The organism is Streptomyces sp. NPDC006512 (assembly GCF_040611935.1).
Lineage (GTDB): Bacteria > Actinomycetota > Actinomycetes > Streptomycetales > Streptomycetaceae > Streptomyces.
This window is the reverse complement of record NZ_JBEXPG010000009.1, coordinates 110,009-161,578: the sequence shown is the minus strand read 5'-3', so window position 1 is coordinate 161,578 and position 51,570 is coordinate 110,009. Positions and strand designations below refer to the sequence as shown.

The 51,570-nt window shown below is 71.3% G+C and carries 55 protein-coding genes and 1 pseudogene (1 of these 56 running past the window's edge); 29 read left to right on the top strand and 27 right to left on the bottom strand.

Going from position 1 to position 51,570, the window contains the following annotated elements; all coding sequences use genetic code 11:
• The 5 genes and pseudogenes from ABZZ17_RS09755 to ABZZ17_RS09735 form a co-directional block, all read right to left on the bottom strand.
• Positions 1-607: pseudogene (locus ABZZ17_RS09755) on the bottom strand (IS5 family transposase); the annotation flags it as partial.
• A 195-nt stretch (positions 608-802) separates the two neighbouring features.
• On the bottom strand, positions 803-1,018 hold the full coding sequence (locus ABZZ17_RS09750) for a hypothetical protein (protein WP_356873900.1): 216 nt from the start codon (positions 1,016-1,018) through the stop codon (positions 803-805).
• 115 nt (positions 1,019-1,133) lie between these two features.
• A complete protein-coding gene (locus ABZZ17_RS09745) occupies positions 1,134-1,388 on the bottom strand; it encodes a hypothetical protein (protein ID WP_356873898.1) in 255 nt (84 codons plus the stop codon).
• Between the two features lie 147 nt (positions 1,389-1,535).
• Positions 1,536-1,886 (bottom strand): MerR family transcriptional regulator, encoded by a 351-nt coding sequence (locus tag ABZZ17_RS09740; RefSeq protein ID WP_356873896.1) that lies wholly within the window; start codon positions 1,884-1,886, stop codon positions 1,536-1,538.
• 1,213 nt (positions 1,887-3,099) lie between these two features.
• On the bottom strand, positions 3,100-3,828 hold the full coding sequence (locus ABZZ17_RS09735) for an NAD(P)H-binding protein (RefSeq protein ID WP_356873894.1): 729 nt from the start codon (positions 3,826-3,828) through the stop codon (positions 3,100-3,102).
• Positions 3,829-4,046: 218 nt separating this feature from the next.
• On the opposite strand from ABZZ17_RS09735, the gene ABZZ17_RS09730 reads away from it, so the two are divergent.
• Together ABZZ17_RS09730 and ABZZ17_RS09725 are read left to right on the top strand one after the other, a co-directional pair.
• On the top strand, positions 4,047-5,087 hold the full coding sequence (locus ABZZ17_RS09730; RefSeq protein ID WP_356873892.1) for a sigma-70 family RNA polymerase sigma factor: 1,041 nt from the start codon (positions 4,047-4,049) through the stop codon (positions 5,085-5,087).
• Positions 5,088-5,399: 312 nt separating this feature from the next.
• Positions 5,400-5,879 carry a ricin-type beta-trefoil lectin domain protein gene (locus ABZZ17_RS09725; protein WP_356873890.1) on the top strand — a complete coding sequence of 160 codons (480 nt, stop codon included), beginning with the start codon at positions 5,400-5,402 and terminating at the stop codon, positions 5,877-5,879.
• 190 nt (positions 5,880-6,069) lie between these two features.
• Here the strand turns inward: ABZZ17_RS09725 and ABZZ17_RS09720 are convergent, their stop codons facing one another.
• The gene (locus ABZZ17_RS09720) at positions 6,070-6,903 is read right to left on the bottom strand and encodes a hypothetical protein (protein ID WP_356873888.1); all 834 of its coding nucleotides are present in this window, start codon (positions 6,901-6,903) and stop codon (positions 6,070-6,072) included.
• Between the two features lie 165 nt (positions 6,904-7,068).
• Here ABZZ17_RS09720 and ABZZ17_RS09715 point away from each other — a divergent pair, with 165 nt between their 5' ends.
• From ABZZ17_RS09715 to ABZZ17_RS09705, 3 genes are read left to right on the top strand one after another with little or no spacing between them, the layout of a single operon-like run.
• Complete coding sequence (locus ABZZ17_RS09715; protein WP_356873886.1) at positions 7,069-7,437, top strand: hypothetical protein; 369 nt, start codon at positions 7,069-7,071, stop codon at positions 7,435-7,437.
• Positions 7,438-7,486: 49 nt separating this feature from the next.
• Positions 7,487-8,095, top strand: a complete 609-nt coding sequence (locus tag ABZZ17_RS09710) for a winged helix-turn-helix domain-containing protein (protein WP_356873884.1) — start codon at positions 7,487-7,489, stop codon at positions 8,093-8,095.
• On the top strand, positions 8,019-9,317 hold the full coding sequence (locus ABZZ17_RS09705) for an MFS transporter (protein ID WP_356873882.1): 1,299 nt from the start codon (positions 8,019-8,021) through the stop codon (positions 9,315-9,317). The genes ABZZ17_RS09710 and ABZZ17_RS09705 overlap by 77 nt, the downstream gene beginning before the upstream one ends.
• Before the next feature lie 17 nt (positions 9,318-9,334).
• On the opposite strand, the gene ABZZ17_RS09700 is transcribed toward ABZZ17_RS09705, so the two are convergent.
• Positions 9,335-10,504: a zinc-ribbon domain-containing protein gene (locus ABZZ17_RS09700; protein WP_356873880.1), complete on the bottom strand. Its 1,170-nt coding sequence runs from the start codon at positions 10,502-10,504 to the stop codon at positions 9,335-9,337.
• A 229-nt stretch (positions 10,505-10,733) separates the two neighbouring features.
• On the opposite strand from ABZZ17_RS09700, the gene ABZZ17_RS09695 reads away from it, so the two are divergent.
• The 9 genes from ABZZ17_RS09695 to ABZZ17_RS09655 all read left to right on the top strand — a co-directional run bounded on the left by ABZZ17_RS09695 (position 10,734) and on the right by ABZZ17_RS09655 (position 21,487).
• Positions 10,734-11,315: a hypothetical protein gene (locus ABZZ17_RS09695; protein WP_356873878.1), complete on the top strand. Its 582-nt coding sequence runs from the start codon at positions 10,734-10,736 to the stop codon at positions 11,313-11,315.
• Positions 11,305-11,979 carry a Fic family protein gene (locus ABZZ17_RS09690; RefSeq protein ID WP_356873876.1) on the top strand — a complete coding sequence of 225 codons (675 nt, stop codon included), beginning with the start codon at positions 11,305-11,307 and terminating at the stop codon, positions 11,977-11,979. The genes ABZZ17_RS09695 and ABZZ17_RS09690 overlap by 11 nt, the downstream gene beginning before the upstream one ends.
• 373 nt (positions 11,980-12,352) lie before the next feature.
• The gene (locus ABZZ17_RS09685; protein WP_356873874.1) at positions 12,353-12,532 is read left to right on the top strand and encodes a hypothetical protein; all 180 of its coding nucleotides are present in this window, start codon (positions 12,353-12,355) and stop codon (positions 12,530-12,532) included.
• Between the two features lie 34 nt (positions 12,533-12,566).
• Positions 12,567-12,839, top strand: coding sequence for a hypothetical protein (locus ABZZ17_RS09680; protein WP_356873872.1), 273 nt, complete (start codon positions 12,567-12,569; stop codon positions 12,837-12,839).
• Positions 12,840-13,049: 210 nt separating this feature from the next.
• Entirely contained in the window at positions 13,050-14,381 is a 1,332-nt protein-coding gene (locus ABZZ17_RS09675) for a VCBS repeat-containing protein (RefSeq protein ID WP_356873870.1), read from the top strand.
• A gap of 119 nt (positions 14,382-14,500) precedes the next feature.
• On the top strand, positions 14,501-15,655 hold the full coding sequence (locus ABZZ17_RS09670; protein ID WP_356873868.1) for a transglycosylase family protein: 1,155 nt from the start codon (positions 14,501-14,503) through the stop codon (positions 15,653-15,655).
• A 64-nt stretch (positions 15,656-15,719) separates the two neighbouring features.
• Positions 15,720-17,372: an FG-GAP-like repeat-containing protein gene (locus ABZZ17_RS09665; RefSeq protein WP_356873866.1), complete on the top strand. Its 1,653-nt coding sequence runs from the start codon at positions 15,720-15,722 to the stop codon at positions 17,370-17,372.
• A gap of 562 nt (positions 17,373-17,934) precedes the next feature.
• Complete coding sequence (locus tag ABZZ17_RS09660; protein ID WP_356873916.1) at positions 17,935-19,806, top strand: ATP-binding cassette domain-containing protein; 1,872 nt, start codon at positions 17,935-17,937, stop codon at positions 19,804-19,806.
• Between the two features lie 403 nt (positions 19,807-20,209).
• A complete protein-coding gene (locus ABZZ17_RS09655) occupies positions 20,210-21,487 on the top strand; it encodes a phosphotransferase (protein WP_356873864.1) in 1,278 nt (425 codons plus the stop codon).
• 283 nt (positions 21,488-21,770) lie between these two features.
• On the opposite strand, the gene ABZZ17_RS09650 is transcribed toward ABZZ17_RS09655, so the two are convergent.
• From ABZZ17_RS09650 to ABZZ17_RS09635, 4 genes are all read right to left on the bottom strand, one after another.
• On the bottom strand, positions 21,771-23,021 hold the full coding sequence (locus ABZZ17_RS09650) for an MFS transporter (protein WP_356873862.1): 1,251 nt from the start codon (positions 23,019-23,021) through the stop codon (positions 21,771-21,773).
• A 129-nt stretch (positions 23,022-23,150) separates the two neighbouring features.
• Entirely contained in the window at positions 23,151-23,984 is an 834-nt protein-coding gene (locus ABZZ17_RS09645) for an NAD(P)H-binding protein (RefSeq protein WP_356873860.1), read from the bottom strand.
• Between the two features lie 150 nt (positions 23,985-24,134).
• Positions 24,135-24,704 (bottom strand): DUF6434 domain-containing protein, encoded by a 570-nt coding sequence (locus ABZZ17_RS09640; protein WP_356873858.1) that lies wholly within the window; start codon positions 24,702-24,704, stop codon positions 24,135-24,137.
• Positions 24,705-24,868: 164 nt separating this feature from the next.
• Positions 24,869-26,335: a membrane-associated oxidoreductase gene (locus tag ABZZ17_RS09635; protein WP_356873856.1), complete on the bottom strand. Its 1,467-nt coding sequence runs from the start codon at positions 26,333-26,335 to the stop codon at positions 24,869-24,871.
• A gap of 215 nt (positions 26,336-26,550) precedes the next feature.
• Here ABZZ17_RS09635 and ABZZ17_RS09630 point away from each other — a divergent pair, with 215 nt between their 5' ends.
• Positions 26,551-26,946, top strand: coding sequence for a hypothetical protein (locus ABZZ17_RS09630; RefSeq protein ID WP_356873854.1), 396 nt, complete (start codon positions 26,551-26,553; stop codon positions 26,944-26,946).
• Here the strand turns inward: ABZZ17_RS09630 and ABZZ17_RS09625 are convergent.
• Together ABZZ17_RS09625 and ABZZ17_RS09620 are read right to left on the bottom strand one after the other, a co-directional pair.
• Complete coding sequence (locus tag ABZZ17_RS09625) at positions 26,934-27,527, bottom strand: GNAT family N-acetyltransferase (protein ID WP_356873852.1); 594 nt, start codon at positions 27,525-27,527, stop codon at positions 26,934-26,936. The genes ABZZ17_RS09630 and ABZZ17_RS09625 overlap by 13 nt on opposite strands.
• 107 nt (positions 27,528-27,634) lie before the next feature.
• Entirely contained in the window at positions 27,635-27,955 is a 321-nt protein-coding gene (locus ABZZ17_RS09620; RefSeq protein WP_356873850.1) for a hypothetical protein, read from the bottom strand.
• Between the two features lie 164 nt (positions 27,956-28,119).
• Between ABZZ17_RS09620 and ABZZ17_RS09615 the strand changes: the two genes are divergently transcribed.
• Entirely contained in the window at positions 28,120-28,779 is a 660-nt protein-coding gene (locus ABZZ17_RS09615) for an MSMEG_1061 family FMN-dependent PPOX-type flavoprotein (protein ID WP_356873848.1), read from the top strand.
• A gap of 55 nt (positions 28,780-28,834) precedes the next feature.
• Here ABZZ17_RS09615 and ABZZ17_RS09610 read toward each other — a convergent pair whose 3' ends face one another.
• Positions 28,835-29,842 (bottom strand): LuxR C-terminal-related transcriptional regulator, encoded by a 1,008-nt coding sequence (locus tag ABZZ17_RS09610; RefSeq protein WP_356873846.1) that lies wholly within the window; start codon positions 29,840-29,842, stop codon positions 28,835-28,837.
• A 396-nt stretch (positions 29,843-30,238) separates the two neighbouring features.
• Between ABZZ17_RS09610 and ABZZ17_RS09605 the strand changes: the two genes are divergently transcribed.
• The gene (locus ABZZ17_RS09605) at positions 30,239-31,150 is read left to right on the top strand and encodes a LysR family transcriptional regulator (protein WP_356873844.1); all 912 of its coding nucleotides are present in this window, start codon (positions 30,239-30,241) and stop codon (positions 31,148-31,150) included.
• A 260-nt stretch (positions 31,151-31,410) separates the two neighbouring features.
• On the opposite strand, the gene ABZZ17_RS09600 is transcribed toward ABZZ17_RS09605, so the two are convergent.
• Positions 31,411-31,680 (bottom strand): DUF6406 domain-containing protein, encoded by a 270-nt coding sequence (locus ABZZ17_RS09600; protein ID WP_356873842.1) that lies wholly within the window; start codon positions 31,678-31,680, stop codon positions 31,411-31,413.
• Between the two features lie 145 nt (positions 31,681-31,825).
• Here ABZZ17_RS09600 and ABZZ17_RS09595 point away from each other — a divergent pair, with 145 nt between their 5' ends.
• From ABZZ17_RS09595 to ABZZ17_RS09585, 3 genes are all read left to right on the top strand, one after another.
• Positions 31,826-32,257 carry a DUF5958 family protein gene (locus tag ABZZ17_RS09595; protein ID WP_356873840.1) on the top strand — a complete coding sequence of 144 codons (432 nt, stop codon included), beginning with the start codon at positions 31,826-31,828 and terminating at the stop codon, positions 32,255-32,257.
• 314 nt (positions 32,258-32,571) lie between these two features.
• Positions 32,572-33,111, top strand: a complete 540-nt coding sequence (locus ABZZ17_RS09590) for a hypothetical protein (RefSeq protein WP_356873838.1) — start codon at positions 32,572-32,574, stop codon at positions 33,109-33,111.
• Positions 33,112-33,402: 291 nt separating this feature from the next.
• The gene (locus ABZZ17_RS09585) at positions 33,403-33,582 is read left to right on the top strand and encodes a three-helix bundle dimerization domain-containing protein (protein WP_356873836.1); all 180 of its coding nucleotides are present in this window, start codon (positions 33,403-33,405) and stop codon (positions 33,580-33,582) included.
• Between the two features lie 385 nt (positions 33,583-33,967).
• Here the strand turns inward: ABZZ17_RS09585 and ABZZ17_RS09580 are convergent, their stop codons facing one another.
• The gene (locus ABZZ17_RS09580) at positions 33,968-35,650 is read right to left on the bottom strand and encodes a protein kinase (RefSeq protein ID WP_356873834.1); all 1,683 of its coding nucleotides are present in this window, start codon (positions 35,648-35,650) and stop codon (positions 33,968-33,970) included.
• Positions 35,651-35,898: 248 nt separating this feature from the next.
• Positions 35,899-37,029, bottom strand: coding sequence for an NADH:flavin oxidoreductase (locus tag ABZZ17_RS09575; protein ID WP_356873832.1), 1,131 nt, complete (start codon positions 37,027-37,029; stop codon positions 35,899-35,901).
• A gap of 169 nt (positions 37,030-37,198) precedes the next feature.
• Between ABZZ17_RS09575 and ABZZ17_RS09570 the strand changes: the two genes are divergently transcribed.
• Positions 37,199-37,747 carry a MarR family transcriptional regulator gene (locus tag ABZZ17_RS09570; protein ID WP_356873830.1) on the top strand — a complete coding sequence of 183 codons (549 nt, stop codon included), beginning with the start codon at positions 37,199-37,201 and terminating at the stop codon, positions 37,745-37,747.
• Between the two features lie 68 nt (positions 37,748-37,815).
• Positions 37,816-38,604, top strand: coding sequence for a hypothetical protein (locus ABZZ17_RS09565; protein ID WP_356873828.1), 789 nt, complete (start codon positions 37,816-37,818; stop codon positions 38,602-38,604).
• A gap of 143 nt (positions 38,605-38,747) precedes the next feature.
• Here the strand turns inward: ABZZ17_RS09565 and ABZZ17_RS09560 are convergent, their stop codons facing one another.
• The 4 genes from ABZZ17_RS09560 to ABZZ17_RS09545 form a co-directional block, all read right to left on the bottom strand.
• Complete coding sequence (locus ABZZ17_RS09560; protein WP_356873826.1) at positions 38,748-39,149, bottom strand: hypothetical protein; 402 nt, start codon at positions 39,147-39,149, stop codon at positions 38,748-38,750.
• Between the two features lie 65 nt (positions 39,150-39,214).
• Positions 39,215-39,592, bottom strand: a complete 378-nt coding sequence (locus ABZZ17_RS09555; protein ID WP_356873914.1) for a toxin Doc — start codon at positions 39,590-39,592, stop codon at positions 39,215-39,217.
• Positions 39,589-39,840 (bottom strand): YlcI/YnfO family protein, encoded by a 252-nt coding sequence (locus tag ABZZ17_RS09550; protein ID WP_356873824.1) that lies wholly within the window; start codon positions 39,838-39,840, stop codon positions 39,589-39,591. Before ABZZ17_RS09550 ends, ABZZ17_RS09555 begins: the two co-directional genes overlap by 4 nt.
• Positions 39,841-40,060: 220 nt before the next feature.
• Entirely contained in the window at positions 40,061-40,444 is a 384-nt protein-coding gene (locus ABZZ17_RS09545) for a VOC family protein (RefSeq protein WP_356873822.1), read from the bottom strand.
• 81 nt (positions 40,445-40,525) lie between these two features.
• On the opposite strand from ABZZ17_RS09545, the gene ABZZ17_RS09540 reads away from it, so the two are divergent.
• The gene (locus tag ABZZ17_RS09540) at positions 40,526-40,963 is read left to right on the top strand and encodes a hypothetical protein (protein WP_356873820.1); all 438 of its coding nucleotides are present in this window, start codon (positions 40,526-40,528) and stop codon (positions 40,961-40,963) included.
• 145 nt (positions 40,964-41,108) lie between these two features.
• Here the strand turns inward: ABZZ17_RS09540 and ABZZ17_RS09535 are convergent, their stop codons facing one another.
• Complete coding sequence (locus ABZZ17_RS09535) at positions 41,109-41,717, bottom strand: hypothetical protein (protein WP_356873818.1); 609 nt, start codon at positions 41,715-41,717, stop codon at positions 41,109-41,111.
• A gap of 114 nt (positions 41,718-41,831) precedes the next feature.
• On the opposite strand from ABZZ17_RS09535, the gene ABZZ17_RS09530 reads away from it, so the two are divergent.
• A complete protein-coding gene (locus ABZZ17_RS09530) occupies positions 41,832-42,158 on the top strand; it encodes a hypothetical protein (protein ID WP_356873816.1) in 327 nt (108 codons plus the stop codon).
• A 41-nt stretch (positions 42,159-42,199) separates the two neighbouring features.
• Here ABZZ17_RS09530 and ABZZ17_RS09525 read toward each other — a convergent pair whose 3' ends face one another.
• Positions 42,200-43,957: an immunity 49 family protein gene (locus tag ABZZ17_RS09525; protein WP_356873814.1), complete on the bottom strand. Its 1,758-nt coding sequence runs from the start codon at positions 43,955-43,957 to the stop codon at positions 42,200-42,202.
• Positions 43,958-44,332: 375 nt separating this feature from the next.
• Between ABZZ17_RS09525 and ABZZ17_RS09520 the strand changes: the two genes are divergently transcribed.
• Positions 44,333-44,995: a deoxynucleoside kinase gene (locus ABZZ17_RS09520; RefSeq protein ID WP_356873812.1), complete on the top strand. Its 663-nt coding sequence runs from the start codon at positions 44,333-44,335 to the stop codon at positions 44,993-44,995.
• A 130-nt stretch (positions 44,996-45,125) separates the two neighbouring features.
• Here the strand turns inward: ABZZ17_RS09520 and ABZZ17_RS09515 are convergent, their stop codons facing one another.
• Complete coding sequence (locus tag ABZZ17_RS09515) at positions 45,126-46,334, bottom strand: FAD-dependent oxidoreductase (protein WP_356873810.1); 1,209 nt, start codon at positions 46,332-46,334, stop codon at positions 45,126-45,128.
• A 227-nt stretch (positions 46,335-46,561) separates the two neighbouring features.
• Between ABZZ17_RS09515 and ABZZ17_RS09510 the strand changes: the two genes are divergently transcribed.
• From ABZZ17_RS09510 to ABZZ17_RS09495, 4 genes are all read left to right on the top strand, one after another.
• Positions 46,562-47,449: a LysR family transcriptional regulator gene (locus ABZZ17_RS09510; RefSeq protein WP_356873808.1), complete on the top strand. Its 888-nt coding sequence runs from the start codon at positions 46,562-46,564 to the stop codon at positions 47,447-47,449.
• A 111-nt stretch (positions 47,450-47,560) separates the two neighbouring features.
• Positions 47,561-48,268 carry a VanZ family protein gene (locus ABZZ17_RS09505; RefSeq protein ID WP_356873806.1) on the top strand — a complete coding sequence of 236 codons (708 nt, stop codon included), beginning with the start codon at positions 47,561-47,563 and terminating at the stop codon, positions 48,266-48,268.
• Between the two features lie 68 nt (positions 48,269-48,336).
• Complete coding sequence (locus ABZZ17_RS09500) at positions 48,337-49,071, top strand: response regulator transcription factor (RefSeq protein ID WP_356873804.1); 735 nt, start codon at positions 48,337-48,339, stop codon at positions 49,069-49,071.
• Complete coding sequence (locus ABZZ17_RS09495) at positions 49,064-50,143, top strand: HAMP domain-containing sensor histidine kinase (RefSeq protein WP_356873802.1); 1,080 nt, start codon at positions 49,064-49,066, stop codon at positions 50,141-50,143. Before ABZZ17_RS09500 ends, ABZZ17_RS09495 begins: the two co-directional genes overlap by 8 nt.
• Positions 50,144-50,223: 80 nt before the next feature.
• On the opposite strand, the gene ABZZ17_RS09490 is transcribed toward ABZZ17_RS09495, so the two are convergent.
• The 3 genes from ABZZ17_RS09490 to ABZZ17_RS09480 all read right to left on the bottom strand — a co-directional run.
• Positions 50,224-50,898 carry a nucleotidyl transferase AbiEii/AbiGii toxin family protein gene (locus tag ABZZ17_RS09490; RefSeq protein WP_356873800.1) on the bottom strand — a complete coding sequence of 225 codons (675 nt, stop codon included), beginning with the start codon at positions 50,896-50,898 and terminating at the stop codon, positions 50,224-50,226.
• Positions 50,895-51,269, bottom strand: a complete 375-nt coding sequence (locus tag ABZZ17_RS09485; protein ID WP_356873798.1) for a hypothetical protein — start codon at positions 51,267-51,269, stop codon at positions 50,895-50,897. Before ABZZ17_RS09485 ends, ABZZ17_RS09490 begins: the two co-directional genes overlap by 4 nt.
• A 153-nt stretch (positions 51,270-51,422) precedes the next feature.
• Positions 51,423-51,570: the final stretch of a hypothetical protein gene (locus ABZZ17_RS09480; RefSeq protein ID WP_356873796.1), read on the bottom strand. 2,873 nt of this gene lie beyond the right edge of the window; only the last 148 of its 3,021 coding nucleotides appear in the window; the start codon falls outside the window, past its right edge; its stop codon occupies positions 51,423-51,425.

Here is a 51,570-nt window from a genome sequence, read left to right as displayed (position 1 = left end):
GGTATGCCCCGGCGGCGGAGCCAGGCGCGGATCGCCTTCGAGCTGTAGCCCTTGTCACCCAGGACGTGATCGGGCCGGGTGCGGGGTCGCCCAGGCCCGATCCGGGGCACCCGGACCGCTTCCATCACGGCAGTGAACCGGGTGCAGTCGTTGGTGTTACCGCCCGTGACGACGAAGGCGAGCGGACGGCCCCGGCCGTCACAGGCCAGATGAATCTTGCTGGTCAGACCGCCTCTGGACCGGCCGATGGCCGGGTTGCGGAGCCCCCTTTTCGGGCCCCCGCCGCATGCTGGTGGGCCCGGACGACCGTGGAATCGACGGACACCAGCCACTCGATGTCGCCCACCGCGTCCGCCCTCGCCTGGGCGGCCCGCAGCATCCGGTCGAACGTCCCGTCCGCCGCCCACCTGCGAAAACGCGTATGCAGCGTGGCCCACGGACCATAACGCTCGGGCACATCCCGCCAGGCCGTCCCGGTCCGGAACTTCCACACGATCCCGTTCAGAACCCTGCGGTCGTCCAGCCGCTTCCGCCCCCGCACCGACACGGGCAGCAACGGCCTGACGAACTCCCACTCGGCATCAGACAGTTCATGGCGACGTATCACGACACCATGATCCACCAGTGACGATCATTTGAAGACACTGCCTAGGTCCTGCCTCTTCGGTCAGCGTCTGATCCAGATGCGGGTGCCGGCGAGCTTGAGGCGCAGGGGTGCCGTCCGGCCGCCCGTACGCAACCGGCCGCGCTCCCGGCCCGTCAGTAGGGGCGGCCGGGGGCAGGGAGCTGCGGCCGCGTGAGCTCAGGATCCGAACACGCGGAGGACGCGTGGGGCGTTGGGGAGGTCTTCTGGAGTGGTGGCCGTGCCGGTCAGGGGCATCAGGTGCCTGTTGGCGCAGTGTCCGGACTGCTGCTGGTGGTCGATCTCCCAGTGCCGGTCGGCCGGGAAGCAGTGGGAGCTGGTCGCGTAGAGGGGCTGGCGGCACGCCCGGCACCAGTAGAAGGACCGGGCGATCACGGCGCCTCCCCGCACACGACCGGGACGCGGGCACTGTTTGCGGGATACGGAGACCGGCTGGGCAGGCAGCGGGCCGGACCACGGGGGCTGAGCCCCGACAAGCGGAATCTGACATTCACATCTGCTGGAACGATCCGGCACCGCCCGACGTCACACCCGCTCCGGCATCCGAGGCACAGTCGCCGGCACGCGAGGCCCGGCATGCGTCGGGCCGGCCGGTCGCGCCGGTAAGCCGGCACCTCAGCCGAATCAGGTCTGAAAGATCAGCCACGTGCCTGAACCGGTCGAGCAGGAGAGCGATCCGGTGATCGTCCCCGTCCCGCACGGCTACTTCGATGGCATCGACGAGGTGGGCAGGTTCTTCAGGCATGCGCACAGACCTGCCCCGGCGATCACGGGCTTACGCCTGGCAGACCCGGAAGGAGGCCGGCGGCCCGGCAACCGGTACGGCTTCGCCTGGCGGCGGTACGGGCAGCACACACGCACGGTCCGTTCGAGGTGGCTGGTCCGTGCCGCCTCAGGCCGCGGTCCGGGGATCCGCCTCCGCGGCGGCGCGGCGGTACTCGGCGTTGATCCGCTGGGCTTCCTCCAGTTGGTCTTCGAGGATGATGATGCGGCAGGCGGCCTCGACAGGGGTGCCCTGGTCGACGAGTTCGCGGGCGCGGGCGGCGATGCGCAGCTGGTAGCGGGAGTAGCGGCGGTGTCCGCCGGCGGAGCGGAGCGGGGTGATGAGGCGGGCGTCTCCGATGGCGCGAAGGAAGCCCTGGGTGGTGCCGAGCATTTCGGCGGCCCTGCCCATGGTGTAGGCGGGGAAGTCTTCGTCGTCCAGGTGGCCGCCGAGGGGGCCGGCCGGGGTTTCTGCTGTCATGAGACCTCTCTGGTGGAAACGCGTCGAGGGGCCCTGGCGCCTATCGCGCCAGGGCCCCGAAGGAACTACAACACCATCCGCCGGCCCTGAGACTGCGCCGGCCTTCTGTTTCCGCCAGCCCGACCGATACGCCGGCCGGGGTGCGGGGATCGCGGTTGCTTGACCGGAGACCACCTCACTATCGATGTCCTGCGGTACCCGGGCCCAAAACTTCCGCCCGGGCGATCCTGATGGCGCTCGGCTCCTCCGTTCTTCCCTCTGGGATCCTTCACTCAACCACTGGCACTGCTCGTGACCTGTCCAAGCGCCACGCTCCGGCAGCCAGCCCCGTCGCCCATCCTGCGTCTGCTCTGGCTTGGAACCCCACTGCCGAACTTCCCGGTGCGCGCGCCCGCAGCCGACGCCTTCACCGAGGTACCACTCACTCACTTCACTGCTGGGTACTGCCAACTTCACCACTGCGTTAACTGCGGTACTGCTGATGGCGGCCCCTGAACCTGCGGGCCACCCGGTCCGACCGTCAGTCCCGTCGCCGTCCTTCGACAACCCTGGCTTCGGAACTCCACCGCCGCACCGTACTGCTGAACTGCAACTACCTGTACTGCTGCCTGGCAGTTCGTCTCTGCCGGGCCTTGCGGTCTCTCTGGCTACGAGAGAAACCATAGCCACACCACAGCCCAATGTCTACTCCGGCCAGCATAGATTTTTGCGCCGTGGGCGAGGAGGTAATCGAACGTGGTGGACTGCAAGAGTCCGCCCGGGGCAGCGCAGGGTGGAGAGTGCCAGGCCAGGAGCCCGTTCTCGGCTCGGAGGGTGGCGAGGGGCCAGGCCGAGGGCGAACTCGGGCTCGGCTTCCGAAGGGGTCCATTGGCCACGCTCGACCCTCGGGGCGGGGACGCGGCCCCCGGCATCCCGCAGGATGCGGTATGCCGGGGGCCGATGGTCGGTCCGGTCGTGCCCCAGAGCGCTCTGGGTTCCGGCCCTGACCCGCGCACCCATGTCGGCGCGGACTGGGCATGACCCTAACGATCACAAGGCCGACTCCGCAGGATTCCCCGGAAACCGGCCACCCGCGGGTGTGGTCAGCGGCGTTTCAGCGGTAGCGGCTCGGACCGCCGAAGCGGGCCGTCAGCTTGCGTGCCGCGTTCTCATCGACATCGAGAGCGGCCGCTCGCCTGCTCGGCGCTCAGGTCGGCGCGGGTCCGTGAGCGGTTCAGGAGAGCCAGTCGGCGTAGCGGGTGGGGGCGAGGTGGGCGTCCTGGTCGGTGAGGACGTCACCCTTGACGACGGCGAACATGCCGGCGGCGGGGTCGGTGACGACGGTGCGGCCGTCGCCCTGGTGGGCGAGGGTGATCCGGCCCAGCTCGTCCAGGGAGAAGACCTCGGGCCCGGCGATGTTGCGAATGCCGCCCAGCGGGGCGCCCGCGGCGACTTCCGCCACCGCGTCGGCCACGTCCTTGGAGGCGATCGGCTGGATCGGCGTGGCGGGCAGCCGGACGGTGTCGCCGTCGGCGGTCCAGGACAGGACGGCGTCCATGAACTCCATGAACTGCGTCGCACGGACGATCGAGTAGGGCACCGGCCCAGCCGCGAGGATGTCCTCCTGGAGCACTTTGGCCCGGTAGTAGTCCAGCTCCGGCACCTGGTCCACTCCGACGATCGAGAGAATGACGAAGTGGCCCACGCCGCCTTTCTGGGCCGCGGCCAGAAGGTTGTCCATCGAGGTCTGGAAGAAGGCCGGGGAGGCTTCGTCGAAGGTCGGGGAGTTCGTCAGGTTGACGACGACGTCGGCCCCCGCCACCGCCTCGCCCAGCCCCCGGCCGCTGATGACGTCGGTTCCGGTGGACTGCGCGTGCGGTACCGCCTCGTGCCCGGCGGCGTTCAGGTTCTTGACGACCTGCGACCCGATCAGCCCGGTACCGCCGATGACCGCGAACTTCATGAGGTGCCTTTCGCCAGGATGGATGTCCGAAATATGCCATAAAACCTGTGTGCGGATGGTTGGTACGGGGCCCAGGTCGTGGCTCCGGCCAAGGAGTCCGGCACTGCTCAGGCGCTTGCCTGATGCGGGGAGGAGGCCCCTGCTTCGGCCATGGATCCTGCCCTTACCGTGGAGCGCCAGGTCAGCGGCCTGGGACTGTCTCGTCGAAGGGGTGCGGCATGGGGGAAAGCGGGGCGTCCGGCTCGGGGGCGGAGGGGCTTGAGGAGTACCGGGGGGAGCTGATCGGGTACTGCTACCGGATGTTGGGGTCGTACGCCGAGGCCGAGGATGCCGTGCAGGAGGCTCTGGTGCGGGCGTGGCGGAACATCGACCGCTTCGAGGGCCGTTCGGCGGTGCGGACGTGGGTGTACCGCATTGCCACCAACGTGTGTCTGGACGCCCTCGCGTCGGGCAGGCGGCGGGCGCTGCCGATGGACCTGTCCGGCCCGAGCGGGGGCGGCACCCCGCCGGCACCCCCGCAGGATTCCGTCCTGTGGGTGGAGCCCTGCCCCGGCGGTGATCCGGAGGCGGCCGCGACGGTGGGCGAGTCGGTCCGGTTGGCGTTCGTCGCCGCGCTGCAGCACCTGCCGCCGCGCCAGCGGGCGACGCTGATCCTGCGGGACGTTCTGGGTTTCTCGGCCCGCGAGGTCGCCGACCTGCACGGCTGCACCGTCGCCTCAGCCAACAGTTCCCTGCAGCGGGCCCGCACCACGCTGGCCGACCGCCGCCACGCGACGGACGGGCCGGCCGCCCGGCCTTCCCACGACAGCGTCCGCCGGGTGCTGGCCGAGCGGTACGCCGCGGCCTTCTCCCGCTACGACGTGGAGGAGCTGAACATGCTCCTCCACGTCGACGCCACGCTGTGCCTGCCCCCGTACGCGAAGTGGATGCGCGGTCTCACCGATATCCACGCGTGGCTCACCGGCCCAGCGATCGGTTGCCGTGGCTCGCGGCTGGTCCCGACCGTGGCGAACGGCTCCCCCGCCTTCGGCCAGTACCGCCCCCACCCGGGCGGAACCGGCTACGTGCCCTGGGCGCTCCAAGTCGTCGAGTTCCACGGCGACCGGATCAGCGGCATTACCGCCTACCGTGACACCGACCGCCTCTTCCCGCTCTTCGGCCTGCCGGACCGCCTGCGCGAGGCGCAGTCCGACTCGGGTGTCGAGCCGGAGTACTTGGCGGCGCGCCCGTCGAACAGCCGTGGCGAGAGCGGTCGTTGACCAGCGGTCAGCGGTTCACGCGACGGAATCCGGACGGGCCGAAGTCCGGCCGGCCCGGTGCCCGCCAAAGTTCCACCGTCTGAACGGGGCCGTCGGGGCCGGAGGACGGTTCTGCTGCGCCACGGACACCTCGCGGTCCGGCACGTGTCCGATCATCACTCGTTTCTGCGCATTCGAATGAACGTGCCGAGCAGAAACCGTTGGCCAACCACCGTCCGGTGCTACCAATTGCCCTGCGCCCGGACCCGCGTCCACCAGGCACTTCGCGGTCGTGCGCGCATCACACACCCTTCAGCGAGAACGGACTCCCCCATGGCAATCGCACTCCGCAAGACGCTCGCCATCGCCGCGCTGTCCCTGACGGCTTCCCTCCTGCCGGCTGTCGGAGCGGAGGCCGCGAGCACCGCCGCCCCCGCACTGCGCGCTCCCGGCATCTACTGCCTCGCCAACGCGTGGGACACCCCGAACATCTCCACGAAGCCGTGCGACACCGCCGACCGGGGCCAGCACTGGACCGTCTCGGGCCAGCAGATCTCCCTCACCTACGCGCGGGGCTACTGTCTCGCGAACACCTGGGGGACCCCGAACATCTCCACCAAGCCCTGCGACCCCAAGGACCAGGGCCAGTACTGGACCGTCACCGGGCAGCACATCGCCCTCACCTTCGCTCCGGCCTACTGCCTCGCCAACACCTGGGGAACCCCGAACATCTCGACCAAGGCCTGCGACTCCGCCGACCCCGGGCAGAACTGGGCGGTCTTCAACGACCAGATCAGCCTCGCCAGCGCCTGACCCCCTGACCCCCGCGGCCCAGCGGGCCCGGACGGTGCGGTTCACCGCCCAACGGGTGTCGCGGCCCGTACGGGCGGCGCGGCCCTCGGGTAAGGGGTGAGGCGGGCACCGGCACCTCCCGGCCACCGCGCTCGTGAGCGCGGTGGCCGACAGCCTGTCCCCACAGGTGACACCGTCACCGTGGTACGACTCAGGTCAGGCTGTCGAACTTGCCGAGGAAGGCGCCGACCACCACCGTGACGGCCCCGCCGACGAAGACGAGGCCGATGGCGAGGATGAGAACAACCAGAACGGCGGCCCGGATCCGCTGGCCCCGCGACCGCAGCGGAAGGACACGGCCGGGGTCGCGCGGGTCGTACGCCGCCTCGATGCTCCAGGTCGGGATGGAGTGCCGCACGGTGCGGACCACACCGCCCGGGTCCGTGTAGGCGTACCGGCCGGGCTCGTCCCGGAGCCGGATGGCGGCCGTCCGGACTCCGTGCTTCCGCAAATAGCGTTCCTCGACCGGTGCGTAGGCGAGGAACGCGCCGAGCGTGAGGATCAGTATCCCGAAGAAGCTGAACGGGATGATCAAGACCATGGCGGCAGGGCTTGGCGTGAAGCCCACGAGCACGCATGAGCCGATGGCCACCAGGGTCGCGACGAGCGCGCCGCGCTTCATCGCGCGAAGCCAGTTCCGGTAGCTCGGCTGGTACAGGCGCTCGCCCGAGACGAGGTCCGCGCCGTCGATCGTCTCCGTCTCCTCGGTGCGCTCCGGCAGAGCCGCGTTCACGGCGTCGGCGAAGGCGACGGCTGCGGCGGTGTCGGCCACGTCCCAGACCCGGTGGACGTGCGTCTTGTCCGTGGTCGGCGCGGCTGTCAGCTCGATCGTGACGGACTGCCCCTCGGCGCGTACACGACTGATGGCCTTCAGCGGGATGTGCGTCTGCTCGTGCGGACGGCGCACGAGCAGCGCGTCGTTCTCGACGAACACGACGGTTTCCTTGTCGGCGTGGAGAACGGGTGTGGGTGAAGTGATCGACATGTGCGTGATGGTAGGGGTGGAGGCCGGCGCTCGGGAGCCCTCGGGTGTGCAGGCTCGACAGTCCGGCTCGGACGAGGCCGCCGGGTAGCGTGGTGCCGGCGGCTGGCCGGCGGCTGGCCGGCCGGCCGGGCGGCCGCCTGCTCAACTCCCTTTGAGGAAGCCCGTATGTCCACTGTTCCTCCCGAGGTGGCGGTCTTCGTCACCCAGGCGTCACGGCTGACGTCGGCGGTGCTGGACGAGATCCGGTACGCCGCTGCCGTGGCCGCGGCGTCGGACGCCTGCTGGAACACCGCCGTGCCGGCGCTCTCCGCGTCTCAGTTCAGCGCGCTGAACAAGCAGGTGCGTGACGCCTTCGCCCCGCGTGCCGGGGAGTTGCGCGCCGGACGCCCCGGAGGGCTGCGCTCAGCCATCTCCCGCACGACACACACCGCGCAGGCGATCTGGAAGCGCGACACCCTGACCGCCGAGCAGTACCTCTCCCACATCGAGGCGTACGCGGCCCACGGGGTCACGGTGCCCGTACGGAACCCGTAACCCCGCAATTCCCTTGCCTAATGGTCAAGAGTCGTTGACCATTGCTCGCATGCCTACGGATGATCTTCCCGAGACGTTTCACGTCACCACTGACGAGCAGCTGCGCGCCGTCTCCAACCTCACGCGCCACCGGATCATGGCCGTGCTCCGCTTCGAGCCCGCGACGATCACGCAGATCGCCGAGCGGGTGGGGCTCGCGAAGGGGAGTTCCAGCTATCACGTACGGCTGCTGGAGCGGGCCGGCCTGGTGAAGGTGGTACGGACGCGGAAGGTGCGGGGTGTCACCGAGCGGTACTACGCGATGGCCGCGCGGTCGATCGTGCTGCCGGATCCGGGCGAGGGCGGCCCCGATGTGCTGATGCGGCATGCGGTGGCGGACCTGGAGGCGGCGCCCCCGGATGGCGAGCGGCACGTACGGATGGCGCACCTGCGGCTCACCGAGGCGCAGTTCGCGGAGCTGGGGGCGCGGCTGCAGGCGCTGGCGGACGAGTACCGGGAACTGTCCGATCCGTCGTTGCCGGACGCCTCACTCGTCTTCGCACTGTTCCGGCAGCGGGCGAGCAGGCCGAAGGGGACGCCAAGTGACCTCAGACGTTCGGAAGCTGCCGACCGGGTTCGGACGGCTGTGGACCGCGCAGACGGTGTCCTCGCTCGGTGACGGGGTGTCGCACGCCGCGCTGCCGCTGATCGCGTTGACGCTGACGCGGGATCCGATGGCGCTCGCCGTCGTCACCGCTGCCGGAACGCTGCCGTGGCTGCTCTTCGGGGTGCTCGGCGGTGCGCTGGTGGACCGCTGGGACCATCGGCGCACGATGTGGGTCGCGGACGTGGCGCGTGCGGTGCTGCTCGCGATACCGGCGGCAGCGGCCGCGCTCGACGTGCTGAGCATTCCGCTGCTGGCGGCCGTCGCCTTCGTGCTCGGCCTGGGCGGACTCTTCTTCGACACGGCCGCCACGGCCTATCTGCCGGATCTGCTCGGCCGCGACCCCGCGCTCCTGGAGCGCGCCAACTCCCGCTTGCGCGGCGCCCAGACCGCCATGTCCGGCTTCGCGGGGCCACCCGCGGGCAGTGCCCTGCTCGTACTGGGGCGGTCGGTTCCGCTGCTCGCCGACGCGGTGTCGTTCATGATCTCCGCACTGCTCGTCCGGTCGCTGCCGGCCCTGCCCCGGCCCGTTCCGGAGGTCCGGGAGTCGCTGCTCCGGCAGGCGCGGGCCGGGGCCGCGTACGTGTTCCGTGACCGGTTGCTGCTCGGGCTCGCGCTCCGTCCGGCGATCGGGAACATCGCCTTCCTCGCCGTGGAGACCGTACTCGCCCTCTTCACGCACGACCGTCTCGGCATCGGAACCTTCGGCTACGGCCTGCTCCTCACGGCGGAGGCCACGGGCGGTCTGCTCGGCGCGGGCATCGCCTCCTTCGTCGGCCGGCGGCTCGGCACCGGCACCGCGCTGACCTGCACGACCGTGGTCGAGGGAGTCGCCATCCTGGGGCTCGCCGCCGCCCCGAATCCGTACGTGGCCGGGCTCGCGCTCGCCGTCTGCGGGGCGGGCATGGGCACCACGATGGTGCTGGGGCCCTCCCTCCGCCAGGCGATCGTCCCGGCCCACCTCATGGGCCGGGTCGCCTCCACCTCCCGCATGCTCTCCATGTGCGCCGCCCCGTTCGGCGCCTTCCTGGGCGGCTGGCTGGCCACCGCGTACGACGTACGCACCCCGCTCTACGCTGCCGCCGGCCTGCTCCTGACGATGACGGCCGTCACGGCGTCCATGACTAGCAACCGCCGGGTCGAAGCGGCGCTGCGTGCCGCCGCCGCCCCGGCCGAGGGTCCGGATCACACGGCAGCCGAGGATCCCGCCCGGGAGGGTGCGCCCAATGTGTCGTGACGCCGACCGCGATGGCGTCACGGCACGTCGGATGCCAGGGCGGTGCGGACCAGGTCCCGGGCGTCCACGATGCCCACTCCGGTGATGTCCTCGACCGGTCCGGCTCCGAAGCGGACCCACAGCGGCACCGCTCCGGCGTCCCGGACGAACTCCAGCTTCCGCACGGACGACGGGTTGGGAGCGGAGTCGATCTCCACCACGAAGTCGGGGAGGAGGGTCGGCGACCATGCGGCGACGTCCACGCGTCCGTAGCGGACGGCGCCGTCCGGGAGGACGGGCAGTCTCAGTTCCCGGTACACCCGGCCGTGCGGTTCGACCGCGGCCCGCAGGAATTCCTGGATCACACCCGTCAGCGCACGGGTGACCCCGGCCGTGCCGCTCGGTACCGGGCGCCCGGCCGTCCGGTCTTCCCGTACGCCCTCGGCCCAGTCGGACAACCACGCGGAGAGCTCGGCGGCGATGTCCGCCGGGAAGCCGGGGTCCACGGGGCGGGCGTCCTCGCCCGACAGGGCATGGCCCCAGCCCTCGGCCCAGTGGGCGGCTTCGAGAAGGCGCAGAACCCCGTCGCGGGCCGCCGCGGCAGCGATGTCGCCCGGAGTCGGTGTCAACCGCGGCGCCATGTGAGCGGCGCGGGCCAGTGCCGCCTCGACCTTTCCCGTCCGCTCCAGGACCTGTTCGGCGGCGATGGCGCCCTGGAGGTGTTTGGACGCCCACCAGCGCCACTCCAGCAGCAAGGGGGCCGGCACGTCATCCGGTATCGCCACCGTGTCCAGCAGCCGGCCCGCACGCCCTGCCGCCGCCTTCGCCGCCTTCGACAGTTCCTCCTTGACGCGCGGTGCGTTCGTCTCGAAGTCCCGGGTCCGGCAGGCATGGCACCGGCCGTGCTCGGCTTCCCTGGTCCCGGGGCGCACCTTCTTCGTGCACCCGCACCCCGGAAACGTCCGCACGAAGGGAGCCGTGCCGGAGCACTCCCGGCAGGCGGCGATGTCCCCTCGCTTCCACTTGGGCAGGGACCTGCGGCTGACCACGGTCTCTTCCCATTCGTGCCCGGCCGGGCACGACCACCACATCATGCCGCCGCCCGTCCCGATCTGATCGGGAGTCACGGGCCGGTTGCGGGTCGGGTGCCACGTCGCGGCGACCTCCGGATACGCCTCGGCCAACGACACCTTCACTCGGCCTGCCATGCCTGCCCCTTTCCTTCGCCGACCCCGGGAGTGGCGTCGGCGCAAACTCATGTGACAAAGCCGTGAGCCTTTGGCACGATCGCCCAGTTGTCCTGCCCCTGCCTGATTCTGGAGGAACGTCACGGCCGTCAACTACGAGCTCGCTCCGGCCTGGCTGCCGTGGTCCGCCGTCGATCCCGACCTGATCGCCTTCGACTGGGACGACGAGGAGGGCTCGCACGTCGCCGCGGTGATCGCCTCGATGGTTCCCGCCGCCGGTGCCGGGTGGGAGGACGGACATCGCTTCACCACCGAGGTGACGGCGTTCCTGGCGGCGCGATACGGCCGATGGGCCTGCGGATGGGACTGGGCGGTCGGCGAGGGCGGTGGCGGTGGCGTCGTCACCAGCTGGTGCTGCACCTCCCACTCCGTGGGCGAGTCCGCCGCGACGGCCGCCAAGGTGGTCGCCTCACTGCTGGAGTGGCGCGACTGGCTGGAGGAGCTGGCCGAGCGGTTCGCGCAGTTGGCGCCGCCCGCCGGGGCGGATGCCGAGGAGCGCAGCTGGCACCTGGAACGGGCCGCTACCCGACTCGTGACGGTGGTCGTGGACCGCACGGGTGCCGAATGCGGCTGGTACGGGCTCTGCCGCACGGTGCTGACGTGGTTCCTCACGTCCACGGGCATGGGGCCGGAGAGCGCGAAGGAAGCGGTCGACGCCGCGGTCGGCGGACGGTTCAAGAGCTGGACCACGCCGTCGCGGACCTTGGTCGACGCCGTGGGAGAAGACCTTGCCGTAGGCCTGACCGGGGAGCAGCCGTACCGTGACCGCTGACGCCTTGGCCGCCTGGTGCCAGATCAGGAAGCGGATCGACTGGGCTTCCGCGGTCGGTGAGACACCGGCCCCTGTCGAGGCGGCCATGGACGGCTTCGGCGTCTGGTGCGATGCGGGAGGCCGGTACTCGGATCCGGCGCGAGGCGACCGACTGCTCGCGGCACTGGCTCAGTCGCGTGCGGACGCTTCCCGTGAGCGCCCCCTCACCTGCGCGCTCCTGGCTGAATGGCAGCGGCTCGTCCTCGGCGTGCCTGAGGTTGCGTTCCGGCGGGGCGATGCCTTCGCCAAGGGTGGCCGGGAACGCTACGCCCTCACACCGCACACCCGGCGGGACTTCGAGCACTGTCTGCGCGAGAGCGCCGACCCGCGAGTCCCCCTGGCCTCCCGGGCGGCCAGGGCCTACCTGGACGTGGCCTTCTTCCACCCCTTCCCGGACGGCAACGCCCGCCTGGCCATCCTCGTCCTCGCCTACGTCCTGGAGCTGGAGGGGGTCCGGCTGGATCAGGTGGGCCCTTTGCAGACCACGCGTTACGCGGACGACGCCGCCGGCGCGGAAGACCTGGCTGCCCTGGTATCCGTCCTCATCCGCTCGGCCCATCGCCGGGCGACCGGCCGGAGGGACCCGTCCGGCGGCCGCGGACTGCCGGCCTGCGCCACGACGTGACCGGGCGGCGGGGGGGGCCGGGTGGTCAGATCCGGCCGCGGAGGGCCGCCTTCAGGCCCGCCGTGCACACCACGCCCGCCGCCTACCGCCGTTCCTTCCGGCGCGGTGCGGTGACGCGCGTTCAGGGTTCCGGGGCCGGGCCCGCCTGACCCGGGCAACGTCCGCACCCGGGAATGGTGTTGGTGCGGCCGGTGTCACCTTGGTGTCAGGCACCTTCGTGACGGGGCCGAACCCTTCAGTCCGCGCCCGGGGTGGCACAGGATGGTGACCACCGAGAGGGACGCGGCGCCGAGAGGCAGCCGGCACCGGCCCGCTCGGCGGTACGGCCCACCCACCCCGGCACCCCGCGGTGCCCCACCGGAAGGAACATGTCATGTCCACGCCCATCCGCCGCGTTGTCGTCGCCGCCGCTCTCGCCCTCGCCGTGGGCTCCCTCGCCGCCGAATCCGGCATCGGGTGGGACGTACACCCCGGCGGCACCGCCATCGCCCAGGGCCCGGCCCCGGTCATCGGGTGGGACGCGCAGCCGGCCGACATCATCGGCTGGGACTGACCCCGCCGGCCGCGCCACCCGATCCGTACGCACCATGCGCATCGTCCACGCCCTCCTGAGGGGCGCACCCGACACCGCGACGACCGTCCCGGGCACCCACCTGATCCACGACCTCCTCTGGGCGCACTCCGCGCCGGGCGACGGGATCCAGCACATCGTCATCCGGCCCGCCCCGTACGGGATGGAGGCCGTCCTCTTCCTCACGGCCCCCTCCGACGAGGCAGCCCTCCACCGTGCGCGGGGCCTGATGCTGCGCGCCCGTGAGCCCATCGCCGCCCACGGTTTCACCGCCTCGCTGCCCGCGTAGCGACCACGGCCCCCGCGGCCGCCCCTCATCCCGCCCCGCGCGCTCCGGCGCCGCCTCGCCGCGCCCTCCCGCGCGCTCCGCGGCGTGCCTCCGCACCGGGCACCCGGCCTCCTCAGGCGCCACCGGGGTCCGTCACGGCCCCGCCCGGTCCGCCTGCCGCCCATTTCGCCCACACCCACTCACCCACTCACCCACACGGGGAACTTCAGCATGCGCACTTCAGTCCGCTCCGCCACCGTCGCCGCCCTCGCCGCCGTCGTCCTCGGCGTCACGGCCCCGAGCCAGGCCGCTCCCGCCCCCGCCCCGGCGCCCGTCGCAGCGGCCGCCGCGACGACCACGGCCACCTCCTCCGTCGGCGGCTCCATCGCCCGCGCCGAGATGATCGACCGGGCGCAGTACTGGGTCGACCAGGGCGTTCCGTACAGCCAGCGGGCCTCGTACCGCGACCCGCAGGGCCGGCTGTACCGCACGGACTGCTCCGGACTCGTGTCCATGGCCTGGCACCTGCCGGCCAGCGCGACCACCTGGACCCTGCCGAACTACTCCACGAAGCTCGGCAGCCTCGACGACCTCCAGCCGGGCGACGCGCTGAACGACATCAACACGCACGTGGTGCTGTTCGCCGGCTGGACCGACTCCAGCCACACGGTCGCCAACATCATCGAGCACGCCCGCCCGGGCACGGACGCCCGGCGCAGCACCTACACCCGCAGCTACATCACGTCGAAGGGGTTCCTGCCCTACCGGTACAACAAGGTCGCCGACAGCCCGGTGACCGTGCCCGACAAGGGGATGACGAACGTCACCGCGGTCGGCGACCTCACCGGTGACGGGGTGAACGACATCGTGGCCGTCGAGACCGCGAGCGGCGACCTCTACCGGTACTCGGGCCCGTCCTACACCGGCGGCTCGGGCCGGGTGAAGATCGGGTACGGCTGGGGCTCGATCAGCGACATCGTCGGCGCCGGGGACCTGACCGGCGACGGCGTGGCGGACATCCTCGCCGTCGACGCGACCAACGGGAACCTGTACCGCTACTCCGGGCCGAACTACAACGGCGGCACCAAGGTGCAGATCGGCACCAACTGGGACTCGATGACCAACATCACCGGTGTCGGCGACCTGACGGGAGACGGCCATCCCGACCTGATCGCGGTCGAGAAGAGCACCGGCGACCTGTACCGCTACTCCGGCCCCTCCTACACCGGCGGAAGCCGCATGAAGATCGGCAACGGCTGGAACATCTACTCCACGATCGTGGGCGTCGGCGACCTGACCGGTGACGGCGTGGCCGAGATCATCGCCGTGGAGACCGAGACCGGGAACCTGTACCGCTACTCCGGGCCGAACTACAACGGCGGCACCAAGGTGCAGATCGGCACCAACTGGGACTCGATGACCAACATCACCGGTGTCGGGGACCTGACGGGAGACGGCGTCCCGGACCTGCTCGCCGTGAAGGCGGCGACGCAGAAGCTGTACCGCTACTCCGGACCGTCCTTCAACGGCGGCAGCGCCGTCGAGATCGGCACCAACTGGTAGCCGGCCAGCCGGGCAAGGCGACCGGTACCGGCCGCGGGACCGGCCTCCCCCTCACCGCTTCACCGATCTCCCTTCCCTCTCACCGACTCACCACCTCACCACCTCACCGAGGAACCGGCATGCCTTCGCGTCCGCGCACCACGCTCTCCCGGGCGGCCCTCGTCGCCGCCCCGCTCGCCGCCCTGACCCTGCTGGCCCCGGGCGCGCCGTCGGCCGGCGCCGCGTCCGTCACCACCTGGGACAAGGTCGCCCAGTGCGAGTCCAGTGGCAACTGGAGCTACTACAAGGCGGGTCACAGCTACTACGGCGGCCTGCAGTTCCTGAAGTCGACCTGGGACGCCTTCGGCGGACGGCAGTACGCGCAGTACCCGCACCAGGCGACCAAGGAACAGCAGATACGGATCGCCGAGAAGGTCCTGGCCACGCAGGGCCAGGGCGCCTGGCCGACCTGCGGCCCGGCGGCGGGTCTGGGCGCCGATCCCGCCGACCCGTACCCGGCCGAACCGCCCGCCCCGCAGTCGAAGATGACCCACCTGACGCCGGTCGGCGACCTCACGGGCGACGGCGTGACCGACATGATCGCCGTCGAGGTCAAGTCCGGTGACCTGTACCGCTACTCCGGCCCGTCGTACGGGGGCGGTTCGCGGGTCAAGGTCGGCTACGGCTGGAACGCGATGAGCGGCATCGTCGGCGTCGGCGACCTCACGGGCGACGGGGTGACCGACGTCCTTGCCGTCGACGCCGACAACGGCAACCTCTACCGCTACTCCGGCCCCGACTTCAAGGGCGGCGGCAAGGTCCAGGTCGGCACCAACTGGGACGCGATGACCAACATCACCGGCGTCGGCGACCTGACGGGAGACGGGAAGCCCGACCTGATCGCGGTCGAGAAGACCACCGGCGACCTGTACCGCTACTCCGGCCCCTCCTACACCGGCGGAAGCCGCATGAAGATCGGCAACGGCTGGAACGGCATGCGCGACATCGTCGCCGCCGGCGACCTCACCGGAGACGGGGTGACCGACGTCCTCGCCGTCGACGCCGACAACGGCAACCTCTACCGCTACTCCGGGCCGAACTACAACGGCGGCACCAAGGTGCAGATCGGCACCAACTGGGACGCGATGACCAACATCACCGGCATCGGCGACGTCACCGGCGACGGCGTCCCGGACCTCCTGGCCTCCGAGACCGCCACCGGCAAGCTCTTCCGCTACTCCGGCCCCGCCTTCGCGGGCGGTTCGGCCCGCGTCCAGATCGGAACGGCCTGGTGAGCACCTCTCCCCTTCGCCCCGTACCGCAACCTTCAGCCCCTCTCACCCAGTTCAGGAGCACCTCGTGATCGTGCGCAAAACCCTCGGCACGGCCGCTGCCGCCCTGCTCGGCGGCGTCCTCAGCGCCCTGGCCCTCGCCCCGGCCGCGCAGGCCGACAGCGTGGCCGGGGCGGACGCCCCGCCCGTGCGGTTCCTCAGCTACAACATATGCGGCAACAACTGTTCCGAATCCAAGGGCTACGACAACGAGCGCCGCATCGACTCGGTCGTGGCCGAGGCGACCGGTTCCAGCTGGAACGCCGACCAGCTGCACCTCCAGGAGGTGTGCCGGCCCCAGTTCGACGCGATCCGTACGCGTCTGCAGTCGGCCGGTTTCCAAGGCTTCTTCGCGACCGCCCTGTCCGGTGGCAACCCCGCGGTGTGCGGCGGCGCCGACTACGGGAACGCGGTCCTCGTCAAGGGCCCGCTGTCCGAGACGAAAGTCCTCGACCTGACCGTGGGCGGGGAGAGCGAACCCATCACCGTCCCGTGCGTGAAGACGTACACCCAGAGCCGCGCCAACTGGGCCTGCTCCGTCCACCTTTACTGGAGCGACGCCGGACTGCGCGAGCAGGAGGCCGTCAAGCTCGCCGCGCAGGCCAAGCAGTGGCAGGACGCCGGCGTCCCGGTGGTCCTCGGCGGCGACTTCAACGCCGCTCCCCGTTCCAAGGCGGCCTCGTACTTCTACGGTCCGGGCGTCGGCGACGGCGGTTGGGGCACCTTCAGCGAGGCCGACGAGACGGACCGCGACCACTTCGCCTCCGACCCCTGCGGCGACGGCCGCCCCCGCTGCCGCAGCGGCGAGCCGACCTTCAACACCACGAAGATCGACTACGTGTTCCTGTCCAGCCGCCACTTCAAGAACGCCAAGGCGGACGTGCTGCCCCTGGACGGCCTGGTCTCCGACCACAAGCCGCTGCGGGCGGGCGCGTACTGGTCGGACTGCGGGCCCGCCGCCGCGGGCGCGGGCTCCGTCCTGCGCCGCGACGCCAAGGGCGCCCTGTTCGCCTACGCCGGCCGCCCGGACGGCGGCGTCGCCGGGGCCTGCAAGGTCGGCACCGGGTGGAGCGGCATGACGCACGTCGTCCGCGACGGCTCCGCCCTCCTCGCCGTCGACACGGCCGGCGCCCTGTGGCGCTACCCCGCCGACCCGGTCACGGGTACGTACTCCGGCGGAACCCGCACACAGGCCGGCACCGGCTGGCAGGCGTACGACGAGCTGATCGCGCCCGGCGACTTCTCGGGCGACGGCAAGGCCGACCTGATCACCCGCGACACCGCCGGTGTCCTCTGGCTGCACAAGGGCAACGGCAACGGCTCGTACGCCGCCCGCACCCCGATCGGCACCGGCTGGCAGACGTACGACCAGCTGATCGCGCCCGGCGACTTCTCGGGCGACGGCAAGGCCGACCTGATCGCCCGCGACACCGCCGGTGTCCTGTGGCTGTACCGGGGCGACGGCGCCGGCTCCTACGCCCCGCGCACCCAGATCGGCACGGGCTGGCAGACGTACACCGCGCTCACGTCGCCGGGCGACCTCGACGGCAACGGCCGGGCGGACCTCGTCGGCCGTGACGCGAACGGCGGCCTCTGGTTCTACCAGGGCGACGGCGCCGGCTCCTACGCCCCGCGCACCCAGATCGGCAACGGCTACCCGGACGGCGAACTGCTCGTCTGACCCGGCCGGGCCGGGCGAGGACGTCGGCCCCGCGGATCCCCAACGGATCCGCGGGGCCCGCGGCGTCACCGGGCCGCTGCCCGCGCGCGGCCGACAATCCCCCGCACGGGTGAGCGGCCCTGTTCGAGCGAGTTTCAGCGCGGCCACCCCAGACCCGCCAAGGCCACCGACCCAAGAAGGAACATGTGTTCGCCGATTGCCCCCGAATCGGCCGTGACGGATGCGTTCTGGCGCCGTTCTTAGAGCACCAGTACCCATCTTGCGCCCATCCGGAGGATGCCGTGAATCCTGCACCCGCCCGCCGCGTAACCCCTGCAACATTCGAACATCAGCCATTCTCCCCCTGTTTTCCGCCTCGCGAGCGGCGTCGTGTTGACACGCGGGTCGGGCGTCGTGGGTCACGACCGGATACGAGGTGGGGGGCGTGAGCGAGAAGAACTCTTCCGGATCCGGCACCGCGGGGGTGTCTGAGTCCGAGCGGCTCCTCTTCGGCGGCGAGCTCGCGTACGACATCGGCTGGGAGCGGCACGAGGGCGCCTGGCTGAAGCTCGGACTGTGGACGATGGCGAAGGGCCTGCCCCGGCTCGTCGGCACGGGCATGCGGCTCGCGCACCTCGCCGACGCCCACGCCCTGCGGGTCGTCCTCGGCGCCGAGATCAGCCGCGGTGTCACCCAGGCCGTCGGGCTGGTCGCGGTCAACGGCGTGCTCGGGCACCTCCTCACGGACGGCACCACCAACGAGCGGCTGGCCCGGGCGGTGCCCGCACTCCTCGTCGTGGCCGTGACGGCGCTCCTCGGATCACTCCTGCGGTCCGCTTCCACGGCGGCGACCGGAACGCTGGAGCCGAAGGTGCAGCGGGTGGCGACCGAGCGCTATCTGGGGCTGGTGCACCGGGTCGAGCTCGCGGCCGTCGAGGACGACGAGTTCCACCGGCTGCTGGACGCCGCCCGCTACGGGGCCGACTCCGCCCGCCGCATGATCCGCTACTGCACCAACACGCTGAACTCCGCGATCTCGTTGACCGCAGCGGCGGGGGTCCTCACCATCCTGCACCCGGTCCTGCTGCCGCTCCTGGTGCTGATGACCCTGCCGAGCGCGTGGAGTTCGCTGACCATCTCCAAGCAGCGCTACATCAGCTTCCACACCTTCGTGCAGCACGCGCGGGCCGGGCACCTGCTGGGGCAGCTGCTGACCGAGCAGGAGGCCGCTGCCGAGGTGCGCGTCCACGACGTCGGGCCGTTCCTGCTCGGGCACTTCCGGCAGATGGCCGAGACCAGCGAGCGGGAGCAGACCCGGCTGGCCCGGCGGGCGGCGCGGATCGGTCTGGTCGCGGACGGCGCCGGCGGCATGGCCACCCTGCTCACGTACGGGGCGCTCGGGCTGCTGCTGTGGGGCGGGGCCATGGAGCTGGCCGTGGCGGGAACGGCCGTGTTGGCGATCCGCACGGGCGCCTCCAGCCTGGACTCCTTGGTGCTGGAGATCACCGAGCTGCACCAGGAGAGCCTGTTCGTCGCCGACTACGAGCGGCTGTGCCGGGAGGCCGAGGCCCGTGCCATCCCCGCGGGCGGGACACCGCTGCCGGAGCGGCTGCGGGAGGTCCGGTTCGAGGAGGTCACCTTCACCTACCCCGGCAGCGGCGGCGAGCAGCCGGAACCGACCCTGCGGGACGTCAGCCTGTCCTTCCCCATGGGGAAGATCATCGCGCTGGTGGGCGAGAACGGATCCGGCAAGTCCACCCTGGTCAAGCTCTTGGCGGGCCTCTACCTGCCGGACGAGGGCGGCGGGACGATCCGGTGGGACGACGTGGACGCCCGGACGGCGGACCGCACGCAGGTGTTCGCCCGGGTCGCGCTGATGTCGCAGAACTTCTTCCACTGGCCCTTCACCTTCCGCGTCAACGTGGGCATCGGCGAGTCCGGCCGTCCGATCGACGACGATGCCGTCCAGGACGCGGCCGCCTACTCCGGGGCCGACGAGGTCCTGGCCGGCCTGCCGCGCGGGCTGGGCACCCTGCTGGCCCGCGGATACCGGGGCGGGCACCAGATCTCCGGCGGCCAGTGGCAGCGGGTGGGGATCGCCCGCGCCAAGTACCGGCAGGCGGAGATCCTGATCGTGGACGAGCCGACCAGCGCGCTGGACGCCGTCGCCGAGCAGCGGGTCTTCGACCAGATCCGGGCCCTGGCCGCGAGCACCGGGCAGACCATCGTCCTCATCACGCACCGCCTGCACTCCGTGCGCCATGCCGACCTGATCCATGTCCTGAAGGAGGGGCGGGTCGCGGAATCGGGGACCTTCGACGTGCTGATGGACGAGAAGACCGGCACGGGGGACTTCCGCGACGCCTACCTCGTCCAGGCCGCGGCCTTCGCCGACCGCGTCCCCGGGCAGCCCGTCGGCAACCACGACACGCTACCCACCAAGGACCGGACATGACCTCCCCGGCCCAACGGGCCCGTGACACCCGCCCCGGGACGTCCGCGCGCAGATCCAGGACAGCGCAAGCCGCCGGCGGATCGCCCGCCTCCTACCGACTGCACCTCGAACCCGACGGCCACCCATGGGTCAGTGCCGGAGCGGGACATGAACGGTTGTCCTGGTCACGTACCACCACCCCCGGGCGGGAAGCGCCAGGAGAAGGCGCGGCCCCCGACCGGGCGAGCGACCGACCGACCAAGGAGATCAACGCATGACGACGAAGCCCGTGCTCCTCGCCCGACGCCCGAAGGCCTCGTGGTGAGCGGCGGCGCACGGCACACCGTGCCCGTCGACGTCCACCATCCTGCGCCGCGACGGCGAGAGCGGCTCGGAGGTACTGCTGTCCCGCCGCGCCGGGCCGGTGTACGCGGCCGGGCTGTGGCACCTTCCCTCCGGGCACCTCGACCCGGGCGAGGACATGGTCACGGCAGTGATCCGGGAGGCCCGCGAGGAGACCGGCGTCGTCGTCGCGGCGGAGGACGTGACCGCGGCCGTCACCGTCCACCACCATCCGCCCATCGGATCCCGCTCCCGCCTGGGCGTCTTCTTCGAGGTGCGCAGGTGGTCCGGGCAGCCTCGGATCATGGAGCCGGACCGCTGCGACGGCATGGACTGGTACCCGCTGGACGCCCTCCACGGGCCGATGGTGGCGTACTGCCGGGCCGGGCTGGACGCCTACCGCGCCGGCCTGCCCGCCGCCGTGCACTTCCAGCAGCCGGGCGACGCCGTCGAGTACGGCCCGGACGGCCCCGACCGTACCCACCTGCTGGCCGGACCGCCGGCAGGCGGGGTGGAACTGCCCCGTCGGCTGCGGACGTTCGCCGAGCAGGCCATCGGCAGGATCGAGCAGGCGACGGAAGTCTCCTGGCTGCGCGCCGGCAGCCGGGTGTGGCGGCTCACAGGGACCGGTGGGGGCACCTGGTTCCTGAAACGGCACCGCGGGCCGAAGTTCCACGACCGGGAAGTGGCCGCGTACCGGTCGTGGGTACCGGCGCTCGGGCCGCGGGCTCCCCGCCTCGTCGCGGCCGACACCGCGGCGCAGACCGTCGTCGTCACCGCGCTCGCCGGAAGCCCGCTGCACGGCATGGGCCTCAGCGCTGCCGGCGAGGCTCGCGTCCAGCACGGTCTGGGCCGTCTCGTCCGCGCCCTCCACGGCAGCGCGCCCGGGCGGCCCGCTGGATCCGCGACGGCCGCCGACAGGGTCAAACGCCACCTGGAGGACGCCCGACCGTACCTGGCCGATGGCGACGAGGAGCTGGTCCTCGGCTTGGCCAACGCCTACACGGACCTCCCTCGGCCCGCGCTCGTACCCACCCACGGGGACCTGCAGTACCGCAACGTTCTGCTCGCCGACGACGGCGAACCACAGCTGTTCGACTTCGAGCGGTCCGAGTACGGAACCGTGACACGGGACCTGGCGCGGCTGAGCGACACCTGGACCGGCCGCCCGGACCTGCGCACCGCGTTCCTCGACGGCTACGGAAGACCGCTCACCCCCGTCGAGGAACTCCGCCTGGACTGCGAAGCCGCCTTCGACGCCGTCTCCGGCATCGCCTACGGAACCCGCCACGACGACCCGGAGGTGACCGAACGCGGGCACCGCACCCTGCACCGACTCCACGCCACCCGACACCCATGACCGGTGGGCCCACCGCACCCCTTCGAAAGGAATCCCCGTGCGTCGGCGCGGTGTTCTTCACCGACGAGGACGACCGGCCCGTACAACTGCACGCCACCTACTGGACGCGGCGCACGGATTCACCCTGTCTGCCGGCATGCGCCCGGCCGGCTCGCCGAGCACGTGACGGAGATCCAGCGGCTCGCCGTGGCCCGGCCCGAAACCCCCACCACCGCCATCGCCGACATCCTCGGCCGGCGGGCTGACCCAATGGGGTGCAGGACTGCTGACCCCTGCTGCCCGGTCATCCCGTCACTTCCGCGGCGACGCCCGGCTGCGGCCGGGTCCGCAGGCCCCAGCGGGCAAGGGAGGGGCCGGCAGCGCCCAGCGCCGCGAAGAACAGCGCCAGCAGCAGCCAGCCCGTCGTGCCGAGGCCGAGCACGACCGTGGTGAGGATCGCGGGGGCGAGAGCCTGGCCCGCGCTGAAGCCGAGGCCGAGTACGCCTTGGTACTGGCCCTGCGCGTGGTCGGGGGCGAGGCCGAAGCCCAGGGCGAAGCCCGCCGAGGATTCCCAGACCTCTCCCAGACTGTGGACGAAGATCGCTGCCAGGACCAGTCCCGCTGCCGCCCAGACCGGGGTGTACGCCGCCAGCGCCATCATCGGGCAGCTGACGAGGAAGAGCAGCCCCGCGGTGCGGAACGCCCGGCCGCCGTCGTGCGGGGTTTCGATGCGGGAGCCGATCCGGGTCTGCATCAGTACGCAGAAGGCGGCGTTGACGGCGAACAGTGCGGCCACCGTCCAGCGCGGCGCTTCGGTGTGTTCGGAGATCCAGATCGGCAGGAGCAGGGAAACCACCGGGTATTGCAGTCCCATGGCTCCGTAGAGGGCGGTGAACGTCAGGAACGGGCGGTCCGCGAAAGCGAGCCAGCGGCGCTGCTGCGGTGGCGCCGCCAGCACCGGATAGCGGGGCAGCAGGAGCAGGAGCACCGCGCACAGGGCGAAGCTCGCCGCGTTGCCGAGGATCAGCGTGACATAGGCGGCGCGGGTGTCCGCGGCCAGTGCCAGCCCGGCACCGACGGTTCCGAGGATGACGCCCAGGTTGACGAAGGTGCGCAGTTTCGCCCGGAACCGGGCCGGGCGGTCACCCCCGACCCGGACCACCAGAGCGCCCCAGGCCGCCCCACCCGCCGCCGCGGCGATCTGGTCGACCGTCGCGATGATCGTGAGCGCGGCCCAGCTCTCGACGAGGACGAGGGCCGCCATCGACATCGCCTGGACCACGAGGGCCAGCATCATGATCGTACGCGCCCCGCGCCGGTCGGCGAGATGCCCTCCGGGTATCCCCGCGCACAAGCCGATCACTCCGGCGATGGTGAGCGCGGCGCCGACCTGCACCGCGGGCAGGCCCACGACCAAGGTGAAATAGAGCGCCGACGCCGCGTTGAACAGCCCGTTGCCGACCCGGTTGGTGAAACTGGCGGCGATCAGCACGCGTTCCGGCCCGTTGTCCCCCGCCATGCGGCCTATTCGGCCTACCAGACCACCCTTGATCATGAACGGGAGGCTAGCAGCGGTCACAGAACCCGCCGCGGTTGCACCACGGTTCACGCCGCGCTCGGCTACCGGCGACAACCCGCGCGCCCGCCCAACCCACCGACTCCGGCCCATCCCGAGGGTCGCGGTTCAGCGGAAGGCATCGACGTTCTCTGCAGCCCACTGCCGGAAGGGGCGGGCCGGGATTCCGGTGATCTGTGAAACCGTGTCGCGCACCATCAGCAGTTCGTCGTTGACGTCGCCGCCGGTGACGTCGAGCACCGCGTCCGCGGCGTCGGCGCCGAACACCGCGGCCATTCGTGCGTGTGCTTGGCGGCGGCTGATCTCGGCGAAGGGAATCCGCCGTCCCAGTGCTGCCGCGATGGCCTCGACCTGCTGTCGGGCGGTCACCGGCTCTGGACCGGTCAAGGCGTACGTGCGTCCCCGGTGGCCGGGCTCGGTCAGTGCCACGCGGGCCACCGATGCGATGTCCGCGGGATGGACGGTCGGCAGCGCGGTATCGGCGTACGGCGCGTGGACTGTCTCGTGGCCGCTGATGGCCGCGGCCCACATCAGGGCGTTCGATGCGAACTGTGTCGGCCGCAGGACCGTCCAGTCCATGCCGCTCGCCTTGAGCGCCTGTTCCACCGCCAGGTTCTCGCCGGCGGGGCCCAGGTGCGGGTGGGTCCGGACGGTGATGGACGACACCAGCACGACGTGCCGGACGCCCGCCTGCCGGGCGGCTTCGAGGATGTCGGCGTCCGGGCCCAGCCTCGACAAGAGGAACAGCGAGCGCACCCCGTCCAGCGCCGGCTTCAACGACGCAGGCTCTGCCAAGTCGCCCTCCACGGCCTCGACCCCGTCGGGGAAAGCGGCTCGGGCGGCATCACGAGTGAGCCCCCTCAGCGGCCCGACACCGTGTGCGTGCAGCTCCTTGAGGAGGGCACTGCCTATGTTTCCGGTGGCTCCGGTCACGAGGATCATGGGCTGTTTCCCGTCGTCAGATGATCACGTAGGAGACACGGTAGAACCTCAATCACGCTTGATGTCCAGGAAGTTCCTGGCCTGTGTTTTCCCCTGTTCGAGCATGTCCACGCGGGGTGTCTGCACCGGCTGCCGGGGTGGTCGGGTCGGTCACCCCGCGGCCGGGCTGCGAGGCAGGTCGCGGTGAGCGCGCCAGGCGGCGAGCGCTTCGGTACGGCTGCCGGCGGGATGTTCGGCACGCCAGTCACGCAGGAAGCGGTTGAGCTCGAACTGCGAGCCGATCTCCTGCGGCCGCGCAGCGGCCCGGCGCGTGGCGTGCCAGTGTGCGACGGCGTCTGCCAGGGTGCGCCCCGCGCCTTCGGCAATGAACGTTCGCATGTACGCGTCGAAGTGGAAGCCCGGGCCGATCTCGCGGCGGAAGTACTCGCGCAGCACCTGACTGCACCGCTGGCCCTCGGGGATCCGGGTGGAGCCGTTCACCGGCGCGGCGAGCTGGCGGCCCGCGCTGCGCGTCCGGGACGGCTCGGCCGGCGGGGCGACGCCGTCCAATGCGGCCCGCAGTCGCTCCGTCAGCGCCGCCTTCCCGCCGCTCCGCCGCACCCCGATCTCCCGGGCGAGCGCGGTCAGCTCGGCCAGCGTCCAGTACCAGCGGGCCAGCTCGTCGCCGCTCAACGCCGCACTCAGCTCCGGTCGCGCCTCAGCGCCCATATTCGAACTCATGTCCCCATGATAGGTACCCTCACGCCATCAGGTCTTGCGGGAGCGAGGCCCTCGACCCCAGCGCGTCCCGGGGTCACCGCGCCGAAGGGCTCGTCGTGCCGGCGCTGCGGATGCGCGCGGCACGAACTCGGCGACGGCGCCGCCGGCGGGGAACGTCAGGGTAGTCATTGGCGGCTCACCGAACGCGTCACGCCCGCGACGATCGTCGTCGCCAGGATCCAGCCGGTGATGATCAGGGCGTACGACAGCCACTGATGCCAGCCGACAGGGGCGAATGCCGATTCCTGGCCGAAGCTGATGATCGGCAGGAGCAAGTCGAGGGTGTAGAAGACGGGGTTGAAGGCGGGCGCCTCGCCGGCCTTGACGGGGCGTGGGTGGTCCAGGCCGTACGCGATCGACCCGATGGCCATGAGCGACAGCAGCCAGACGGCCGCGCGCTGCGGGCGGAAGCCGTAGCCGACGACGGCGTCCTGGAGGTACCCCGCCAGCCGCCCGTACCAGGTGAGCGTGGAGCGTCGGCGGCGCTGCTTGGCGAGTTGGACGAGCCGGGCCGCGTCGTCGTCGCCGACGTGGCGGTAGGCAGCCGTCAACTGCTCGTAGCCGTAAGGCTCGTAACGGTCGCCTTCCCGCTCCAGCATGGGCAGGCGCCTCTCGGCGGGCTCGTGCGGGGTGAGTACGGTGTACGTGAGGTTGCTGATGTGCACCTGGTCCGGGAGCATCTCCGGTTCGATGTTCATGATCTCTATTCGGGAACGTCTCAGGTTCAGGGCGCCCTCGATGCGATCACCATGCTGCAGCCAGAGTTCACCGATGACACAGCTACTGGCCCGCAGGGCCGTGTCGCCCGGATGGGACAGGTGGGCCTGAAGCAGGTCCAGGCGGCCTGATATGTGCGAGCCCCGGAGCTCGATCCCGCCCCGCGTGCGTATGCGCCGCGCCCGCACATGGGCTGCCACGTTGAGGTTCTGTGCGTCAAGTGCGGTGCCGTCGGGATGGTTGAACTCGGCGTCCTGAACGTTCATCCGCCCCGCGATCGAGGCGCCGGTCAGCCGTACCTGTCCGTTCGCTCGCATGTTCGGCGCCCACAGGTCGGCACCGATCACGGCCTGGTTGAGCTGCAGCACCGGCTCGGAGTCGTCCGGCGCCGAGAACTCCGCGTCGTCCATGAACAGCGCCCCGGAGATCTGTGCCCCGCCGAGCCGCACCGGCCCCCGCATGCGGCAGCCCGTCATCCGCACCACCCCCTCGACCTTCAAGGTCGCCGAAGTCAGGCCCGGCAGAACCGACTTGCTCAGGTTGAGCTGGCGCAACTGGGCACCGTACAGGTTGGGAACGCCGTCGAACTGGCAGCGGCTCAGCCGGATGGCGGCGTCGATCGTGGCGTGTTTCAGGTCCAGCACGCCGGTGATCCGCACCCCCGTGATCTTGAGCGCGGCGATCTCGCCCTCCTCCTGCGGAGCCTTGATGAGCAATGCCCGCAGCACACTCGCCCGTACGGACCGCTCGGCGCCCCAGGCGCTGCCGAGCGCCGGATCCTCGTCCTCGGCGGCACAGAAGTCCACGGACTCGCCTCGCGGAAAGGCCCGCCATATGCGCTCTTCCGCCGGTGTCAGGTCGTTGGTCTCGCTCACGCCGGCACGCTGACGTGCCGCGTCCGAGCTGCCACTTGCCGTACAGAGCACGCCATTTGCCGAGAATCTCCCGCCCCGCCCGGCCGGCGCCGAGCCCGGCCCTCAATTTATCAACTGCGACGACACCAACTCCCTTCACCGCCTCCCGAGCGGCATCGAGAACCGCGACGGCGTCCTCGTCGGTTCTGAGACGTGGCGTCGTGGATGATGAGGCAATGTTCGTCCGCACGGAGAGCCTGCCGCAGACCCCGCAGCAGCACATGACTGTTCGGGTTCACACCCCCATCGGGTCCGCCGTGGTGCTCTGGCGCGGTGATCCGCGAGAAGCGGACGGCCGGCACCTCATCGAATGGACCGTCGACGAGGACATCCACTGGGGCCAGAACACCCGGCCAGCCGCTGCCGCCAGGCCGGAACTCCGGCAGGAGGGTGACCGGGTGGTCATGATCGGCCGCCTGTGCCTAGCCGACGACGGCGCCGCCTGTCTCCAGATGGGCCAGTGGTCCGTGCTGCTCGATCTGGCATCACCCATCCCCACCGGCCTGGACGACTCCTGGGTACAGATCAGCGTCGGATCGGAGAGCGTCGCCCTGTACCCCTACCGATCCTGACGGGGCCAGCCCCAGGTTCTCGGCACTCCTTGACCGCTGTCCCGTGCGGTGTCGGTGTTCGGGGAGGTCAGGTGACGGAGCATGACCGCGTACAGGGGTGAGTCGGGGAAGGGCCGGCGTTCGCCGACCTTGCGGTACCGCCAACGCTCGTACAGCGCCTGTACCCGGGGGTGGGTGGTGTCGACGAGGAGCGCAGCGAGGTCCTCGGTGCGCGCGGCGAGGAGGGTCTCGTGGAGGGCGTGGGCCGCACCGCTCTTGCGCCAGGCCGGGCGGACCATGAGCTCGGCGACGGCGAACGTGGTGTCCTTCGCCGGTGCCGGGTCGAGGTGGTCTCGCCACCATTCGTGTCCGGGGCTGGACGGCGCTCCGTAGGCGAAGCCCGCGGGCTTGTCCTGGTCGTAGGCGATGACGCAGGCGAAGGCGGGGTGTTCGCCCCAGTGGTCGACGAACCACGGGAAGCGCTGGGTGAAGGGGTCGTCCAGGTCGTCGGCGTAGGAGTCGGCGTGGACGTCGAGGAGGGTCTGCCGTATCCCGGACAGGTCGGCATGGGTGTAGTGGCGCAGGTGGAGGGCGCGGCTCATGCGGGTCGGCTCCTTTCGGTTCGCTGTCGGTCGCCCCGGTCCGGGGCACGCGTGGCTGAGCACCGCAGCTGGCCGGCTGCGACGCGCTTGTTGGCCTCCGGCGTGACTCAGCGCCTTCGGTCCTCTACCGTCCAGCCGTCGCCGAGCTCGCGGCGCAAGGCCGCGAGTGCTGCATCGGCCTCGCACTGGAACGACTTCTCCTGCTCACCGGTCCAGGGCGAGGGACCCGCCGGGTGGTCCCAGTCCAGTGAGGACTGGTACAGGTCGGCGAGCCGCGTGAGCTCGTGGCTGGTAGCCGTAGTGATGGGCAGTTCCTCCGGGGCGCACGGGTACCCGTAGGGGCTGTCGAGGTCGGGTGTGCCCGACGGACCTGGCCACAACGGGGTGTCGACGCCGTACTCGAAGAAGAACCGCAGGTGTTGGGGCATGCCGCTCAGCCTTTCACAGCACTGAGTACACGAGCGGCCGACTACGGCGCGCAGCCCCCTCGGGCATGAATTGCGCGCCTTGTGCGGTCGTGGCGGGCGGGTATCGATGTCCCCGTATTCGCCAACCAAGATCAATCGCAGGTCGGCCCATTAGGGTCGGGGGCATGACGACACCCCTTGCCGGCAGCGCCTTCGACTCGCTCCGCCGCGACGCCGTGCCCGACCAGGAGACACTGCGCCGCGCCTACGCACTCCCCAAGGACTCGGCCGTGCGGAAGCAGATGACCGAACTCACCGAGCAGACGCGGCGATTGATCGGCTGCTCGTCGCTGGTACTGGTCTCCAGCGCGGACGCCGAGGGCAACTGTGACGTCTCCCCGCGCGGCGGCCCCGCCGGCTTCGTCTCCGTCCTGGACGCGCGGACGGTGGCGATACCGGACGCGACCGGCAACAAGCGTCTGGACACCCTGCAGAACGTCATCGCCACCGGACGGGCCGGACTGCTGTTCGTCATCCCGGGGCGCACCACCACGCTCAGGGTGAACGGCCGGGCTGTCGTCTCCACCCGCCCGGAACTGCTGTCGCAGCTGACCGCCGTGGGCAAGCCGCCGGCCAGTGCGCTGGTTCTGGGGATCGAGGAGGTCTACCCGCACTGCCCCAAGTCCCTTCTGCGCAGCGGGGCCTGGAAGCCGGAGCAGTGGCTGCCGGCGGACGCCCAGCCGACCTCCGCCGAGGTGACGCTGGCCCAGCTGCGGATGCCGGAGCTGACGATCGCCGGCATCGAGCAGGATGAGGCGGACTCGCTGAAGTACCGGTACGAGTAACCGGCCGGCCCGGCGAGTGCCGTACCGCCGGCCCGCAGGTGAGGGTTGCGCCCGGCTACAGCCAGCCCCGCTGGCTGGCTTTCAGGCCCGCTTCGAAGCGGCTCGTGGCGTCGAGGCGTTCCATCAGAGCGGCCATCTGACGTCGGACGGTGCGCAGGGAAAGACCGAGGCGCTTGCTGGCGGCTTCGTCGGTCATGCCTGACGCGAGCAGTTTCAGCAGGCCGCGTTCCGCGGGCGCCAGGCCCCTGCCGTCCCTGTTTTCGGTACGGGGGTCGGCGTCCAGGGGTACGGCGTTCTCCCAGGTCTGCTCGAACAGGACGACGAGTGCGGCGACGATCCCGGGGGCGGTCGTGCACAGAGCGCCCTTGCGGGTGTGGGAGGGGTCGATGGGGACGATCGCGATCCGCCGGTCGAACACGATCAGGCGGGGTGGGGTTTCGGGGCAGGTACGCACCTGACCGCCCCGCTCGTTGATCCAGCGGGCGTGGGCGTGAGTGGCGGGGTCGTTCCGGGCGCTGTCCTGGTAGATCGTCAGGAAGCGCACGCCGCGGTCCAGTGCGCTCTCGTCGAGGGGGCGGGCCGCGTCCAGACTGGCCTGGGACTGGGCTCCGCCGGGTTCGATGGCCAGGCACTCGTCGCGGAGCTGACGGGTGAGGGTCTCCAGCCGTTGCTGGATGGCGTCGAGGCCGATCAGCCGTTCTCCCGTCTCGGAGTCGGCAGGTCCGTGCTCGCGGGCGAAGGCGGCGACGGTCCGGGCCACGATCTCCTTGCCCAGGGTGATCTGCCGTTGCCGGTGCAGGAGTTCGGCTTCGTGGCGGCGCAGGATGATGTCGAAGCCGATCTCCGGGCTGACCGCCCGGAGCGTGCCGCTCCGGTCCCGCGAGGGCTGGAGCAGTCCCATGTCGAGGAGGTGCTCCAGACAGGCGCCGACGTCACCGGTGGAGATCCCCAGGCGCGAACTGAGCTCTTCGACCCCTTCGGCCGATCCCGCCAACAGGCTGCGGTAGACGGCCTCCTGGGTTCTGTTGAGGCCAAGGACTTCCAGCCCCGATGTGTCGTTCATTCCCCCACCCCCGTGCGCGCCCAGCAGGCGCGCGTGTCGTAGCCGAAACGTTCCGTCATCCCCTTGACGGTGCCGGTCCTGCCGGTCCTGCCGGACCTGCCCGTCCGGCGAGCGGCCCCTCGCGTGGCCCCGCGCGTGCGAGGCGCGGCGGCCGGTCAGCCGGGAAGAGCGCCTGCCACTGGTAGCCGGACAACGCGACTGTTCTGCCCAACCACTACTCCTTGAGGAAGCCTCAACGGTCGTACGCGAGCCGGACGAGGGACACGACGGCCCCTCGTGGCGGGCCTCCCGCAGCGGCCGCGCCGATCTGACCAGGGTGCCCAGCGAAATCCGGTTGATCAACGAGAGATACTGGAACCTGCGTTTAGCGAGGCTCAACAGGGGGTGGCGGACCGCGTGCTCGAACGCCTGGAAATGGAAGCGTTCCTCGTACTGGCCGCAGAGCTGCACTTCGGGCGTACCGCGGAACGCCTGCGCGTGACCACCGGCAGGGTCAGCCAGCTCATCAAGAAGCTCGAACGCCAGGTCGGGGCGCCGCTGTTCGAGCGGTCCAACCGTCGCGTCCGCCTGACCCCGCTCGGCCACCAGCTGCACGACGACCTCTGGCCCGCGTACGAGCAGATCCAGGCCGCCCTCGCCCGCGCCGTCAGCAGCACCCGGCAGACCACCAACGTCCTGCGGGTCGGTTTCATCGGTGTCGCCGCCGGCCAGATCGCCCACCGGGCGGGCGGCATGTTCCCCGAACGCGAGCCCGGCTGGCGCGTCCGCATCCGCGAGGTCCAGCTCTTCGACGCCCTGGCGCGGCTCCGCGAGGACGACGTCGACGTCCTGCTCCTCCACCTGCCGATCACCGAACCCGACATAGTCGTCGGACCGGTGGTCCTCTCCGAGCCGCTGATGCTCGGGCTGCCTGCGAACCACGCCCTGGCCCAGCGCGAAAGCGTGACCCTGGAGGACCTGGCCGACGTCGCGCTCCTGCGCGTCGCCGGCGTACAGCCCGGGGAGTGGCTCTCGGACCGCTGGCCCGACCGCACGCCACAGGGCCGGCCGATCGCCCCGGGCCCCGAGATCGAGACGTTCCTGGAGGCCCTGCAAGTGATCGCCTCCGGAACCGGCGCGGGCATCGTCGGCGCGCAGGTCACCCGGTTCTACACCCGCCCCGACATCGCCTACGTCCCGTTCACCGGCTCACTCCGGCTCGACTGGGCGCCCGTCTGGCTGAAGTCGCACAACACCCCCGCCACCCGCGCCTTCGCCCGCACCACCCTCGAGGCGGCCCGACTGCTCCACCCCGCCACCACGCCCTGACCCCATATCGGCCGAGAAGGGACAGGTCGGACGTGGGCCGCGGGCCTGGCTGCGTCTGACCGAGGACGGAGCAGCCACCTACCGGCGCCACCTTGCCGCGCTCACGGAGATCGTGGGCCCGCCGCATTGATGGAGATGGTGCGGTTGGCGTTGGCGGGTGTGCCGTGCTTCCTTCCGCGAGCGCCGCTTGAGTAGCCGGAGCGGCTCCGTCCCGCAACCTGGCGGGACTCCGCGGCGCCGCGGCTGTCTCGGTACGGGTATCAGTCGGTCCGCTGGAGGCGGACGGACCACTCGCTGCTGCCCGGACCATTGATCTCGGCGACGGCCCAGGAGCCGTTGGCCAGCGCGAACTCGGCTCCCAGGGGCAGGGTTCGTGGTCCGCTCGCACCGCCCGGTACCTCGATGAACAGTCGCACCTGCGCGGGCTGACCTTCCTGCGCCGCGATCGCCCCGACCCCTCCGACGGTACCGAAGGGCAGTCGCATGACCTGGCCTCCCCTGACGCTGAATTCGCGCTCTATTGCAGACATTTCCATTCCTAGCGAAGCGCCATCCACTGTCTCCGTACTCACGCCTGCGCGCAACTCGCTCAGCGCCGACGATCGCTACGAGGCTATACGCCGGGTCCTGCCGGCCCACCCCCGATCCGAACCGGCCACATGGAATGATCAGTCGATGACCGAGACGAGCAGTGCGGACGAAAGTTCCTTCAGGCGCGAGACCGAGCAGGTCGTCAACGAAATCGCCCAAGAGCTCCGCACCTTGGACGACGGGGCAACCTGGTTCACCGACCTGTCCCTCGAACGCCGGCGGGCAGTGCTGAACGAGGTCGCCGGCTACGCGATGCAAGCACACATCACAGCAGCGGACGGCCGCGCAGGAGTCGCGCGGTCGGGAGTGAAGCCCACTGCCAACCCCTCAGTGATGATCTGCATGAACCCGCCCCGTTACGGCTTCTCGAGCCTCCCCGCCGACGAACACGTCAAGGCGTTCCGTGTACTCGTCTCCGTATTCGCCGTCGCCGACACCCGCCGCAGGCAGACGTACTGCAAGGGCGCCTGCGGACACGCGTGGCACCACCTGCCCACGCCCACCGCGGAACGGTGACGACGACCGCCCCGCTTCCGCCGGTGCGGCCGTCGGGAACCGTCGTCCGCACCGGTACGCTCCCTCTCCCCCGACGGCCAACGCACCGCCCCCCACAGGTCAGTGAGCCGGCGTGGCCGCTGCCTCGCTCGGGCGACCAAGACCCGCCCGGGTCACCAATTCACTGACTACGACAGGTCGCCCGCCGATTTCTGCGGACCGCCGGCAAGGTGCAGGGCGCAGCTAGTCTTATGATCATGGCCTTGCGACCCGATGAGTTCTACGACCACGCGCGTGCGGCAGCGGATGATGAGCTTCGGCTTCCGCTGGCGAGAATGACCGGCTGGGACATCAGCCCCTTCGAAGCGGACGGACTGCGCGTGTCCGCGCTCCGCCCGCCCGTTCTGCCCGAGCCGCCGCGGCACGGCGAAGACCCGGCGGACTGCGCCGAGTGCCGCTCCCGCGACGAGGGCGTCTGGCTCAACGACCGCTGGCGGCTGGCCCGGATACCGGGCGTCGGTGTACCGCTGGTGCTGATGCTGTACCCCCGCGACCACTTCGACATGGCCGACCTGCCCGACGAGCTGGCCGCCGAGCTGGGCGTGCTCACCACTCACATCGTCCGCCACGTGCAGGCACTGCCCCACATCTGCCGGGCCCACGTCTACCGGATCGGGGACGGGTCCGCACACCTCCACGTGTGGTTCTTCGCCCGGCCCGAGGGCCAGACCCAGCTGTACGGGTCGTGGCTGCCCGTCTGGGACGACCTCCTGCCCGCGTACCCGGCCGAGGTGGCCGACGCAGATGCAACCGCTGTCGCCGAAGCGCTGGCCGCCTCGTACGGAGGCGCGCCTCAGGCACCAACGGGCCGATGAACCCAGCCGCCGCGGGCACAGCGGCTCGGCAGCGGCGGCAGGCTTCCCCCGATCGGATGAAAGCAGGGCCCGGTAGAACCGAGGAGGCCGAGGGCGGTGCCTCCCGTGCGCCGGGAGCCGGAGTCGGTACGGCGGCCCTTTCGGGCCGGTGGGTACGGCCGGGGTACGCGCAGAGCGACGGAAGATCGACTTCCGGGCCGGCAGCCGCTCCGGGAGACTGAGCAGGGTCGGTTCTCGAGGGAAGGCTGGTCCGTGGTGGCGGAGTCGGAGGATGGCCTCACCATCCGCCAGGTGGTGGAGCGACTGCTGGCGGCCCATCCCGAGCTGGACCCGGAGCTGGTGGAGAGTTCCGTGAGGACGGCGTACGAGGAGCTCAGGTACGCGCGTGTCCGTGCCTACCTGCCGGTCCTGATGGAGCGCAGGGCGAAGGATCTGCTGCCCCCTGCCGAACAAGGGGAACGCCCCGCCTGAAGCTCGAGGTGTCGAAGGGTCCCGGGTCCCGGGGCGTGGACAGGTCCGGGCCCGGGTCGGCGGGGCGGGGAAACGGCCGCCGGCGCGGAGCCTCGGCGTGCCGCGGCGGTCCAGCCGCTCCGCAAGAAGGCCCCGGCCTCCTGAAGGAGGCCGGGGCCTTGGTTGAGCGCTGGGCAGGCCTTGCACCTGCATCCCCCCACGGGAAGTGGGGTGTCTTTCCTTGGACCACCAACGCCAGACCCGTCAGCCGCCGTTCACGGCCACGAGCTCAAGATCCAATATACAGCAGGAGAGGACCCTGCCGCCATCGGCTCCGCCGGCGCATGCGCAGCTCGGGCGCTGCGGTCTGCGTACCGGTAGAGGGCCCGGCGGGCGGTGCGTCGTCTCAGCAGGCGGGGGACGAGCCCTTCTGGCCCTTGAGGTCGCGGTTGTACAGCCAGCCGGTGGCGTTCGTGCCGTCCACGCGCACGAACGTCCACTGGTTTCCGTACGAATTGACGATGTAGCACTGGTACCAGAGCTTGGTGCCGTTCTTGACCAGGCTGCCCTTCGGGCACTGCTGGTACGGCGCTCCCAGCAGGTGGTGGTCGCCGGAGATGTAGCCGTAGGTGCCCGGCGCCGGGTCCCTGTGGGTCCAGCCGGCGCAGCCCGTCGGGACGGGGCTCGGCTTGGCCGGGGCGGGTGAGGAGCCCTTCGGGGAGGGCGATGACGTGGCGCCCTTCTTCGAGGGGCTCGCGGACGGCTTCGCCGTGGGTCCGGAGCCGGAGGGCGACCCGGAGCCGGAGGGGGACGTGGCCGGGGTCTGCGCGACCGGCTGCCCGCCCGCGGCCGGGGAGCCGCCGGGTGCCGGAGTCGGGGCCACCGCCCGCGCCGGGTCTTCGCCGCCCGAGGTCAGGGCGTAGGTGACGCCGCCGGCGGCGAGTACGGCGACGACCGCCACGGCCATCGCGGCACGGCTGCGACGCCGCGCCCGATCCGCGGCCGCCGAGCCGGACTGGTTGGTGGTGAACGGCTGACCGGGCGGGAGTCCGTGCGACGGGAATCCGGGCTGCGGGGTGGGGGCGTAGGGCTGCGGAAACGATACGGCGCCGGCGTCGAATCCGGCCGGGGGCGGGGGCCCGAAGCCGGGGACGGGCGCTGACACGGGCGGCGCGGAGGGGGTCGGCTGGACCGTGGCGGGCGCCGCCTCGGGGACCGCGTCGCCGCCGGCCGCGACCTGCTCCAGCATCGCGCGGGCTTGCTCGGCGGTGGGCCGGTCCTCCGGTTCCTTCGCCATCAGTGCCCGCAGCACGGGGGCGAGCGGCCCCGCGCGTCGCGGCTCGGGCAGCGGGTCGCCGACGATCGCGGCCAGCGTGGACCACACCGAGGTGCGGCGGAACGGCGAGACGCCCTCGACCGCCGCGTACAGGGTCATCCCGAGCGACCATATGTCGGAGGCCGGTCCGGGCTCCCGGCCCTGCGCGCGCTCCGGCGGCAGGTAGTCGAGCGAGCCGACCAGCTCACCGCTGCGGGTCAGCTTCGCCACGGCCTCGTCGCCGGAGGTCTCGATGGTGGCGATGCCGAAGTCCGTGAGCACGACCCGGCCGCCGCGCTCCAGCAGTACGTTGCCGGGCTTCACGTCGCGGTGCAGGACGCCCGCGCGATGCGCCGCGTCGAGCGCGTCCATCAGCTTGGCGCCGATCGCGGCGGCCTCGTGCGGGTCGAGCGCGCCGCGCTGCGTCACCACCTCGTCGAGGGAGGGTCCGTCGACGAGTTCCATGACGATGACGGGCAGACCCTGCTCGTGCGTGACGTCGTGCACGGTGACGACGCCGCCGTGCCGGATGCGGGCGGCGGCCTGCGCCTCACGCTCCATCCGGGTGCGCAGGTCGGCGAGTTCGGCGTCACTGGAGTCGGTGTAGGCCCGCAGGACCTTGACGGCGACCTCGCGGGCGAGCAGCTCGTCGACGGCCCGCGCGACCACGCCCATGCCGCCGCGGCCGACCACGGAGGTCACGCGGTAGCGTCCCCCGAGCACCTTGCCGATCAGGTCCCCGTCGTTCGCTTCCCCCGCTTGGCCCACTGGCACCCCATGCTCCGTTCCACGACCGGTCGTCCGTCTCGACTCTCTGACGGGGCACAAGCCTAGATGCATGATCCGCAGGCGGACCGCGCGGCTGCCGCCTCCCTTGCGCGAACGGCGAACGCGCCGCGGGTCCGGGGCCCGGCCTCCGAGGCGTGGCGCGCCGGGACCGGGCCCAGCGCATCACGCCCCGTGACGCCGCGCCGCCGTCGGGGACGGCTTCCGGCTAGGCCTGGACGGCCACCGGCTACCGGCTACCGGCTGAGCGACTTCAGCGCCTCCGCGTCGTACGGCTTCAGCTCGTCGAAGCGGTTGCCGAGTACCTTCGCCGCCCACTGAGGGTCCTGGAGCAGCGCGCGGCCGACGGCGACCATGTCGAACTCGTCGCGTTCCATGCGGTCCAGGAGGTTGTCGATGTCGCCGAGCGCCGCTCCCTCACCGGCGAAGGCGCGGATGAAGTCGCCGTCGAGGCCGACCGAGCCGACGGTGATGGCCGGCCGGCCGGTGAGCTTCTTGGTCCAGCCCGCCAGGTTGAGGTCCGAGCCCTCGAACTCCGGGAGCCAGTAGCGCCGCGTGGAGGCGTGGAACGCGTCGACGCCCGCCGCCGCCAGCGGGGCCAGGATCGCCTCCAGTTCCTCCGGGGTCTGCGCGAGGCGTGCGTCGTAGGCCTCCTGCTTCCACTGCGAGTAGCGGAAGATCACCGGGAAGTCCGCCGGGACGCGTTCGCGGACCGCGGCCACGATCTCCGCCGCGAACTTCGTACGGGCCACCGCGTCGCCGCCGTACGCGTCGGTGCGGCGGTTGGTCCGCTCCCACAGGAACTGGTCGAGCAGGTATCCGTGGGCACCGTGCAGTTCGACGCCGTCGAAGCCGATCCGCTCCGCCTCCGCGGCGGCGTCGGCGAACGCGCCGATGACGTCGTCGAGGTCGGCACGGGTCATCGCCCTGCCGGTCCCCTCGGTGCCGTCGACGCGGATGCCGGAGGGGCCGACGGCGGGTGCGTCGGCGTACGGCGCCTCGCCCTGCTTGCGGACCATGCCTATGTGCCACAGCTGGGGCACGATCGTGCCGCCCGCCTCGTGCACGGCCGCGGCGACCTTCGCCCACCCCGCCAGCTGGTCCTCACCGTGGAACCGCGGCACCCGGTCGCTCTGACCGGCGGAGGCGTGTCCGACGTAGGTGCCCTCGGTGACGATCAGGCCCACACCCGCGGCGGCCCGGCTGGCGTAGTACGCCTGCACGTCCTCGCCGGGCACGCCGCCGGGGGAGAACATCCGCGTCATCGGCGCCATCGCGATGCGGTTGGGGACGGTCAGGCCGTTCAGCTGGACGGGCCGGGAGAGGATCTCGGCCGCGCGGGAGGCGGTGGGCTTGGTGGCGGTCATGCGGGTCCTCCGGATTGAGGCTGCTGTGGCTCGTCGGGTGACAACGAGAAGTGCATAGTACACACGCTATGTATCATGCATATTGCAGCGCCCGGTCTTCGCGCCCCGCCGCCCGCAGCCTGGGCCCTGCGGGGGTCCGCCGGTCCCCCGGGTCCACAGGTCCGCGATAATGGAGCGCCGGAAGGGAGCGGGAGGCGCAGTGCTGGAGAAACTGGAGCGGGAGCTGATGCTGCTGTCGCGGCACCAGGTGCTTGCCCGGCGCGAGCGCGATCCCGAACGCCTGGAGCGGTCGGCGTACCTGCTGCTCAGCCGGATCGACACCCAAGGCCCCATGTCCATCGGACAGTTGGCGGAGGCCTTCGGACTCGACACCTCGACCGTGAACCGTCAGACGGCGGCGCTGCTGCGCTGCGGACTGGCCGAACGGGTCGCGGATCCGGACGGTGGCATGGCCCGCAAGCTGCGCATCACGGTCGAGGGCGGGCGCCGGCTCGCGGAAGACCGTGAGGTCAACCGGAGCTGTCTGGCCCGGGTGGTCGCCGGCTGGTCCCCCGAGGAAGTACGGGAGCTGGAGGACGTCCTGGTCCGGCTCAACCGCAGCGCCGAGGCCCTGGAAGGCCGGTACTGGCCGCGCGCGGAGGAACGCACCGAGGAAGACGACGCCCGCGCCGCGTGCCACCCGCCGGTCCCGCACGAATCCCCGACGCCTGGTCCCTAGGAACGCCTGCGGGCCGCCCTGTGGAAAATCCCGGCGCTCGCCCTGGCGGCGGGTGAGATCCTGAACCGATGAACGAGACCTCCGCTGCTAGGGCGGCCGCCCGGTGGCCGCTGGCCGCGGCCGGGGAGACCGATTGGCTGCGGGAGCTGGCTGACGATGACGGGCTCACCGGCTTCATGCCGCCCGCGCTGCCCGACGCCGCCTGGGTGCTCCACTCCATGTACGAACACGTACTCGGGCCGACCGACATGTCGTTCGTCGCGTATCAACGAGCAGTGCTGAACGGCGGCGGGCCCGAGATCATCCCGGGTCTCGACCCCGCGGACGTGTTCGGGGGCACGCCGGGCGAGCCCCACGGCCCCCGTTGGCGCCGACTGCTCTGGGCGGAGCTCTCGCAGCGGACCGGTGAGCCCGTGGCACCCGAGGGGCGGCTGCCCTGCTACCGCTCCTTCCCCTCGCTCCGGGAACCGGGCGGCTGGCCGGTCGGCATCACGGGGGCGTCCGAGGGGAGCCTGGACCGGACCGACTGGAACCGCCTGGTCGACATCCTGACCGAGCACAGCCCGCAGGGTGCGCGGACCCCCTGCCTCGCCTACTACAACCCGCTGTTGCAGGGGGCTGAGGACTTCGACAACCTGCACGTCCGGGCCGGCACGCTCGCGGACGCCAAAGCGTTGTACGACCACCCCGAGGAGGACGGCTGGACCCCGTCCAACCTCTGGGCCCGGGACCGGTCCTGGGTCCTGTGCACGGACTATGACCTCTGGGCCACCAAGGTGGCGGGCCCCGCCCGGCTCGTCGAGGCCCTCCTCGACGACGCGGAGGTCGAGGCCGTACGCCTGCCCTGGGCCCACTGATTCCGGCCTGCCGCCCGCCCCGGACCGATCAGGTGCGGCCCGTCGCCCGTCGTCGGCCGTTGGCCGGGGTGCGCGTGAGACGGCCCGCCAGGGCCTGCTGCCCGGGTGTGACCCGTCTGGGACCTGTGTGGGACCCATGTGCGTCAGGCGTCGGACATGCCGCTCGCCCGGGCGATCCCCTCCACCACCTGCTCGTCCTCCCTGCGCTGGTGCTGCCGGTCATCGAGCTTGTCCCGCAGCGCCCGCAGCTTTTCCGGGTCGTCCGCGACGTCCGGGGGAACCAGCGACATCGCCGCCCTGGCGTGCTCGCCGTCACCGAGGCGGGCAACGACGTGGTCGGCCCGGTCCTCGTGGCCGGGTTCCATCGCACCGAGCAGGCCGAGGAGGTTCAGCAGCTCCATCTGCACCTCCTCGGTGAACAGCGCCCTCTCTTCCGGCTCCAGATCGAGCCGGAACCGCCCGCCGCCGGCCTTCACGTACTCGCGGACGACCTCCATGAGGAGGTCGAACTGCTGCTGGGGCATCCGGACCCGGAGCGTCTCCACGTAGAGGGCGTACCGCGCCCGGACGATCGAGGCCGGGTCCCCTCCGGCGGTTCGGGCCAGGTCGGTCAGATCCGCCAGGAGCGGATGCGGTCGGCGGCGTCGTACGCGTCGGCCCGCCCGGCGCCGATGTCGCGGGCCAGGTCGATCAGCGCACCGTACGGGGCGTCGATGGCTTCCCCGGCGGCGTGCATGTAGGCCACGGCGGTGCCCGCGCCGAACAGCGAGTTGCGGGCCGGGAGGGGGCGCAGTCGGATGACGGAGTGCATCAGGGCTGCCGCGCGCCACGCGTTGTCGGCGAGGGCGCCGACCTTCGGGGTGTTGACGCGGTGGCGTCCGACGGCCGCTACCAGAGCGCTGAAGTCGTGGATGACCGGCTCTTTGGGAAGGACCTCCGCCTGGCGCTCCAGGAGCCAGCGGATGTCGATGGAGAGCTCCACGGTCAGGCGGCCCGTCCCGCGGCGTCCAGCCGGCCCGGGGCGTCGTCGGGGAACCCCTTGTCGAACGCGGCGGCGTGCTCTGCGACGAACGCGCGGAACACTTCGGCCGCCCCTTCGAGGCGTGGATCACGCACCGCGTTGGCCGCGGCCTCGGTGATGAGCGCGGTGACGGTGGTGCCCTCGGCCTCGGCACGCTCCTGAAGCTGCGCGTGGAGTTCCTCGGGGACTCGGATCGTGACGGGTTTCGATGCCATGCCCCGAACGTACAGCAGCCCGTACAGCATGGGTGTGGATTCCCTGAAAGACCTCCCGCCGCCGCCCACAGCGTGCAGCCTCGGCTCGCGAGCGGCGTGACCTGCGGAAGGAACCACCGGGCGGCGTCTGGGACGAGCCCTGCGATCGGCGGACGGCTCCCGCAAGGAGCTTGGTCCCCGCTGCGGCCGGCCCCGTGGCCACGAGGGTTGAGCGTGGGTGTCAGGAACTCATCGCGGCATGGTCGGAGTCGCTGCGGAGGACGCAGAATTCGTTGCCTTCGGGGTCGGCAAGGACTGCCCAGCCTGAGCCATCGGGATTCCGGCGATCGGTGACGAGGGTGGCACCGAGGCCGAGCAGCCGTTCCACCTCCTGCTCACGCGAGGTCTCAGGGCGCAAGCACAGATGGATCCGGTTCTTGATCCTCTTGGGCTCGGGTACCTGGTTGAAGTACAGCACTGGGCCCGCCACCAGCATCACCTGAGTCTCCCGGTCACCCGGTTTGTCCTCCGGATGCAGTGGCCGGCCGGTCACTCCACTCCAGAAACGGGCCAACTCGTAGGCATCCGCACAGTCAATCGCCACGTTCTGCAATACCGAAACCATGCGCGCGAGCCTGCCCCACTTCCACTGCGGACGCCACCGAGTTGAACGCAGCTCCGCGCAGGCTACGGGCATCATGGCGTCGTGATCACGTTTCATTGCGCCGCGTGCGGCTCCCGCCTGTCCGCTCCGGTGCGCGAGGTCCCCCCGCCCGCGGAGGCGGAGACCTGGACCCCGCTCGACTCCCCCGTGGACCCCTGCCCGCCCCGCATGGCGGCGGGCACCTTCGCCCTCGATCCGCAGTCGGGACGGATCGCATGGGGTCCGCCACCCAAGGGCTTCAGGAAGTCCCGGGCGGGACACGGAACGCCGGTTGACCTACTGCTGAGCCCGGGCGACTTGGTGGGCACCTCGAAGATCCTGCACCGTTGGGGCGGCTGCTGCGGGCCGGGCGGGCACGACGGGCCGAACCTGGCGTGCGCGGGGTGCGGGGCCGAGGTGGGGCTGTGGACAGGTGACTGCTACACCTGGCTCGAAGTCGTGCTCAACGCACGCCTGGTCCGCCGTTCCCCATCGGCATGATCCGGCCCCGCACCCGCCCTCCTCTGTATCCGGGGCGGCACCGCCCGCGTCCGATACCGACCTCGGTTCGAGGAGTCCAAGTACGTTGGCGCCGCTAGGCAGTGCGGCCGGGACTAGCCGTGCGCGATGGTGTGCGATCGACGGACTACCGGATGGGCCCGGAGGTGGTCGGCCGTACCGGACTCTTCGCCCAGTACTCGAGCTGCTTGCGCACGGTGGGATCGCCGATGGTGATCAGCACGGTCGCGGGGTTGTCGGCGAGCTGCGCGGCGGTGGCTTGGCCTCGGACGTCGTGCGGGGCCGCAGGCCCGTCGGAGACATATTCGATCACCATCGCGTTCTGGCCGCACCGCAGGGACACCCAGGCCTTCGCGCCAGCGGCTCCGGAGACGCTGTGGTACGGACCGGCGGGAGGGGCGGTGCTTCCCTCTCCCCGGCCCGGCCACTTCGACACCAAGTGGGCACGATTGGCTGCGGGGTCATCCGTAGAGAAAGTCAGAAGCCCACAGGAATCGTCATTCACGTAGCCGATGATTCGATTGTGGCCGAATTTGGTTTCGGCCACAATCGTGACGGAACCGGGAACATCCGCCATGGGATCACCGGCGACAGTAATTGGTTCTAAATCCTTCAGCGGGGTGACGCCGATAGCGCTGCCCGGAGAATTTCCGTCCGCCTCCCCGCCCGCTTCGCAACCGGCAAGTAAGACGATGAGGGCAGCCCCGGTGGCCAGAGTTCGTTCGATTCGCGGCATGGTTGATTGAAGCAGACGCCCACCGGCCGGTAGTGCGCCGGACGGGACTGGGAGAATGGCCGGTACGGCCACCGCCGCCGGTGGTGGTGTCGGTGAGGGAAAGGAGGCCATCGGGTGGGGCAGGACCGGTTTTCTCTGGATGGGCTTCTGGGGATTGGCGCCGACGCCGAGGGGCGTGTTTTCTACCTGCGCGTGGCTGGCGGCACGACGGCGTACGAGCGGGGTGGGGAGCCTTTCGACTACATCCAGGTCATCCTGTACGAAACGGCCGCACCAGGCCGGCCCGCGGACGCGAACGACATGTTCGAGACCGAGAGCCTTGAGTGCCTGGCGGACGGGCTTCGCAACGGCGCGCTCGACTGGTACGGCGAGCGGCTGGCGTTCCGTACGCCGACCGGCGAGGAGCTGGAACGGATCCGCTCCGTGACCGGCTGGCGGTAGGGATCCGTCCCGCGCGCAGGCCGTCGCCCCCGTACCAGGGTCTAGAAGGGTTCAGCGGCCCGTAGGAGCTCCTGCGGGAGGTACGGGGATTCGACGCGGACGGCCCAGCCCCGGCGGCGTGCGTGGCAGGCCAGGGCGAGGACGTCGAGGTTGACGGAGGCATCCGGGCCGTTGGCGCGGTCGGCGACCTGGTAGTGGTCGCGGTGGGCTTCGAGCGCGTCGGCCAGGGCCAGGTTGAAGCTTTCCTCGTCGCCCGCCACGAGCTGCGACAGCAGTACGGCCGGTGGCATGGCGAAGCCCCAGTCCTTGGCCTGCTCGTCCTGTTGCAGCGCCCGCCGCACGGCCGGTTCGGGATCAGTGCCCTTCAGGTAGGCGTGGAGGGCTTCGCGGTAGGCGGCAGAAGCGGAGCCGTCCGGGCGGGCGAAGGCGGGGCCGGTGAGGACCAGCGGGGCGAGTTCCTCGCGGACTCCGGTGATCAGGGCCAGGGCAACGGCCTTCTGCCAGCCGGCGGCGCCGGCTTCCTCGTCCCGCTCGGCCGGGTAGCGCAGCGTGCGGCCGTCGACGGTCACCTCGACCTCCGTGCCCGGTTCCGCCAGGGCGATGCGGAACAGGGCCGCCCCCATCTGAGAGGCCGACCGGAGGTTCGCGAGCTGGGCGTCCGTGACACCGTCGGAGGATCCCGCGCGCCACTTGAAGAGGCGCTCCTGATCGCCCATGACGCTGCCGAGCCGCCAGACGGCGAGCGGCTCCCCGTCGACGGGGGTGAGCGCCTCCCGGACGTTTTCCTCGTACATGGCCTCGATCTGCGGGCCCACCGTCCAGTCGAAGGCCGGCCGCTCCACCACCAGCGGCCCTGCGGCGAGCGCGGCCACCGCGTCCGGCCGCCGGTCCCGGCCGAACCCGGCCACCCGCGGGCCCCGGTCTTCGAAGCCGGTGACGAGCGCGTGCGGGAGGTAGTCGGTCCGGACGGCAGGGGCCCAGCCCAGGGTGCGGTAGGCGAGCGCGGCGAGGGCCAGGGGGACGAGCGGGAGCAGGGTGCCGGGGGATGCCGTGGGGCCGTGCAGGATGGTGTGCCCGATGAGGAGGTCGGCCAGGGCGGCATCGAAGGCCTCCCGCTCCGCTGCGGCCAGTGCCCGCAGCGCACGGAGGGCCACGCTGTCCGGCCGGTCGAGGAGGGGCTCGCCCGTCTCTCCGGCGCGGACGCCGATGCGCTCCAGCGCCGCGTCGACGGCGGCGAGCTTGGCCTCCGCGCCCGGCGGGTACTCCTCGTCCTCGCCGGTGTCGTCCAGGACCACGGCCGTCAGTCCGGTGGCGAGCTCGCCGGTGGACGTTCCCCGCGCACCCGCGACGAACTTCTGCCGGGCGAAGTGGAAGGCCTCGCCGTGCCACTTCGCCTTGTCCCTGAGGACCGACAGACAGAGCGCGTCGATCCACTCCCCGGGTGTGATGCTCTCCTCGGGGGCGTCCTCGCCCGGGTCGTAGCTCATGCCGAAGTCCACGTACTCCAGGAAGACCTGGAAGGTGCAGTGCGGGTGGTAGGCCGCGTAGGCGACGGCGCCGGCCGCGGCCTCGGCGGCGTCCTTGAGGGCGGCCTTGGCCTCCGCGGTGTCGAGGTCGGGCGTCTCGACGGAGAGGGCGCCCAGGTAGTCGAGGAACTCTTCGGCGATCGCCTGCCATTCGTACGTGGCCATCCGGCCGGCCCTCGACATGGACCGCACCTGACCCCCGATGCGGTTCGTGAAGTCCTGCCGTGCCGCCGACACGATCGGTTCGCCCACCTGGTGACGCTCTATTCGCACTGCCCCGCTCCTTGATCGAATCCGTGGGACAGCCTAGGCGCGGGATCTGACAGGCCGGCCCGTCGTCGCTCCGGGAGCGGCTCGCGGCTGTCGGCCGTGCGTGGCGGAGTACGTCGCGGAGTGCGTCGCGGAGTGCGTCGCACCGCCGACGCTTTGGCGGTCCCGGTCGCATCGTCATTTAAGATTCAGGCTGGCCGCAGGGCTGCGGGGCGTCGCTGTGCACGGCCTGCGTCGGGATTCCGGTCCGGACGGGGACCGTATGACGCTGATCATGAAGCTCCCGGGGAATCACGTGCCCGTCGGCGTGCGTCTCAGTGGCGTGAGGTGTCCAGCCCACCCGCCCACGTACAGAAGACCCCCAGGGAGAAGTGAGGTATGTCAGTGATCTGCGTCGGAGGCATGATCGGGATCGGCAAGACGAGTGTGGCCGAACTGCTCGCCAAGGAGCTGGGCAGCGAGGTCTTCTACGAGAGCGTGGAGGACAATCCGATCCTTCCGCTCTTCTACACGGCGAGCCCCGAAGAGATCCAGGCGAGACGCTACCCCTTCCTCCTCCAGCTGTACTTCCTCCAGACCCGGTTCGCCTCGATCAAGGAGGCGTACAAGCAGGGCGACAACGTCCTGGACCGGTCCATCTACGAGGACTGGTACTTCGCCAAGGTCAATCACGACCTGGGCCGGATCAGCTCCCTCGAGATGGGCGTGTACGAGGGGCTGCTCAACGAGATGATGCGCGAGATCGACGGTCTGCCGTACCGCAAGGCGCCCGATCTCATGGTCTACCTCAAGGCGGACTTCGAGACGGTGATGCACCGCATCGGGCTGCGGGGCCGCGATTTCGAGCAGGACGAGGGCCTCGTGCAGTACTACCGGACCCTGTGGTCCGGCTACGACGACTGGGTGCACAAGCACTACTCGGCCAGCGAGGTCCTCGTCATCGACATGAACCACACCGACGTGGTGAACGAGCCCGAGGACGCGGCCCGTGTGGTGCGGGAGGTCAAGGACGCCCTGGCCGCGATCAGGCACCGGGCCTGACCGCGGGGAGCGTCCCTCGGAGCGCCCCGGCCGCGGCTTCCCGCAGCGGCGGCGGCTGCCGCTGCGGGACCCTTAGCCGGGGCGGGTACGGGGCCCGGGCCGCGGCCCCTGCGGCCCCGGGGCCGGCCGGCTAGACGGGCGACGTGGCGGTGACCGGCGTGTTGTCGCCCGCCGTCTCCAGGACCCGCTGGCGCGCGCCGCCCCGGGACATGAGGTGCAGCTTGTATCCGCCCGGCTTGTGGGCCTCCTCGGCGAGGTGCTTGACGACGCCCGAGCAGACGAGCTCCTTGAGCTTCGCGCCGAGACGGCCGTCGATGTTGAACCACACCGCGCGGTCGAACCGGTCGGCGAACTGGAAGATGCCGTCGCCGCGGCCCAGGCTGATGCACTGGGCTCCGAAAACCTGGTTGAGCGCGGCGGGCCGTTCGCCCTCGATCCGGCTGAGCACGGTGTCGGCGGCCCGCGCGCCCATCGGCATCGCCGCCTGGCAGCTCATCCGGGGCGGCAGGCCCGACGGCGCCGCCGAGTCCCCGGCCGCGACGATACGGTCGTCGTCCACGCTGGTCAGGGTCTCGTCCGTGAGCAGGCGGCCCACGGCGTCGGTGCTCAGCCCGCTGCGCGTGGCCAGGTCCGGCACGCCGAATCCGACGGTCCAGACGGTCACCTCGCTCGCGACGGTGCGGCCGCCGCTGAGCCGTACGGCGTCGCGGGTCACGGCCGTCACCTTCGTGCCGGGGCCTTCGAGCACGGTCACCCCGAGCTTGGTGAGGCGCCGGGCGACCGAGCGCCGGCCCCGGGCGTGCAGGTAGGGGCCGAGGGCGCCGCCGCAGACCAGGGTCACGGCGCGGCCCGCCTCCGCCAGCTCGGCGGCCGTCTCGATCCCCGTCGGACCGGCGCCGACGACCGTCACCGCGGCCGTCGGGGATGCGGCGTCGAAGACCGGGCGCAGCCGCTCCGCCTCCTCGAGGGTGCCGATCGGGTAGGCGAACTCGGCGGCCCCGGGCACGGTCGGGTCGGCGCTGCCGCTGCCCACCGCGTAGATCAGGTAGTCGTAGCCGATGCTCGCGCCCGACGCCAGCTGCACGTAGCGCCCGGGTGCGTCGACCCGGGTCGCGGTGTCGACCAGCAGGGAGGCCCGTTCCGTGAGGACCTCTCTGTACTCGACGACCGCGTCGTCGGTCCCGCCGACCAGCTGGTGCAGCCGGATGCGGTGGACGAACGAGGGGCGCGGGTTGATCAGCGTCACCGACACGTCGCCGCGCCGGGTGAGGCGGTTGGCGGCCATGACGCCCGCGTAACCGCCGCCGATCACTACCACGTTGGTGTTCTTCTCAGTCATGGAGAGTCCTTCGTCTATGGGTTCGGCCTGGAGACGGCCGATCGGCGCGGCCCGGCTCCACGAGGTGCCGGCACCACACCGTCCCGCGGTACTGCGGCGGTGGGGCATGTCGGTCGCGCGGGTCGGATCGCATGTCCTCAACCCTCTTGCGAGCGGCGGCCATGATCAATGTAAGATTCCGCGCTGTTCGATAACCGCCTGGTTATCGCCGGAGAACAGGGGAGCCGGTGGAGCTGCGGGACATCGAGATCTTCCTGGTACTGGCCGAAGAACTGCACTTCGGACGGACCGCGGAGCGGCTGCGCGTTTCCCAGGCGCGGGTCAGTCAGGCCATCAAGAAGCAGGAGCGGCGCATCGGTGCCGAACTGTTCAGCCGCACCAGCCGTTCCGTGTGCCTGACCGAGATCGGCCGGCAGTTCCGTGACGATCTCCAACCGGTCTACGCGGGTCTGCACGAGTCCCTGGAGCGCGCCCGGCTGGCCGCCTCCGGCATCACCGCACAGCTCCGCGTCAGCATGCTGCCCTTCAACGTCGTCGATCTGCACCCCTATTGGAAGGCGTTCCGATCGCGGCACCCGCAGTGGGGGCTCCAGATCCGTCCGGCGCCCTTCAGCGATGTGTTCGGACGGCTCCGCGCCGGGGACATGGACGTCATCGTCGTCTGGCTGCCCGTGAACGAACCGGACTTCACCGTGGGGCCCGTTCTGTGCACCGACTCCCGTGTCCTCGCCGTGAGTTCCGGCCATCGCCTCGCGGAGCGGGATTCCGTGGCCCTGGAGACGTTCGCCGACTTCCCGCACGCCACCGCCACCGGCATGGCGGACTACTGGGAGGACAGCTACCTGCCCTTCCTCACCCCGCGGGGCCGGACCATCGAACGCGTCAAGGAGGTGGCCAACGCCGACGAGCTGATCAACCTGGTCGGCATGGGCGAGATCATCCACGGCTTCCCCAGCCACGTCACCCGGTACTGGGGCATGCCGAACCTCCGATGGCTTGCCATTCCCGACCTGCCGGCCATGTCCTTCGCCCTGGTCTGGCGCACCGAGGCCGAGAACGACCTCATCCGCGCCCTCGCCGACACGGTCCGCGACCTCGGCTCACTGCGCTTCTGACCCGGCCGGGCCCGTGCGCGCGGGCACCTGTTTCGTCCGGCGGTGCGTGTATCGCGGGCGTATCGGAAATCGGATACGCCGCCGCGACGGCCCTCCCTGTCCCATGGGGGCATGAACAACGACGTGTCCCTGTCGGCACCGCTCCTCCGCACGCGCGGAATCGTGCTCCTCGGCCTCGCGGTCCTCGGTGTGGCGGGCGCCGTGTTCGCCGTGCGGCGGCCGCTGATGATGTCCGCTCCGAAGTGCCTGGCCGGGCGGTGGCACGGCTGCTTCGACACGTTCAACGGCGTGGTGCTGATGACGCTGGCAGCGGTGCCGTTGGCCCTGCTGGTGGTGTGGGCCCTGGCCCGCCGCCGGCGCGCCGCGGGCGTCACGTCGGCGTGGCGGATGTCGCTGGCCGAGGTGGGCATGGTCCACGGGACGGTTCCGTTCCTGTGGATGACGATGATGCCGGGGGCCGCTGGGGCCGGCACCGCGCCGGGCGCGGTGAGCCTGGTGCCGCTGCGGGACCTGGCGACGATGGGGCCGCTCGGGATCGGCGGCAACCTGCTGGTCTTCGCGGCGCTGGGGTTCTTCGCCCCGATGCGGTTCCCGGCGCTGGCGTCCGTGCCGCGGATCCTGGCGCTCGGGGCGGGCTGTTCGGTCCTGGTCGAGACGGCACAGTACGTCCTGCTGCTGGACCGGGTGTCCTCCGTGGACGACGTACTGGTCAACGCGGTCGGCGCCGTACTGGCCGGGCTGGCCTCGCGCCGCTGGTGGCGCACCACGGCGGAGGCCCCGTCGGACCGGCCCCGCCCCGCTCCGGCAGCGGCGGTCTGAGTCGGGTGCCCGGTGGACGCACCGCTCGGCATACGTCGGCGATATGTCGTGCTGCTTAGGCTGGGGACATGCGCGTACTGATCGTCGAGGACGAGCCCTACCTGGCCGAGGCCGTCCGTGACGGGTTGCGGCTGGAGGCGATCGCCGCCGACATCGCCGGTGACGGCGACTCCGCCCTGGAACTGCTCGGCGTCAACTCCTACGACCTCGCGGTCCTCGACCGCGACATCCCCGGCCCCTCCGGCGACGAGGTCGCCCGGCGCATCGTGGCCTCCGGCAGCGGCATCCCGATCCTCATGCTCACCGCCGCCGACCGGATCGACGACAAGGCCTCCGGGTTCGAGCTCGGCGCCGACGACTACCTCACCAAACCGTTCGAGCTGCGGGAGCTGGTCCTGCGGCTGAGGGCGCTCGACCGCAGGCGCGCGTACGCCCGGCCCCCGGTCCGCGAGATCGCGGGCCTGCGGCTGGACCCCTTCCGCCGGGAGGTCTTCCGCGACGGGCGCTACGTCGCGCTCACCCGGAAACAGTTCGCCGTGCTGGAAGTCCTCGTCGCCGCCGAGGGCGGTGTCGTCAGCGCCGAGCAGCTGCTGGAACGGGCCTGGGACGAGAACGCGGACCCCCTCACCAACGCCGTCCGCATCACCGTCTCCGCCCTGCGCAAACGACTCGGCGAACCGTGGCTCATCGCCACGGTGCCCGGCGTCGGATACCGGATCGACACCGGCGGGGGCACCCCCGCCCCTGGCCGTGCCCCTGGCCCTGGCTCTGTCATGGGCCCTGGCAGCCGTCCGCATGCGTAGACGCCCGGGGCTCAGTGCCCGGCTGAAGCTCACCCTCAGCTACGCCGGGTTCCTCCTCGTCGCCAGCACCCTCCTGCTGGCGGTGGTGTGGGTGTTCCTGCTGCGTTACGTACCCGACAACTCGCAGGGCCTTCTCGGGATCTCGCCCAACCGGTACCTCCTGCTGCGCACCTTCGCCCCCGCCGCGGCCGCGAGCCTGGTCCTCCTGCTCGTGTTCGGCCTCCTGGGCGGTTGGATCCTCGCCGGCCGGATGCTCGCACCGCTCACGCAGATCACGGACGCGGCACGGATGGCGGGGAGGGGGTCGCTGTCCCACCGGATCCGTATGAAGGGCCGCCAGGACGAGTTCCGGGAACTCTCCGACGCGTTCGACGCGATGCTCGGGCAACTCGAGTCCCACGTCGCCGAGCAGCAGAGGTTCGCGGCGAACGCCTCCCACGAACTGCGCACCCCGCTCGCGATCTCGCGGACGCTCCTCGACGTCGCCCGCAAGGACCCCACGCGGGACCGGGACGAACTCATCGAACGCCTGCACGTCGTCAACACGCGGGCGATCGACCTCACCGAGGCCCTCCTGCTGCTCAGCCGCGGCGACCGCGGAAACTTCCGCCGCGAGGGCGTGGACCTCTCGCTCGTCGCCGAAGAAGCCGCCGAGGCGCTGCTTCCCCTCGCGGAACAGCGCCGGATCGCGCTCGACGTCACCGGCGGGGCAGCGCTGACCAGCGGCTCCGCGGAGCTCCTGCTGAGGATGGTGACGAACCTCGTCCAGAACGCCATCGTCCACAACCTCCCCTCCGGCGGCACGGTGACGGTCCACACCGAGGCGCACGACGACACGAGCGTGCTGCGGGTCGAGAACACGGGCCCGCGGCTGCCGCCGGAGCTGGTACCGACCCTCACCGAACCCTTCCAGCGCGGAACGGAGCGCGTACGCACCGACGAGCACGCCGGTGTCGGCCTGGGTCTGGCGATCGTGCACAGCATCGTGCGCGCCCACGGCGGGACCCTCGACCTCGTGGCCGGCCCCGCCGGTGGTCTCCGCGTCACGGTCCGGCTTCCCGGCGTGCCGTAGGCGTCGTTCCCCGGCCGTCCGCGGACGGCAGGAGCCGACCCCCGGGTCGGAGCACTGCCTGCCGGTGTCCGGCGAGGTGCTCAGCCCTCGTCGTCGGTGCCGTGCGCGGGCAGGCGCCGGCGGACGTCGGCGGCCCAGGCCGCCGCCCAGCCGCGCAGGACGGTGATCGCTTCCTCGTCGAGGCCGTAGCGTGCGAACTCCTCGTCGTCGATCCACTCGGAGCCGGCGAGGCGGTCGTGGAGGTCTTCGAGGTGGAACCCGTCGTCGCGGGTGTGCCGGGCGCCGAGGCGCTCCAGTTCCCGGAGCCCGCGGAGTGCGGCGGCGGCATGGACGTCGATGAGGTCGCGGGCGGTGCCGCGGTCGGCGAGGGCGCGCACTTTGGTGCCGATCACGGTGTCGAGGGCGAGGACGGGGCCGTGCTCCGTGTCGACGGGTGTGGTCCAGAAGTGTTCTTTGAGGATGTCGACCTCACAGTCTTCGCCGGTACGCGGGTCGGTGACCATCAGCCGGGCGGCGAGGGAGTCGACATCGACGAGGTGTACCCGCCAACCGCGTGCGGTGAGTCCGCTCTCCACCCGTGCGGCGATGTGGGCCATCGGCGTGGGGTCCTGGGTGGCCACGTCGAGGTCCTGGCTGAGCCGGTCGACCAGGCCGTGCGCCTGGACGGCGTAGCCGCCCGCCAGGACCAGGGGGTAGTCGGAGCCGATCTCGATGACGGCGGCCAGCAGCCGTCCGTGCAGGTCGGTGAGCCTCACGCAGCAGTGGGCCCCGCGCCGGCGGCCGCGGCGAGCTCGGGAAAGGCCTCTTCCCACACCGCTCGGATGTGCCTGCTGACCAGTTTGCGCAGGACCGGCCACTGCTCCAGCAGCAGGTCGCGGTCCAGGAGGTGCAGCAGGTCCTCGTGCTGGCCTTCGGCGAGGACGGTGCGGTACATGCTCATCCGCAGCTTGGGCCGGTCCAGATCGAAGGTCCGCAGCCCCGACCAGGCCACGTGCGCGGGCAGCTCGACCTGACCGCCGCGGGGGCCGGCGAGCTTGTCCAGCGAGGCCGGCAGCCGCCGGGCGTAGCGTGCCCGGAGCACCTGTTCCGCGGACGGGCCGCCTTCACCGTTGTCGTGCGCGATCATGCCGGTGATTATCCCCTGCCTCCCCCGCCCCGCACATCCCTTCCCGCCGATCCGCCGGTCCGCCGGTGCTGTCCGGACCGCGTGGACCGGCGGCGGGTGCGTCGCACCCGCCCCGGCCCGCGCCGCCCGGCTGCTCGCGTGGGGTGCGGTCCGTCAGGATGCCCGGTTGCGGTAGTCCTGGCGGAGGGCGTCGAGGATCCGTGCGGCTTCGGGCAGGTCCGCCGCGCGGCAGCGGTCGACGGCCGTGGCCAGGCGGCGGACCGCCGCGTCGTAGCGGCCGAGGCCGTTCCCTTCGATCAGG

Coding starts and splice junctions, on each gene's coding strand:
- ABZZ17_RS09745 (WP_356873898.1), bottom strand. CDS start 1,388: ATGCCTGAAGAACCTGCCCACCTCGTCGATGCCATCGAAGTAGCCGTG.
- ABZZ17_RS09740 (WP_356873896.1), bottom strand. CDS start 1,886: ATGACAGCAGAAACCCCGGCCGGCCCCCTCGGCGGCCACCTGGACGAC.
- ABZZ17_RS09735 (WP_356873894.1), bottom strand. CDS start 3,828: ATGAAGTTCGCGGTCATCGGCGGTACCGGGCTGATCGGGTCGCAGGTC.
- ABZZ17_RS09730 (WP_356873892.1), top strand. CDS start 4,047: ATGGGGGAAAGCGGGGCGTCCGGCTCGGGGGCGGAGGGGCTTGAGGAG.
- ABZZ17_RS09725 (WP_356873890.1), top strand. CDS start 5,400: ATGGCAATCGCACTCCGCAAGACGCTCGCCATCGCCGCGCTGTCCCTG.
- ABZZ17_RS09720 (WP_356873888.1), bottom strand. CDS start 6,903: ATGTCGATCACTTCACCCACACCCGTTCTCCACGCCGACAAGGAAACC.
- ABZZ17_RS09715 (WP_356873886.1), top strand. CDS start 7,069: ATGTCCACTGTTCCTCCCGAGGTGGCGGTCTTCGTCACCCAGGCGTCA.
- ABZZ17_RS09710 (WP_356873884.1), top strand. CDS start 7,487: ATGCCTACGGATGATCTTCCCGAGACGTTTCACGTCACCACTGACGAG.
- ABZZ17_RS09700 (WP_356873880.1), bottom strand. CDS start 10,504: ATGGCAGGCCGAGTGAAGGTGTCGTTGGCCGAGGCGTATCCGGAGGTC.
- ABZZ17_RS09685 (WP_356873874.1), top strand. CDS start 12,353: ATGTCCACGCCCATCCGCCGCGTTGTCGTCGCCGCCGCTCTCGCCCTC.
- ABZZ17_RS09680 (WP_356873872.1), top strand. CDS start 12,567: ATGCGCATCGTCCACGCCCTCCTGAGGGGCGCACCCGACACCGCGACG.
- ABZZ17_RS09675 (WP_356873870.1), top strand. CDS start 13,050: ATGCGCACTTCAGTCCGCTCCGCCACCGTCGCCGCCCTCGCCGCCGTC.
- ABZZ17_RS09670 (WP_356873868.1), top strand. CDS start 14,501: ATGCCTTCGCGTCCGCGCACCACGCTCTCCCGGGCGGCCCTCGTCGCC.
- ABZZ17_RS09660 (WP_356873916.1), top strand. CDS start 17,935: ATGGCGAAGGGCCTGCCCCGGCTCGTCGGCACGGGCATGCGGCTCGCG.
- ABZZ17_RS09650 (WP_356873862.1), bottom strand. CDS start 23,021: ATGATCAAGGGTGGTCTGGTAGGCCGAATAGGCCGCATGGCGGGGGAC.
- ABZZ17_RS09645 (WP_356873860.1), bottom strand. CDS start 23,984: ATGATCCTCGTGACCGGAGCCACCGGAAACATAGGCAGTGCCCTCCTC.
- ABZZ17_RS09640 (WP_356873858.1), bottom strand. CDS start 24,704: ATGAGTTCGAATATGGGCGCTGAGGCGCGACCGGAGCTGAGTGCGGCG.
- ABZZ17_RS09630 (WP_356873854.1), top strand. CDS start 26,551: ATGTTCGTCCGCACGGAGAGCCTGCCGCAGACCCCGCAGCAGCACATG.
- ABZZ17_RS09625 (WP_356873852.1), bottom strand. CDS start 27,527: ATGAGCCGCGCCCTCCACCTGCGCCACTACACCCATGCCGACCTGTCC.
- ABZZ17_RS09620 (WP_356873850.1), bottom strand. CDS start 27,955: ATGCCCCAACACCTGCGGTTCTTCTTCGAGTACGGCGTCGACACCCCG.
- ABZZ17_RS09615 (WP_356873848.1), top strand. CDS start 28,120: ATGACGACACCCCTTGCCGGCAGCGCCTTCGACTCGCTCCGCCGCGAC.
- ABZZ17_RS09610 (WP_356873846.1), bottom strand. CDS start 29,842: ATGAACGACACATCGGGGCTGGAAGTCCTTGGCCTCAACAGAACCCAG.
- ABZZ17_RS09600 (WP_356873842.1), bottom strand. CDS start 31,680: ATGTCTGCAATAGAGCGCGAATTCAGCGTCAGGGGAGGCCAGGTCATG.
- ABZZ17_RS09595 (WP_356873840.1), top strand. CDS start 31,826: ATGACCGAGACGAGCAGTGCGGACGAAAGTTCCTTCAGGCGCGAGACC.
- ABZZ17_RS09590 (WP_356873838.1), top strand. CDS start 32,572: ATGACCGGCTGGGACATCAGCCCCTTCGAAGCGGACGGACTGCGCGTG.
- ABZZ17_RS09575 (WP_356873832.1), bottom strand. CDS start 37,029: ATGACCGCCACCAAGCCCACCGCCTCCCGCGCGGCCGAGATCCTCTCC.
- ABZZ17_RS09570 (WP_356873830.1), top strand. CDS start 37,199: ATGGAGCGCCGGAAGGGAGCGGGAGGCGCAGTGCTGGAGAAACTGGAG.
- ABZZ17_RS09565 (WP_356873828.1), top strand. CDS start 37,816: ATGAACGAGACCTCCGCTGCTAGGGCGGCCGCCCGGTGGCCGCTGGCC.
- ABZZ17_RS09550 (WP_356873824.1), bottom strand. CDS start 39,840: ATGGCATCGAAACCCGTCACGATCCGAGTCCCCGAGGAACTCCACGCG.
- ABZZ17_RS09545 (WP_356873822.1), bottom strand. CDS start 40,444: ATGGTTTCGGTATTGCAGAACGTGGCGATTGACTGTGCGGATGCCTAC.
- ABZZ17_RS09535 (WP_356873818.1), bottom strand. CDS start 41,717: ATGCCGCGAATCGAACGAACTCTGGCCACCGGGGCTGCCCTCATCGTC.
- ABZZ17_RS09520 (WP_356873812.1), top strand. CDS start 44,333: ATGTCAGTGATCTGCGTCGGAGGCATGATCGGGATCGGCAAGACGAGT.
- ABZZ17_RS09515 (WP_356873810.1), bottom strand. CDS start 46,334: ATGACTGAGAAGAACACCAACGTGGTAGTGATCGGCGGCGGTTACGCG.
- ABZZ17_RS09505 (WP_356873806.1), top strand. CDS start 47,561: ATGAACAACGACGTGTCCCTGTCGGCACCGCTCCTCCGCACGCGCGGA.
- ABZZ17_RS09500 (WP_356873804.1), top strand. CDS start 48,337: ATGCGCGTACTGATCGTCGAGGACGAGCCCTACCTGGCCGAGGCCGTC.
- ABZZ17_RS09495 (WP_356873802.1), top strand. CDS start 49,064: ATGCGTAGACGCCCGGGGCTCAGTGCCCGGCTGAAGCTCACCCTCAGC.
- ABZZ17_RS09485 (WP_356873798.1), bottom strand. CDS start 51,269: ATGATCGCGCACGACAACGGTGAAGGCGGCCCGTCCGCGGAACAGGTG.